Origin of the sequence: [Lactobacillus] rogosae (assembly GCA_900112995.1) — a bacterium.
In the GTDB taxonomy this organism is placed as follows: Bacteria; Bacillota; Clostridia; order Lachnospirales; family Lachnospiraceae; genus Lachnospira; species Lachnospira rogosae.
Window position 1 is genome coordinate 1 of sequence record FONU01000011.1, and the last position, 57,671, is coordinate 57,671.

Annotated in this window: 52 protein-coding genes, 3 tRNA genes, 1 pseudogene and 1 riboswitch (1 of these 57 running past the window's edge); of the genes and pseudogenes, 51 read left to right on the forward strand and 5 right to left on the reverse strand. The window is 36.9% G+C overall.

What is annotated here, in order from left to right:
* Positions 1 to 532 precede the first annotated feature (532 nt).
* The 18 genes and pseudogenes from BM157_RS05415 (at position 533) to gatB (ending at position 18,257) form a co-directional block, all read left to right on the forward strand.
* Positions 533 to 1,135: a class I SAM-dependent methyltransferase gene (locus tag BM157_RS05415; protein ID WP_090140238.1), complete on the forward strand. Its 603-nt coding sequence runs from the start codon at positions 533 to 535 to the stop codon at positions 1,133 to 1,135.
* A 50-nt stretch (positions 1,136 to 1,185) separates the two neighbouring features.
* Positions 1,186 to 2,283 (forward strand): HNH endonuclease domain-containing protein, encoded by a 1,098-nt coding sequence (locus BM157_RS12940; protein ID WP_318255824.1) that lies wholly within the window; start codon positions 1,186 to 1,188, stop codon positions 2,281 to 2,283.
* 138 nt (positions 2,284 to 2,421) lie between these two features.
* The gene (locus BM157_RS05425; RefSeq protein ID WP_090140240.1) at positions 2,422 to 2,877 is read left to right on the forward strand and encodes a YaiI/YqxD family protein; all 456 of its coding nucleotides are present in this window, start codon (positions 2,422 to 2,424) and stop codon (positions 2,875 to 2,877) included.
* A gap of 5 nt (positions 2,878 to 2,882) precedes the next feature.
* Positions 2,883 to 3,101: a hypothetical protein gene (locus tag BM157_RS05430; RefSeq protein WP_022502339.1), complete on the forward strand. Its 219-nt coding sequence runs from the start codon at positions 2,883 to 2,885 to the stop codon at positions 3,099 to 3,101.
* Between the two features lies 1 nt (position 3,102).
* A pseudogene (locus tag BM157_RS13210) lies at positions 3,103 to 3,354 on the forward strand (arsenate reductase family protein); the annotation flags it as partial.
* Positions 3,354 to 3,944: a nitroreductase family protein gene (locus tag BM157_RS05440; RefSeq protein ID WP_090140241.1), complete on the forward strand. Its 591-nt coding sequence runs from the start codon at positions 3,354 to 3,356 to the stop codon at positions 3,942 to 3,944. The pseudogene BM157_RS13210 and the gene BM157_RS05440, both read left to right, overlap by 1 nt.
* Positions 3,945 to 4,086: 142 nt before the next feature.
* Positions 4,087 to 4,902 (forward strand): class I SAM-dependent methyltransferase, encoded by an 816-nt coding sequence (locus BM157_RS05445; protein WP_055176426.1) that lies wholly within the window; start codon positions 4,087 to 4,089, stop codon positions 4,900 to 4,902.
* Between the two features lie 70 nt (positions 4,903 to 4,972).
* A complete protein-coding gene (locus tag BM157_RS05450) occupies positions 4,973 to 5,416 on the forward strand; it encodes a GNAT family N-acetyltransferase (protein WP_020993163.1) in 444 nt (147 codons plus the stop codon).
* Between the two features lie 445 nt (positions 5,417 to 5,861).
* Positions 5,862 to 5,937: riboswitch (cyclic di-GMP riboswitch) on the forward strand.
* Between the two features lie 405 nt (positions 5,938 to 6,342).
* Positions 6,343 to 8,037 (forward strand): transporter substrate-binding domain-containing protein, encoded by a 1,695-nt coding sequence (locus BM157_RS12950; RefSeq protein WP_439655294.1) that lies wholly within the window; start codon positions 6,343 to 6,345, stop codon positions 8,035 to 8,037.
* A 2-nt stretch (positions 8,038 to 8,039) separates the two neighbouring features.
* Positions 8,040 to 8,732 carry an ATP-binding response regulator gene (locus BM157_RS12960; RefSeq protein ID WP_318255825.1) on the forward strand — a complete coding sequence of 231 codons (693 nt, stop codon included), beginning with the start codon at positions 8,040 to 8,042 and terminating at the stop codon, positions 8,730 to 8,732.
* Between the two features lie 18 nt (positions 8,733 to 8,750).
* Complete coding sequence (locus BM157_RS05460) at positions 8,751 to 9,179, forward strand: GNAT family N-acetyltransferase (protein ID WP_090140243.1); 429 nt, start codon at positions 8,751 to 8,753, stop codon at positions 9,177 to 9,179.
* Positions 9,180 to 9,926: 747 nt separating this feature from the next.
* On the forward strand, positions 9,927 to 11,345 hold the full coding sequence (gene mgtE / locus BM157_RS05470) for a magnesium transporter (RefSeq protein ID WP_022501706.1): 1,419 nt from the start codon (positions 9,927 to 9,929) through the stop codon (positions 11,343 to 11,345).
* Positions 11,346 to 11,466: 121 nt separating this feature from the next.
* Positions 11,467 to 11,991 (forward strand): nitroreductase, encoded by a 525-nt coding sequence (locus BM157_RS05475; protein ID WP_090140245.1) that lies wholly within the window; start codon positions 11,467 to 11,469, stop codon positions 11,989 to 11,991.
* 121 nt (positions 11,992 to 12,112) lie between these two features.
* Positions 12,113 to 12,415, forward strand: a complete 303-nt coding sequence (locus BM157_RS05480; protein WP_090140247.1) for a Dabb family protein — start codon at positions 12,113 to 12,115, stop codon at positions 12,413 to 12,415.
* A 624-nt stretch (positions 12,416 to 13,039) separates the two neighbouring features.
* A complete protein-coding gene (aspS, locus tag BM157_RS05485; protein ID WP_090140249.1) occupies positions 13,040 to 14,785 on the forward strand; it encodes an aspartate--tRNA ligase in 1,746 nt (581 codons plus the stop codon).
* 129 nt (positions 14,786 to 14,914) lie between these two features.
* The gene (gene gatC / locus BM157_RS05490; protein WP_022204437.1) at positions 14,915 to 15,208 is read left to right on the forward strand and encodes an Asp-tRNA(Asn)/Glu-tRNA(Gln) amidotransferase subunit GatC; all 294 of its coding nucleotides are present in this window, start codon (positions 14,915 to 14,917) and stop codon (positions 15,206 to 15,208) included.
* A 157-nt stretch (positions 15,209 to 15,365) separates the two neighbouring features.
* Positions 15,366 to 16,811, forward strand: coding sequence for an Asp-tRNA(Asn)/Glu-tRNA(Gln) amidotransferase subunit GatA (gatA, locus tag BM157_RS05495; protein ID WP_022204436.1), 1,446 nt, complete (start codon positions 15,366 to 15,368; stop codon positions 16,809 to 16,811).
* A gap of 15 nt (positions 16,812 to 16,826) precedes the next feature.
* The gene (gene gatB / locus BM157_RS05500) at positions 16,827 to 18,257 is read left to right on the forward strand and encodes an Asp-tRNA(Asn)/Glu-tRNA(Gln) amidotransferase subunit GatB (RefSeq protein WP_022204435.1); all 1,431 of its coding nucleotides are present in this window, start codon (positions 16,827 to 16,829) and stop codon (positions 18,255 to 18,257) included.
* Positions 18,258 to 18,682: 425 nt separating this feature from the next.
* Here the strand turns inward: gatB and BM157_RS05505 are convergent, their stop codons facing one another.
* Positions 18,683 to 19,054, reverse strand: a complete 372-nt coding sequence (locus tag BM157_RS05505; protein ID WP_242858648.1) for a PilZ domain-containing protein — start codon at positions 19,052 to 19,054, stop codon at positions 18,683 to 18,685.
* 212 nt (positions 19,055 to 19,266) lie between these two features.
* Between BM157_RS05505 and BM157_RS05510 the strand changes: the two genes are divergently transcribed.
* From BM157_RS05510 to BM157_RS05590, 17 genes are all read left to right on the forward strand, one after another.
* On the forward strand, positions 19,267 to 20,148 hold the full coding sequence (locus BM157_RS05510) for a phosphoribosylaminoimidazolesuccinocarboxamide synthase (RefSeq protein WP_438940717.1): 882 nt from the start codon (positions 19,267 to 19,269) through the stop codon (positions 20,146 to 20,148).
* A gap of 42 nt (positions 20,149 to 20,190) precedes the next feature.
* Positions 20,191 to 21,618 (forward strand): amidophosphoribosyltransferase, encoded by a 1,428-nt coding sequence (gene purF / locus BM157_RS05515; RefSeq protein ID WP_055306770.1) that lies wholly within the window; start codon positions 20,191 to 20,193, stop codon positions 21,616 to 21,618.
* A 196-nt stretch (positions 21,619 to 21,814) separates the two neighbouring features.
* Positions 21,815 to 22,489 (forward strand): HD domain-containing protein, encoded by a 675-nt coding sequence (locus BM157_RS05520; RefSeq protein WP_090140251.1) that lies wholly within the window; start codon positions 21,815 to 21,817, stop codon positions 22,487 to 22,489.
* Positions 22,490 to 22,631: 142 nt separating this feature from the next.
* Positions 22,632 to 24,062, forward strand: coding sequence for an adenylosuccinate lyase (purB, locus tag BM157_RS05525; RefSeq protein WP_055176397.1), 1,431 nt, complete (start codon positions 22,632 to 22,634; stop codon positions 24,060 to 24,062).
* A gap of 323 nt (positions 24,063 to 24,385) precedes the next feature.
* Positions 24,386 to 24,458: transfer RNA gene (locus BM157_RS05530), tRNA-Val, on the forward strand.
* A gap of 50 nt (positions 24,459 to 24,508) precedes the next feature.
* Positions 24,509 to 24,582, forward strand: a tRNA-Met gene (locus tag BM157_RS05535).
* A gap of 578 nt (positions 24,583 to 25,160) precedes the next feature.
* A complete protein-coding gene (locus BM157_RS05540) occupies positions 25,161 to 26,936 on the forward strand; it encodes an ABC transporter ATP-binding protein/permease (protein ID WP_090140254.1) in 1,776 nt (591 codons plus the stop codon).
* A gap of 2 nt (positions 26,937 to 26,938) precedes the next feature.
* The gene (gene cydC, locus BM157_RS05545) at positions 26,939 to 28,645 is read left to right on the forward strand and encodes a thiol reductant ABC exporter subunit CydC (RefSeq protein WP_318255826.1); all 1,707 of its coding nucleotides are present in this window, start codon (positions 26,939 to 26,941) and stop codon (positions 28,643 to 28,645) included.
* Between the two features lie 5 nt (positions 28,646 to 28,650).
* A complete protein-coding gene (locus BM157_RS05550) occupies positions 28,651 to 29,028 on the forward strand; it encodes a nitrous oxide-stimulated promoter family protein (protein ID WP_055176389.1) in 378 nt (125 codons plus the stop codon).
* A 2-nt stretch (positions 29,029 to 29,030) separates the two neighbouring features.
* Positions 29,031 to 29,813, forward strand: coding sequence for a ZIP family metal transporter (locus tag BM157_RS05555; protein ID WP_055176386.1), 783 nt, complete (start codon positions 29,031 to 29,033; stop codon positions 29,811 to 29,813).
* A gap of 99 nt (positions 29,814 to 29,912) precedes the next feature.
* A complete protein-coding gene (ispF, locus tag BM157_RS05560; protein WP_022502770.1) occupies positions 29,913 to 30,467 on the forward strand; it encodes a 2-C-methyl-D-erythritol 2,4-cyclodiphosphate synthase in 555 nt (184 codons plus the stop codon).
* Between the two features lie 108 nt (positions 30,468 to 30,575).
* Positions 30,576 to 31,244: a serine O-acetyltransferase EpsC gene (gene epsC, locus BM157_RS05565; protein WP_022502769.1), complete on the forward strand. Its 669-nt coding sequence runs from the start codon at positions 30,576 to 30,578 to the stop codon at positions 31,242 to 31,244.
* A gap of 41 nt (positions 31,245 to 31,285) precedes the next feature.
* Entirely contained in the window at positions 31,286 to 32,704 is a 1,419-nt protein-coding gene (gene cysS, locus BM157_RS05570) for a cysteine--tRNA ligase (protein ID WP_090140256.1), read from the forward strand.
* Positions 32,689 to 33,144, forward strand: a complete 456-nt coding sequence (locus BM157_RS05575; protein ID WP_022502767.1) for a Mini-ribonuclease 3 — start codon at positions 32,689 to 32,691, stop codon at positions 33,142 to 33,144. Before cysS ends, BM157_RS05575 begins: the two co-directional genes overlap by 16 nt.
* A gap of 23 nt (positions 33,145 to 33,167) precedes the next feature.
* Entirely contained in the window at positions 33,168 to 33,908 is a 741-nt protein-coding gene (gene rlmB, locus BM157_RS05580) for a 23S rRNA (guanosine(2251)-2'-O)-methyltransferase RlmB (protein WP_022502766.1), read from the forward strand.
* Positions 33,905 to 34,516, forward strand: coding sequence for a sigma-70 family RNA polymerase sigma factor (locus BM157_RS05585; RefSeq protein WP_090140259.1), 612 nt, complete (start codon positions 33,905 to 33,907; stop codon positions 34,514 to 34,516). The genes rlmB and BM157_RS05585 overlap by 4 nt, the downstream gene beginning before the upstream one ends.
* A gap of 69 nt (positions 34,517 to 34,585) precedes the next feature.
* A tRNA-Thr gene (locus BM157_RS05590) sits at positions 34,586 to 34,657 on the forward strand.
* Positions 34,658 to 34,953: 296 nt separating this feature from the next.
* On the opposite strand, the gene BM157_RS05595 is transcribed toward BM157_RS05590, so the two are convergent.
* Both BM157_RS05595 and BM157_RS05600 read right to left on the reverse strand, forming a co-directional pair.
* Positions 34,954 to 35,820 carry a C39 family peptidase gene (locus tag BM157_RS05595; protein WP_022502764.1) on the reverse strand — a complete coding sequence of 289 codons (867 nt, stop codon included), beginning with the start codon at positions 35,818 to 35,820 and terminating at the stop codon, positions 34,954 to 34,956.
* A 68-nt stretch (positions 35,821 to 35,888) separates the two neighbouring features.
* Positions 35,889 to 36,122, reverse strand: a complete 234-nt coding sequence (locus tag BM157_RS05600; RefSeq protein WP_090140261.1) for a hypothetical protein — start codon at positions 36,120 to 36,122, stop codon at positions 35,889 to 35,891.
* 532 nt (positions 36,123 to 36,654) lie between these two features.
* Here BM157_RS05600 and BM157_RS05605 point away from each other — a divergent pair.
* Positions 36,655 to 37,950, forward strand: coding sequence for an adenylosuccinate synthase (locus tag BM157_RS05605; RefSeq protein ID WP_055176681.1), 1,296 nt, complete (start codon positions 36,655 to 36,657; stop codon positions 37,948 to 37,950).
* A gap of 85 nt (positions 37,951 to 38,035) precedes the next feature.
* Here the strand turns inward: BM157_RS05605 and BM157_RS05610 are convergent, their stop codons facing one another.
* Complete coding sequence (locus BM157_RS05610) at positions 38,036 to 38,239, reverse strand: hypothetical protein (protein WP_022502762.1); 204 nt, start codon at positions 38,237 to 38,239, stop codon at positions 38,036 to 38,038.
* 182 nt (positions 38,240 to 38,421) lie between these two features.
* On the opposite strand from BM157_RS05610, the gene BM157_RS05615 reads away from it, so the two are divergent.
* The 13 genes from BM157_RS05615 (at position 38,422) to BM157_RS05675 (ending at position 53,107) form a co-directional block, all read left to right on the forward strand.
* Complete coding sequence (locus BM157_RS05615; protein WP_055306768.1) at positions 38,422 to 39,948, forward strand: amino acid adenylation domain-containing protein; 1,527 nt, start codon at positions 38,422 to 38,424, stop codon at positions 39,946 to 39,948.
* A complete protein-coding gene (locus BM157_RS05620; RefSeq protein WP_090140264.1) occupies positions 39,941 to 41,173 on the forward strand; it encodes an alanine racemase in 1,233 nt (410 codons plus the stop codon). The genes BM157_RS05615 and BM157_RS05620 overlap by 8 nt, the downstream gene beginning before the upstream one ends.
* Positions 41,174 to 41,441: 268 nt before the next feature.
* Positions 41,442 to 41,666: a phosphopantetheine-binding protein gene (locus BM157_RS05625; protein ID WP_022501495.1), complete on the forward strand. Its 225-nt coding sequence runs from the start codon at positions 41,442 to 41,444 to the stop codon at positions 41,664 to 41,666.
* Positions 41,667 to 41,789: 123 nt separating this feature from the next.
* Positions 41,790 to 42,557: a hypothetical protein gene (locus BM157_RS05630; RefSeq protein WP_022501494.1), complete on the forward strand. Its 768-nt coding sequence runs from the start codon at positions 41,790 to 41,792 to the stop codon at positions 42,555 to 42,557.
* A 17-nt stretch (positions 42,558 to 42,574) separates the two neighbouring features.
* Entirely contained in the window at positions 42,575 to 43,081 is a 507-nt protein-coding gene (locus BM157_RS05635) for an SEC-C metal-binding domain-containing protein (RefSeq protein WP_022501493.1), read from the forward strand.
* 86 nt (positions 43,082 to 43,167) lie between these two features.
* Complete coding sequence (locus BM157_RS05640) at positions 43,168 to 43,914, forward strand: class I SAM-dependent DNA methyltransferase (protein WP_055176678.1); 747 nt, start codon at positions 43,168 to 43,170, stop codon at positions 43,912 to 43,914.
* A gap of 120 nt (positions 43,915 to 44,034) precedes the next feature.
* Positions 44,035 to 44,910, forward strand: a complete 876-nt coding sequence (hslO, locus tag BM157_RS05645) for an Hsp33 family molecular chaperone HslO (protein WP_022501491.1) — start codon at positions 44,035 to 44,037, stop codon at positions 44,908 to 44,910.
* Positions 44,911 to 45,010: 100 nt separating this feature from the next.
* Positions 45,011 to 46,684, forward strand: a complete 1,674-nt coding sequence (locus BM157_RS05650; RefSeq protein ID WP_090140266.1) for a glutamine--tRNA ligase/YqeY domain fusion protein — start codon at positions 45,011 to 45,013, stop codon at positions 46,682 to 46,684.
* Positions 46,685 to 46,718: 34 nt separating this feature from the next.
* On the forward strand, positions 46,719 to 47,444 hold the full coding sequence (locus BM157_RS05655) for a DUF2225 domain-containing protein (protein WP_172677792.1): 726 nt from the start codon (positions 46,719 to 46,721) through the stop codon (positions 47,442 to 47,444).
* Entirely contained in the window at positions 47,437 to 49,422 is a 1,986-nt protein-coding gene (locus BM157_RS05660; RefSeq protein WP_022501488.1) for an LTA synthase family protein, read from the forward strand. Before BM157_RS05655 ends, BM157_RS05660 begins: the two co-directional genes overlap by 8 nt.
* 93 nt (positions 49,423 to 49,515) lie before the next feature.
* Positions 49,516 to 49,713: a cold-shock protein gene (locus BM157_RS05665; protein ID WP_022501487.1), complete on the forward strand. Its 198-nt coding sequence runs from the start codon at positions 49,516 to 49,518 to the stop codon at positions 49,711 to 49,713.
* A 180-nt stretch (positions 49,714 to 49,893) separates the two neighbouring features.
* Positions 49,894 to 50,763: a YhfC family glutamic-type intramembrane protease gene (locus tag BM157_RS05670; protein ID WP_022501486.1), complete on the forward strand. Its 870-nt coding sequence runs from the start codon at positions 49,894 to 49,896 to the stop codon at positions 50,761 to 50,763.
* Positions 50,756 to 53,107, forward strand: coding sequence for an HAD-IC family P-type ATPase (locus BM157_RS05675; RefSeq protein WP_090140268.1), 2,352 nt, complete (start codon positions 50,756 to 50,758; stop codon positions 53,105 to 53,107). The genes BM157_RS05670 and BM157_RS05675 overlap by 8 nt, the downstream gene beginning before the upstream one ends.
* Positions 53,108 to 53,281: 174 nt before the next feature.
* Here the strand turns inward: BM157_RS05675 and BM157_RS05680 are convergent, their stop codons facing one another.
* Positions 53,282 to 54,241 (reverse strand): ABC transporter substrate-binding protein, encoded by a 960-nt coding sequence (locus tag BM157_RS05680; RefSeq protein ID WP_443973445.1) that lies wholly within the window; start codon positions 54,239 to 54,241, stop codon positions 53,282 to 53,284.
* A 234-nt stretch (positions 54,242 to 54,475) separates the two neighbouring features.
* Here BM157_RS05680 and BM157_RS05685 point away from each other — a divergent pair, with 234 nt between their 5' ends.
* Both BM157_RS05685 and BM157_RS05690 read left to right on the forward strand, forming a co-directional pair.
* Positions 54,476 to 55,885 (forward strand): methyl-accepting chemotaxis protein, encoded by a 1,410-nt coding sequence (locus tag BM157_RS05685; protein WP_090140270.1) that lies wholly within the window; start codon positions 54,476 to 54,478, stop codon positions 55,883 to 55,885.
* A gap of 365 nt (positions 55,886 to 56,250) precedes the next feature.
* A protein-coding gene (locus tag BM157_RS05690; RefSeq protein WP_022501482.1) for a putative manganese-dependent inorganic diphosphatase crosses the window boundary here: on the forward strand, positions 56,251 to 57,671 show its 5' portion. 223 nt of this gene lie beyond the right edge of the window; 1,421 of the gene's 1,644 nt are visible here — the first part of the coding sequence; it begins with the start codon at positions 56,251 to 56,253; its stop codon lies beyond the right edge, outside the window.

A 57,671-nucleotide genomic window follows, 5' to 3' on the forward strand; every position in this document is an offset into this window, starting at 1 on the left:
ACAGATGTAAACACAGTAAACCAGCTATTGACATATTCAAAGCAGGCAGAGGCAGGAATACACCAAAAAGCAATACAGATGTTGCTTGGAGCAGGAAAACACACTTATTACAACAGTATCCATTTCAAGTGCATTTTTGGGGAATATGAAGCAGGGACATAAAAGATAGTAAATGTGATATGTAACATATAGTGTATTTAATACATATACAGCAGTATTGTAGATATTATCAGAATAAAGAGAAATAACTGAAATCCTATGTTTATAAATTGAGAGATGTCTTAATTATAAACATAGGATTTTGTTATATGGCAATATAATAGAAGAGTGTCAGGAAATACTTAGTGAGCAGGGGTGTAATGCTGATGAAAATAGCATCATGGAAATGTAGTAGTACTTTTAAATTAAAAAGGCTCTAAGATTTGATGTGAATTTTATAATGAATTATGTTTCCATATTTTTAAAGTAGTCTTTAGTGTAACTGGTATTTGTGTTATAGTAATGATAACAAAACATCAGGAAGTAAGAAAAAATGAGTGATAATAATACATTAGATTACTACAACCAGCATACAGCAGATTTTGTCAATACAACTCAAAATGTGGATTTTCATGAAATACAGGAACTTTTCTTATCGTTTTTGCCAGCGAAAGCAAAAATATTGGATTTTGGATGCGGTTCAGGAAGAGATACTAAGTATTTTATAGATAATGGATATGAAGTTGATGCAATGGATGGTTCAAAAGAATTATGTAAGGCAGCAACAAAGTACACTGGTATTCAGGTACATCATATGCTTTTCGAGGATTTTAATGCCAGTAATACATATGATGGGATATGGGCGTGTGCATCAATTCTTCATTTAAAGAAGTGCGAACTGTCTGATATGATAAAGCGGCTGTATCATGCACTTAAAAGAAACGGCGTGATATATATGTCTTTTAAGTATGGCGATTTTGAGGGCGTAAGAAATGGAAGGTATTTCACATATCTTACAGAGGAAAGTTTTGATATGTTGATGGAGCCTATAAATGGATTTAAGAAAGAAAAAATCTGGGCAACAGGTGATGTAAGAGAAAACAGGGGTACGGAGCAATGGTTGAATATTATACTTCGCAAGGTGACAATCATTTAATAGTTGAACAAAAATATTACAACATGCTGGATATAGAAGGATTTTCACAGATGATGAAGGATCCGTCGTATTGTTATAAATTCTACTGGCTTGAGGCTATTGTTCATCTGATTTCAGAAAATGTTTATCAGACAACATTTGATGAGATAATAGATGAAATGATATCAAATGCATGGTATTCAGTAAGAGAGTTCCATATACATCTTAGTGGAATACAATCTGATGGAATGGTAAGGGACGGGCTTGAAAGGGCAGTAAATTTGTTATCTGAATACAGCAGCTTACCTGCTAATGCGTCAAAAGTAGAAATAAAAAATGCAATCAAAGAATACAATAATGAACTTAAGGCGGTAAAGGAACAGCTTACAAATATGGTTCCGTACAGAGCATTGTCAGGATTCTTTTCAAAAAGTGATGAGCCTGCAGACTGGGGAAGTGTAAAAAGACTGACAGCATATATTAAGAAGGTCAATCAGATAATTGTGCCATTACCTTATATTCTTGGAGACAGCAGCAAACTAAAGAAAGAAGTATATTTTAATCTGGACTGGGTATTGATGATACAGGATAATACAGTAAATATACTTGGATGGATTCAGTATGAAAAGGTTAAATGGCTGCAAAACAATAATCCGGAAGTACCGGGATTAGTATATAAACTGGCACCTATTGATGAAAAGATGCGAAAGCTATCCCATGCAAGGAAACTGTGGGAAGGAATACTTGATGTATGTGAGGTAAGAGATGTATTTACAGGGAAGCCGGTAAATACTAAACAATATGACATAGATCACTTTATACCGTGGTCATTTGTAATGAATGATGAGTTGTGGAATCTGATGCCAATGGACTCTTCACTCAATTCCTCTAAGAATAACAAGCTTCCTAAGTGGGAACCTTTCTTTGAAATATTTGCTGGTAATCAGTTTATTATGTATAAAAAAATATATGAAAAACCGGAATTACATAAACTCTTTGAAGCTTGCTACAGAGATAATCTGCATTCTATATGGGCTGTAAGGGAACTGTATACTGCAGGAAAAGGTAAAACGGAATTTTGCCACATATTAGAAAAGAACATGCAGCCAGTATATGACTCAGCGAGACGTCAGGGATATGAAATTTGGAATAGGGACAAAGTACAATAATATTTGAAAGTACGAGATAGACCAAATTACAGATGAAGAAATCAATATAGTTTTGAGTTATTTGAGGATGCTTATATTAAGAGATGGTATAAGCTGTCAACTGATTTAAAAATCGATTAATTGCAAAAAGAGGTAATCATGCACATATATGTAGATGCGGACGCATGTCCTGTCATACGGATAGTAGAGAACATAGCTAAAAAATACAATATAGAAACAACGCTTATATGTGATACAAATCATGTGCTTACATCTGATTATAGTGATGTAGTCACAGTAAGCGCAGGGGCTGATGCAGTTGATTTTAAGCTGGTTAACTTATGTACGCGTGATGACATAGTTGTTACACAGGATTATGGGGTTGCAGCTATGGCGTTGAGTAAGGGTGCATATGCAATTCATCAGTCAGGAAAGTGGTATACTAACGACAACATAGATCAGATGCTTATGCAGAGGCACATAACTAAATGTGCGAAAAGAGCAAGCAGTAAAAATCATATAAAGGGACATAAAAAGAGGTCAAATGAGGATAATATTCATTTTGCAGAGTCGTTTGAAAAACTTGTGCTGTTGGCACAGACAAAGAAAGGGTAATGTAAATGGGATTATTTAGTAAGAAAAAGATAATGCGTTCTTATGATAAAGATAGCAAAAGACCAGTAATTAAGGCCAGCATCTGCACTGGTGAACAGGTAGCTGGATTTAAGGATATTCATACAGGTAAGATAGAAGAGATCATGCTGATTAGGAGTGAGGCAGACCTTGATAATTTCAAGAAAATGTATGGAATTAACGAAAAAATAGAAAAGGAATATTAAGATGAACGTTCAGATATTTGGAACTAAGAAATGTAATGATACAAAAAAGGCAGAGCGTTTCTTTAAGGAGAGAGGTATTAAGTACCAGTTTATTGATATGAAAGAAAAAGGGTGAGTGTCGTCCGGTGGACGACTTGCTACGAACCGACCGAGCCGGAAGGCGAGACTGAGCAAGGGCGAATTTAATTCAGTTGCTCAGGTTAATGGTGGACTGGAAAATATGATTAACTGGGAAAGTAAGAGTAAAAAATTATGATAAAGGAAATAGAAGATAGAAGAAGCATAAGAAAATATAAACCAGATAGAGTTAATAAAACCATGATTGAAGATATGATATACAGCGCTACACTTGCTCCATCTGCTAAGAACAGACAGCCATGGAAATTTATCGTATATCAGGGAGATGAAAAAGACAAATTGGTTGAAGTAATGCAGCAAGGTATTAATGCAGAAAAGATCAGCCATGAACTAATGCCAGAATGGGTATTTGCAATACCAGATGCTGAGAATACTGTAAGAATCATGCAGGAGGCACCATGTCTAATTGCTGTGCTTAATACTAATCAGAAGACACCATTTTCTGGCATAGAAAATGAAAAGAGAATTGTAGAAATCTGTGACTCATTATCTATAGGTGCTGCCATTCAAAATATGATACTTACAGCAACAGGGTATGGATTAGGTACTTTGTGGATTGCAAATACATGCTTTGCATACAATGATCTTGTTGATTTTATTGGAACTGACTGCCAACTGACTGGATTGGTTGCGGTTGGAATTGCGGATGAATCTCCAGATAAAAGACCAAGAAAACCATTTGAAGATATAATTGAATTCAGGTAGATGAGAGATTTCTCAGTTTAAGAAGTTTATGGGGCCTGTCTCCAAGACACTCCAAGACACGTTAATTTGAATTGTTTATTTTCATAAAATGTGTTACAATCAAGTTAGCCACAACTAATTATATTGTAAAAAAGGTAAATGTATGAGTGAAAGAATAAAACCTACTATCAGTGGCAGTGCTGAGACAATGCTCCAGAGCTTTTATGCCAGAGCCCAATATTCCAAAAGTAAACATAATAAATTCTATGATGCAAAGGCGGTAGAATTAGTCGATAAAATTGATTATGATTTTTCTACAGCGGCTAGGGATTCTACGATGGGGAAAGGGGTAATTGCCAGAACGGTAGTTTTTGATGAATTAGTAAAGAATTTTATAGAGAAAAATCCTGATTGTACGGTGGTTAATATTGCCTGTGGTCTGGATACGAGATTTTATCGCATGGATAATGGTAAAATTACATGGTACAATCTGGACCTTCCAGAAACGATAGCAATCCGCAATCAGATTTTCGAGGAATCAGGACGTGTTTCTACGATAGGAATTTCTGCACTTGACCCTGCATGGTCAAAAGAAGTAAAAGTGCGGGGGAAAATGCTTTTTATCATTGAAGGATTATCAATGTATCTGACAGCAGAAGAAAACGGTAAGATATTAAAAATAATAAAGGACAACTTTGATAATGCCTGTATTCTTATGGAATGTCTGGCAAAGGCATGGGTAAAGAAAGAAGGAACAGAAAAATCCATACAGCAAACAGGCTCAAAATTTGTCTTCGGTGCAGATCATTTTGAAGACCTTGGGAATATGACAACAGGGTATCATAAAATAAAAGATGATAATATTCTTCGTGGCATGGAGTTATTTTCATCTGCATACAGACTTTTGGCGTTATTACCTATTGCAAAAAAGGTTACGCAGAAGATTCTGATATTTGAAAAGGACGAACAAAGCATGTGAAAGAATCTTTATACGTGAATGTAAAACCACACGTCTGATGTTAAAATTGGAATTTGACGGAGTAATAGATATGAAAATCCGAGAAGTGAATGAGAATAAAAAGCAATTTATAGCATTATTGTTATTAGCTGATGAGCAGGAAAATATGATTGATCACTATCTTGAAAAAGGTACTATGTATGTACTTGAAGATGGTAATGTAAAAGCTGAATGTGTCGTTACTGATGAAGATAATGGAATACTTGAAATTAAAAATATTGCAGTTGATCCTCAGAATCAAGGACAGGGCTATGGGAAAGCATTGATTGACTTCCTTGTAAGTAAATATGCAGATGAATATTCTATTTTGCAGGTTGGAACAGGTGACAGCCCGTTGACCGTACCGTTTTATGAAAAATGCGGATTTGTCCGATCTCACAATATTCCGAATTTCTTTACGGACAATTATGACCACCCAATTTATGAGTGTGGTGTACAGTTAATAGATATGGTATATTTGCAAAGATGTTTATAACTTCCAGTTTACCAAGCCCTTTGAGAGAGGAGAAATCCTTTTCTCAAAGGGCTTTTTAATTTTACCGACATTCGTAAACTATAAGTAAAAGCCAAAACCTCATATACTCTAATCACAGAGGAAGTGGAGGTTTTGATATGAGTAACAGCTTAGCGGAAGTACATCCCGAATTGATTGCCGATTGGTCGGAAAAGAATTTGCCGTTGACTGTTGTTTAGCACATTAAATGTTACTCCATTCCTCATATTAAATGTGGTAAATATTGTCTAAGTAAGAGAAGCTATGTCACTTTCGTCCTGAATTATCCTGAAGTTATCCGGCTTTTTATATGCGGGTTCATTCCCCCAGCTCCTTAACAAGTTAAAACGGTAATGTTTTTTTTGTGTACAGTAGAGCACTATAGTATAATAAAACCAGTTTTTTTGCATAAGTTTAAAAGCTATAATAAGGAAATCGGCAAACCAGATGAAAGTCTTGGACGCAAAGCTACAGGGCCTTTAAAATGGCAGCCAGTTGCATAAAATGACGTGCACTGTCTGTTTGACAGTGTTTTTTTACGGAGTTATTTCACAGACGTAACAATAATGATTTTATCAGGAAAGAAATAGGTAAAGTATGAAAAAGGCAAAACGTTGTCTGATAGCAGTGGTGTCAGTATTCCATGGATCTTGGTGAAGACTGGTCTAATAATGAAATCATCCAGGCTGCAGCAATCGGTGAGTTTACAAACCTGGATGGTATTGAATGGTGAAACGGTGCAGAGATTGCAGCGGATGAATTTTTGATGCGTTTACCCGTGCGGAAAGTTCCATTACAAACAAAATACAGGGAACCGGACTTGGTATGGCTATGATTTTCTTCGGCTGATGGCCCGTTATTGGGATGTAGATTACGAATATGTCGGATATGATAAGAGCTGGGATGATATGCAGCAGATGCTTGAAGATGGCGAGATTGATATGGTAACATCTCCCAGCAAAACACCGGAAAGAGAAGAAAAGTTTGATTTTTCACGTCCGATAGGAACCAATAATGGGATTCTGACCGTCCGCAGTGACAACAGCACGATTGTGGATGGCAATTACAGTACTTACAACGGTATGCGTGTGGCACTTTTTAATGGAAGCTCCGAGATAAAGAGTTTGGCGGATTTTGCAGGCAACAAAGGATTTACATATGATCCATTTTATTTTGATACGACAGCAGAGATGGAGGAAGCTCTTCAGAGTGGAAATGTTGATGCTATTGCTGCTAGTTCTCTGAGAAAAACAAACAATGAGCGTATCGTGGATAAATTTGACAGCAGCGATTTCTATGTCATGGTTAAAAAAGGTAATACAGAATTGCTGAATGAGATCAATTATGCAATCGACCAGATGAATGCAGTTGAGGGCGACTGGAAAACGACACTTTATAATAAAAATTATGAAAGCATAGAAACTAAGAATCTGGAATATACCAAGAAAGAAAAAAGTATTATTTCACAGTATTCCAAGGACAATCCGCTTCATGTTCTGTGTGATCCGACCCGTTATCCATATTCTTATAATGAAAATGGTGAGATGAAGGGTATTATCCCGGATTACTTCCGTAAAATTGCAGACTATGCCGGGATTTCCTATGAGTTTCTTACACCTGCCACCAGAGATGAGTATATTGCCTATCAGAAAAATAAGGATATTACAGATATTAGCATCGATGCACGCCTGGAAACAGATAACTATGCTGAGACGAAAAAATGGGGGATTACTGCACCTTTCATTACAATGCAGCTGGCAAGGGTGACACGGCGTGACTTTGATGGAAAAATTAATGCTGTTGCTACTGTTGACCAGACAGTAGCAAATTCAATTGCAGATGCAATGGCACCCGATGCAGAAAAACTGATGTGCAGTACCCGACAGGAAATGATGGAAGCTGTCCGTAAGGGTAAAGCAGATGCTGCCTTCGTCTACTATTACATGGCACAGGCGTTTGTGAACAGTGACACTACGGGCACCATGACATATACTATGCTGGAACAGCCTACATTCACCTACCGTATGGTAATTTCATCAAATGAGAACCATGCGCTGGCTGGTATTCTGACGAAAGCAATGTATGCCATGCCCCAAAATCTTGTTGAAGATCTTGCAGCACAGTATACCACATACAAAGCAACAGATCTGACATTTGTTGACTGGATCCGTCTGTATCCTGTTGTTACTGTTTTGGTTCTTCTTATTTTTGGATTGCTGCTGACTACTATGGCTGTGACAATGGTGCATCTTAGTGCAAGAAAAAAAGCTCAGAAGGCGGAACAGAAGAAAACTGAGGAAATGGCGGAACTGGCAGAGCATGCACAGGCTGCAAACAAGGCAAAAACAGCATTTCTGTCACATATGTCCCATGATATGAGGACACCGATGAATGCAATCATAGGATTTACCGGTATTGCAATGAAAAACAATCCGTCAGACGAAGTGAAAAATTGTCTGGAAAAGATTGACGAAAGCTCAGAGCATTTACTGTCGCTGATCAATGATATATTAGATCTGACCAGCATCGAAAGTGGAAAAGTGAATTACAATCCGGTACCGGCGGATGTGAAAAACATTACAGATTCTGCATTGGATATATAAATATGCGTTACCGCATTTCGGATACTGGTATTGGCATGAGTGAGGAATTTACAAAAGAAGTTTTTGAGGAGTTTGCACAGGAAGATTCCGATGTGAGAACGCAGTACCATGGAGTTGGACTGGGGATGGCTATCGTAAAGAAGTATATATATATGATGGGTGGAACCATTTCCGTGCAGAGTAAAAAGCATAAGGGAACTACATTTACTGTCGATATTCCTTTGGAAATTACAGATAAGGAATGTAATAAGTCAGACACAGGTTTTTCTGAAAAGGTAAATCTTACAGGTGTGAATGTCCTTCTTGCAGAGGATAATGAACTGAATGCAGAGATTGCTACCGTGCAGTTGGAAGAGTTCGGGATGAATGTAGAAAGAGCTGTGGATGGAAAGAATGCCGTTGAGATTTTCAGAAATCATCCGGAAGGCACATTTGATGTAATCCTGATGGATATCATGATGCCTGAAATGAATGGTTATGAAGCTGTAAAAGTAATCAGGGCAATGAATGACAGACCGGATGGAAAAAACATTCCTATTATAGCAATGACAGCTAATTCATTTGCAGAAGATGTTCAGGCATCACTGGATGCAGGAATGAACGCGCATTTGTCAAAGCCGATTGTGATTGATGAAGTTATAAAAACGATTTTAAGGTATGTAGATACTTCCACTTTTGGAACAAGAAATAAGTAGTAGTTAGGAGATAGAGAATTGGTAAGACAATACAGCGATAACGATATAGACGCAGTGATGCAGATATGGCTTGATACGAATATTCAAGCACATCATTTCATACCGTCCGATTACTGGCGTACTAACTGCAATATGGTAAGAGAAATGCTTCCTCACGCAGAAATATATGTACATGAGGATGACTGTACAAAGCAGATAGATGGCTTCATTGGATTGAATGATGACTATATCGAAGGTGTTTTTGTAAAAGAAACAATGCAATCAAAAGGTATCGGAAAACAACTTCTAAATCATGCAAAGGAATTCAAATCAAAATTAAAATTAAGTGTCTATCAGGAAAATGAGAAAGCAATCAAATTTTATTTACGTGAGAAATTTAGTATTCAATCCGAAAGTGTGGACGATAACACAGGCGAAAAGAAATTTATAATGGTATGGAATCAGTAGATTCATATTTGTCTGACTCACAATAATTTAATAAAGTAAACCTCCAAATTGATGTAAGATAAAATTAATCAGTTTATTGGCCACATAATGGTTTACAGATGCATCAATAGCGCCAGCCCCTAAACCATATGGAACTGCAAAATGGTTTTGGTTACAGAATGCTTGCTGAGGCAATCAAAGCAGACCTGCAATATCGTATCAGTTGTCCGGTACTTCTTATCTGTGGCGAAAAGTATAAAGCGGGTTCAGCAAAAAGATATAATAGAAAATGGCATCAGAGGTTTCATTTCCGGCATTATTGCAGTTATATCGGTATTGGTAATATTAGCAGGAACCTATATGACGTCAAGTGGAATTAAAAACTGTAAATGAATAATGTTTGCAAAGAATGTAAGTATGTCCTGGTTGATTGTAACTAGTATATGAGAGGTATATGATAATATTTTACAATGATTTTAGTTGACAGTCAGAAAATGAGATTATACAATTAATTCGACAAATGTTAAGAGTATATATTGGGTATATTAGATTGGTGTGTTCAATATATTTTCTTAATATACAATATATTAAAAGTGAGGTGACGATAATGGACGGGCATGATAGTCCTCGAATAGGGAACAATGACATAGATTATAAGCCGACAAAGCTATTGTCTGCGTTTCTTAAGGGACGTGTGCAATAGTCTGTTAAAGTCGCGTATTTTCTAATCTTAGTCATTGTTCTTGCCATAATGAAAGGAGAATAATGATGAATAAGATTCTATCAAATGTAGTTATACATAAGGATTATAGCAAGGATATTGTTAGAGTCCTTAGAAGTAGTAAATCTGATGAATTAATCCGCAGGAAGTTATCTAAATATCACGAGAATGATATAGCAGATGCAATTAAGCTTTTGGACAAAGATACAAGAATAAGGCTTTACAAGATTCTTGGTGTAGACTGGACGGCAGAGATTTTCTCATATCTGGAAGATACACCTGAATACATTGAAGAATTTATGACAGAATTATCTGTAGATGAGGCGGCAGATGTCCTTGAAAAAATGGATGCTGATGATGCTGTAGATATTCTTGATAATGTATCAGAAGAAGAAAGACAGGCACTTATATCACATATGGAAAAGGATGCCAAAGATGATGTGTGTCTGATTTATTCATATGACGATGATGAGATTGGCAGTAAGATGACTACTAATTTCATATGCATAAACAATAAGCTTACAATAAAGGAAGCTATGAAAGAGCTTGTTGCACAGGCAGAAGAAAATGATAACGTCAATACAATATATGTGGTTGATGATAATAACATATATTATGGTGCAATAGATTTAAAAGATCTTATTGTAGCAAGAGATTACCAGAAGCTTGAGGATATAATAAGTACATCATATCCATATGTATATGCTCACGAAAAGATGAGCGAATGTATCGAAGATTTAAAGGATTACAGCGAAGATTCAATTCCAGTATTAAATAAAGACAAAGAAATAATAGGTGCTATCACATCTTCTGATATCATAGAAGCGGTAGATGAAGAGATGAGCGATGATTATGCAAAGCTTGCCGGTTTGACAGAGGAGAATGACCTTACAGAGGGGCTTTTTGCAAGTATGAAGAAAAGGCTTCCATGGCTTATTCTGTTACTGTTCCTTGGTATGGGAGTATCATCTGTAGTTGGCATATTTGAAAATGTAGTGTCACAGCTTGCGATTATTGTATGCTTCCAGTCACTCATACTTGATATGGCAGGAAATGTTGGAACACAGTCACTTGCCGTTACAATCAGAGTTCTTATGGACGAAGATATATCAGCTAAGCAGAAGCTTGAATTTGTGTTAAAAGAGATGAGAATTGGTTTTGCTAATGGCTTGCTGCTTGGTTCTATGGCATTTATATTACTTGGAATATATATTACCCTTGTTAAGGGCAAGCCAGTACATTATGCATTTGCAATATCGGGTTGTGTAGGTGTATCATTACTGCTGGCAATGCTTATATCAAGTCTTATTGGTGTGCTTACACCAATGTTCTTCCATAAGATAAAGATAGACCCAGCTGTAGCTTCGGGTCCACTTATAACAACAATTAATGACCTTGTTGCGGTTGTTACATATTATGGACTGGCTGCGGTTGTGCTTATCGGTATGCTTCATATAACAGGATAAATGATATATAAATGATACCAGAATTGTGGAAGTGCGTAGCACGGAACAATTCGTAGGTATCAAAGTCGGGGTCTTTTGACCCCGACATCATATAAATATAATTATAGAAAGGAAGTCTGCTATGAGTGATATATTAGAGGTTATTAAGACAAGAAGAAGCGTAAGAAAGTATAAAAGTGATATGGTTCCTGCGGAGATTATAGATAAAATTATTGAAGCGGGAACATATGCGGCTACAGGAATGGACAGACAGTCACCTATTATACTTGCAGTTACTGACAAGGAATTAAGAGATAAGCTATCTAAGATGAATTCTGTAATAATGGGAAAGTCAGAAGATTTTGATCCATTTTATGGTGCACCAGTTGTGCTTGTTGTTCTTGCTGATAAGAGTATGCCTACGTACATATATGATGGTACTCTGGTTATGGGAAATCTTATGCTTGAGGCACACGCACTTGGTGTGGATAGTTGCTGGATACATAGAGCTAAGGAAGAATTTGAGAGCGAAGAAGGCAGAGAGATACTTAAATCACTAGGCATAGAAGGTAATTATGAAGGAATCGGACATTGTATACTTGGTTATGTAGATGGAGAAGAACCTCAGTGTCACCCAAGAAAAGATAACTGGGTATACAGAGCATAGCTTGTAATATTTTGATGAAATTATACATTTAATAGTTTTGCAAATTGATATTTAACAGATAAAAATGCAGGAAAAAGAAATGGAAGAATAAAGAAACTGATAGAAAAGGAGATTAAGATATATGGTTAAACACGTTATATTGTGGAAGTTAAAGGAAGAACTTACAGCAGAAGAGAAGGAAAATGTAAAGGCAGGTATTAAGGAAGGTCTTGAAGGACTTGCAGGAAAAGTGCCTGGTCTTGTAGATGTAAAGGTTAATATCAATGGTTTGCCAACATCAACGGTAGATGTTATGCTTGATACAACATTTACAGATGCAGATGCTCTTAAGGCATATAGCACTAATCCGCTTCATGTTGCAGTAGCAGACGGAAAGGTACGCCCATATACGGCAGTAAGATCCTGCCTTGATTATGAAGTGTAGAATTAATTGTTGAATAAACTTCAGAAATTGAATCATAATAATTTTTTAAAATGGAAAAATAAAGTTATAGATTGACATGATTCATAAGGATATGCTATTATTTATCTATATGAATATATTAAAGACTGGGAAAGAGACTTCTTTTCATGGAACCTGACAGGAAAGTGATGCCACCGACTGAAAGCATACACAGGGAATTGTCAAGAGGAACACTCTGGAGTTGAATATCTGAATTATATCAATGCCCTTGGAATATGTTATGAAATGCGTATGCATGCAGCTGTTATAGACAGGCAGGTGATATATGTAGGTTATTACGTTGTACGCGTTAAGTACTTAAAGAGGAATGATAAGAAGCCTGAGTGGTTAAGTTATTGATGACAAGTTTCTAGATGACAGCTATTCAGAAGCGGATTTCGTTCAATGCGGGTGGTACCGCGGATAATTATGTATTATTCGTCCCGGAATGCTGGTAAGGCATTCCGGGATTTTTTGCGTGCAGATAACGATTGCCACTAAGTTATATCGTTACAGCCTTTGCAGAAAGCAGGAACAATATATTTATCAGCTGCAACAAGACACACATTAACAATATAAAGCAATCAGAAAGGAGCTATTATCAAGATGGCAAACATTTACAGAGATGTCACATTACAGAATGTAAGTGAGAACGACATTGGAAAGCAGATGAAGGTATCAGGATGGGTTGAGAACATCCGTGATCACGGTGGAGTTTCATTCATCGATTTAAGAGATATGTACGGAGTATTACAGGTAGTTATCCGTGAACCAGAACTCTTAAAGGGTATCAAGAAGGAAGAGTGTATCAGTATCGATGGTGTTATGGAACAGAGAGATGAGGAAACATATAATCCTAAGATTCCATCAGGAACTATTGAACTTGAAGCTAAGAAGATTACAGTATTAGGACAGGTTTACCAGCAGGTTCCATTTGAAATCCAGACATCTAAGGAAGTAAGAGAAGATGTAAGACTTAAGTACAGATACTTAGACTTAAGAAATCCTAAGGTTAAGGATAATATGGTATTCCGTTCAAAGGTTATATCATTCCTTCGTCAGAAGATGACAGATATGGGCTTCCTTGAAATCCAGACACCTATTCTTTGTGCTTCATCACCAGAAGGCGCTAGAGATTATATCGTTCCATCAAGAAAGTATAAGGGTAAGTTCTATGCACTTCCACAGGCACCACAGCAGTACAAGCAGCTTATTATGGTATCTGGTTTTGATAAGTATTTCCAGATAGCACCTTGCTTCAGAGATGAAGATGCAAGAGCTGACCGTTCACCAGGAGAATTCTATCAGCTTGATTTCGAGATGAGCTTTGCTACTCAGGAAGAAGTATTTGCAGTAGGTGAAGAAGTGCTTACAGAAACATTTGCAAAGTTTGCACCAGAAGGTTCAGTTGTAACACAGGCTCCTTATCCAATCATAAGCTATAAGCAGGCTATGCTTGAGTTTGGTTCAGATAAGCCAGACCTTAGAAACCCACTTAGAATTATAGATTTGTCCGATTTCTTCAATAAATGTACATTTAAGCCATTCCAGAACAAGACTGTAAGAGCTATCAATGTTCATGCTAAGCTTTCAAAGGGACAGCATGAGAAGCTTCTTAAGTTCGCTACAGGAATCGGTATGGGCGGACTTGGTTACCTTGAGGTTCTTGAAGACCTTTCATATAAGGGACCTATTGATAAGTTTATACCAGATGAGCTTAAGGGCGAGATCAGAGAACTTGCGGGACTTCAGGCAGGAGATACAATATTCTTTATCGCTGATAAGGAAGATAAAGCTGCATTCTTTGCAGGACAGATTCGTAACGAGCTTGGCGCACGCCTTGATTTAATAGAGAAAAATGCATACAGATTCTGTTATGTAAATGATTTCCCTATGTTTGAAAGAGATCCTGAAACTAAGAAGATTGGTTTTACACACAATCCATTCTCTATGCCACAGGGTGGTCTTGAAGCACTTAATACTATGGATCCGCTTGATATTCTTGCTTACCAGTATGATATCGTATGTAATGGTGTTGAATTATCATCGGGTGCTGTGCGTAACCATGATATGCAGATTATGGTTAAGGCATTTGAAATTGCAGGATATGATGAAGAAGTACTTAAGGCTAAGTTTGGAGCACTTTACAACGCATTCCAGTTCGGTGCACCACCACATGCAGGTATGGCACCAGGTGTTGACCGTATGATTATGCTCCTTAGAAATGAAGAGAATATCCGTGAGGTTATCCCATTCCCAATGAGTGGTACAGCACAGGATCTTATGTGTGGAGCACCTAATGAGGTAACAGAACAGCAGTTAAGAGAGGTTCATATTAAGGTCAGAGACTAATGGAAAAAATCCTTATATCAAAGATTTAAATGCAACGGAGTAATTCGCGGATATCAAATGCAGTGGAGTAATTCGCAGATATCAAAGGGAAAATATAAGACGTTAATATGAAAGAAAGGATGGTATGTTATGGCTAATGTGATTAGTGATGAAACTATCGAATATGTAGGTATTCTTGCTAAGCTTGAGCTTTCTGAGTCGGAAAAAGAGGATGCAAAGAAGGATATGGCAAGCATGCTTGATTATATAGATAAGCTTGGCGAGCTTGATACAACAGGTGTTGAGCCTATGTCACACGTATTCCCTGTGAATAATGTCATGAGGGAGGATGTTGTTACTAATGGTGACGGAAGCAAGGATACACTTGCCAATGCACCAGAGGCTAATGAATATGGATTTATAGTTCCTAAGACGGTAGAGTAATAATATTGTATTTTACATCAGGCAGATGATGATACAATATCGGGATATGTTATGTACAATAACAAAATGCGTTATGTACGATAACAAAATGCGTTATATACAATAACGAAATAGATTATGTACAATAACAAAATATATGCAGGAAAGGAAAAATGCTATGAGTTTATTAGATTGTACAGCCGTTGAACTTGCTGCAAAGATTAAGGCAGGTGAAGTGACAGCGGTAGAAGCTATGCAGGCTGTTGTTGCTCAGATTGAAAAGTCTGAAGCAGAGCTTAACTGCTATGTGACATTTGACAAGGAAAAAGCATTACAGGCAGCAGCTAAGGCTGACGAGGATATCAAGGCTGGAAAGCTTACAGGACCTTTAGCTGGTGTACCTTTTGCTATTAAGGATAATATGTGCACAGAAGGCATGCTTACAACATGTTCTTCTAAAATACTTGGTAACTTTGTTCCAACATTTTCGTCTGAAGCAGTTATAAGACTTCAGGAGGCAGGTGCAGTTATTATCGGTAAGACTAATATGGATGAGTTCGCTATGGGCTCAACAACAGAAACAAGTGCATTCGGAGCAACTAAGAATCCAAGAAATACAGAGCACGTTCCTGGTGGTTCGTCAGGTGGTTCAGCTGCAGCAGTTGCAGCAAATGAGTGCTTTGCGGCGCTTGGTTCAGATACAGGTGGTTCTATAAGACAGCCGGCATCTTACTGTGGTGTTGTAGGTATGAAGCCTACTTATGGTACTGTTTCAAGATATGGACTTATAGCTTATGGTTCATCACTTGATCAGATAGGACCATTATGTAAGGATGTAACAGACTGTGCTACTATTATGGAAGTTATAGCAGCAAAGGATGATAAGGACTCTACATCAGTAAAGAGAGAAGATACAGCATTTACAAAGGCTTTAGTAGATGATGTTAAGGGACTTAAGATAGGTATTCCAAGAGACTACTTTGGCGATGGACTTGATCCTGAGGTTAAGGAAGCTGTTATGTCGGCAGCTAAGGTGCTTGAAGAAAAGGGTGCCATAGTTGAAGAATTCGACTTAAGCCTTGTAGAGTATGCTATACCTACCTACTATACAATAGCTGCCGCTGAGGCAAGCTCTAACCTTGAGAGATTCGATGGCGTTAAGTATGGTTACAGGACAAGCGAGTATGAAGGTCTTCACAATATGTATAAGAAGACACGTTCAGAGGGCTTTGGACCTGAGGTTAAGAGAAGAATAATGCTTGGTTCATTCGTACTCAGCTCAGGTTATTATGATGCCTACTATTTAAAAGCATTAAGAGTAAAGGCTCTTATTAAGAAAGCCTTTGATGAAGCATTTGCAAAGTATGATGTAATACTTGGACCTGTTGCACCAACAACTGCTCCTAAGATAGGCTCATCTTTAGCAGACCCTATCAAGATGTATCTTGGCGATATATATACAATATCAGTTAACCTTGCAGGTCTTCCAGGAATAAGTGTACCTTGTGGAAAGGACTCTAAGGGACTTCCAATAGGTGTACAGCTTATAGGCGACTGCTTTAAGGAAAATAATATAATCCGTGCTGCATATTCATATGAGCAGGCACGAGGAAGATTTGAATAAGGAGGAGGTCAGGCAATGAAAGATTATGAAGTAGTTATTGGTCTTGAAGTTCACGTTGAGCTTGCTACAAAGACTAAGATATTCTGCGGCTGTTCAACAGCATTTGGTGGAGCACCTAATACACACACATGCCCTGTTTGTACAGGTATGCCAGGCTCTCTTCCAGTTCTTAACAAGAAGGTAGTAGAGTATGCTATGGCGGTTGGTCTTGCAACTAACTGCTCTATAACAAGAGACTGCAAGTTTGATAGAAAGAATTATTTCTATCCTGATAATCCACAGAATTATCAGATATCACAGTTATATCTGCCTATATGCCGTGATGGCCATGTAGACGTAAAGCTTGAAGATGGAACAGAAAAGTCTATAAGAATTCACGAGATTCATATGGAGGAGGATGCAGGTAAGCTTATACACGATGAGTGGGAGGATGTATCCTATGTTGACTATAACCGTTCAGGTGTGCCTCTTATAGAAATCGTATCTGAGCCAGATATGAGAAATGCAGAAGAGGTTATTGCTTATCTTACTAAGTTAAGAAATACTATCCAGTATCTTGGAGCATCTGATTGTAAGCTTCAGGAAGGTTCTATGAGAGCTGATGTCAATCTTTCTGTAAGAGAAAAAGGCAGTACAGAGTTTGGTACAAGAACAGAAACTAAGAATCTTAACTCATTTTCAGCTATCCAGAGAGCTATTGAGGCTGAAACAGCAAGACAGATAGATATAATTGAAGCTGGTGGACAGGTTGTTCAGGAAACAAGAAGATGGAATGATGATAAGGAATATTCATATGCTATGCGTTCTAAAGAGGATGCACAGGATTATAGATATTTCCCTGATCCAGACCTTGTACCAATCCACATAAGCGAAGAATGGCTTGATACTATCAGGGAAGCACAGCCAGAGTTTAAGGATGAGAAAATGCTTCGCTATAAGGAAGAATTCGGAATTCCTGATTATGATATCAATATGATTACTGATTCTAAGAAGCTTGCTGATATATTTGAAGAAACAACAGCCTTATGCAATAAGCCAAAGAAAGTATCTAACTGGCTTATTACAGAGACTATGCGTATTTTAAAGGAAAAGAATATGGATCCTGAGGATATCACATTCTCACCTAAGAGTCTTGCAAGAATTATTGAGCTTGCAGATGAGGGCGCTATTAACAGTAATGTTGCTAAGGAAATATTCGAGAAGATATTTGACGAGGATATTGATCCAGATAAGTATATTGAGGAAAATGGACTTAAGCAGGTTAATGACGAAGGTGCACTTAAGGCAACAGTTGAGAAGGTTATAGCTGATAATCCACAGTCGGTAGCTGATTATAGAGCAGGTAAGGAGAAGGCTATCGGATTCCTTGTAGGCCAGACTATGAAGGCTATGCAGGGTAAGGCTAATCCGGGAATGGTTAATAAGCTTTTAAAAGAGCTGCTGTAGATTTTAGGAATATGTTTAACAAAGACGATGTGGGAAGCGGCAAGGTGCAGAGTGCGGCGGACGGCGGACGGACGATTGGAGAAATCGGCGGAAGCAACAAAGACACGTTTGCACTGAGTGTCGCTCGCAGCGGTACTAAAGCACTAAAGGACAGCGCTTAAGTGCCGGCGGCTCCCCATCGCCTTTTTATGCTTCCGCCGGTTTCTCCAATCTGTGTGTTGGCGGACTGCGATGGTTGCGGGGCTGGAGGGGTGAACATATTTTGTTAAATGTATTTGGAGATAGACAGATAAACAGAAAGAGAGGGGGGTACCGCCTCTCTTTTTTGATGAAAATATACTAAAATATATATTTGGATTTATATGTTTGGGGTTATTCTGTGTGGGTTATTCCACTGTTTAGTGTGAATTATTTCACTTGGGTTATTAGGCTTGTGGGGGCTCGGTGTGTGAGCTGTAGTTGTCTACAGTGTCACCTATGACGGGTGACATTCCTACGAATTCACAGCCGTATGCGTAGAGGTCTGAGTTATCTACTGGCTGACAGCGGATGATTTTGACAACACAGTTTATTGGTTTTTTTTCATCATCTAACTGTAACACAGCATCAAAATAGAAATCTAAAGGTAAAATGCTTTTTGAGCGAAAGCCGATTCCACCTTTTGATATATCAGTTATATTTATAGGTGAGTCGAGATTTCTTATATTGATGTAATCCTGCTTAAAAAGCTTAGACACATTTAATGTTAAATTCGCCTTGTGGCGGTTATAGCGTCTTTTTTCAATTCCATCATTCATAGTACAATCCTCCATCTACAATTGCGTATAATAATAATCTGAATACATAAAAAAGTTGAATAAATAAAACATATTGTATAAAGATTTTCTATAATAATACAATTTTTAAGAATAATATGCAAGTATTGTCTATTGATTTTGGTAGTGTACTGTTATATAATTTTTAGTTGTTGAGTGTATAATTAAATTCACTATTACTATAATTTAAAAGGATGGATGCGATCATGGAAAAGTTTAAGTTACTTTATGAAGGCAAAGTAAGAGAAGTGTATGATATAGGAGATAAGCTTGTTATAGCGGCAACAGATCGTATATCAGCATTTGACCACATTTTAAAGAATAAGGTCACAGATAAGGGTGCAATTCTTACTCAGATGTCTAAATTCTGGTTTGATTATACTAAGGATGTTATTCCTAATCATATGATATCTGTTGATGTTAATGATATGCCGGAATTCTTCCAGAATGAAAAGTATGCAAGAAGAAGTATGATGTGCAAGAAGTTAACTATGCTTCCAATCGAGTGCATCGTTAGAGGATATATAACAGGAAGCGGCTGGGCAAGCTATCAGAAGAATGGTACAGTCTGTGGAATTAAGCTTCCAGAAGGCCTTGAAGAGTCAGAGAAGCTTCCTGAGCCAATCTATACACCAAGTACTAAGGCTGAGGTCGGTGACCATGATGAGAATATCTCATTTGAGCAGAGTATTGAGGTATTAGAGAAGAAGTTCCCAGGCAAGGGTCTTGAATATGCAACTAAGATTAAGGATGCTACAATAGCACTTTATAAGAAGTGCGCAGAATATGCTTTAAGCAAGGGAATTATTATTGCTGATACTAAGTTTGAATTTGGTCTTGATGAGAATGGCGAAGTTGTAATCGGTGATGAAATGCTTACACCAGACAGCTCACGTTTCTGGCCATTAGAAGGATACAAGAAAGGACAGGGACAGCCATCTTATGATAAGCAGTTCGTTAGAAACTGGCTTCTTGCTAACCCTGATAGTGATTATCTTCTTCCAGATGATATCATTGACAAGACAGTAGAAAAGTACAAAGAGGCATATAAGCTTCTTACAGGTGAAGATTTCTAATTTGATTACATTGCTAATACGAATACTAAGACAGAGGTATATATGAACGACAGTTATATTGATGACAGAAAGCTTCACGAAGAATGTGGAGTGTTTGGCGCATATGACTTCGATTGTGGAGATATTGCGTCAACGATATATTATGGCTTGTTTGCATTACAGCACAGAGGACAGGAAAGTTGTGGTATCGCTGTGAGTGATACAGAAGGTCCTAAGGGAAAGGTTCTTTCCCACAAGGATATGGGACTTGTGAATGAAGTGTTTAATTCTGAGAATTTAGAGAAGTTAAAGGGTAATATTGGTGTTGGACACGTTCGTTATTCTACAGCAGGAAGTTCTACAAGAGAAAATGCACAGCCACTTGTATTAAATTATGTTAAGGGTACACTTGGAATGGCACATAATGGTAACCTTCTTAATGCGGTTGAATTAAGGGAAGAACTTTCATATACAGGTGCTATATTCCAGACTACAATTGATTCAGAAGTTATTGCGTATTTAATAGCGAGAGAAAGACTTAATACACCTACGGTAGAAGAAGCTGTTAAAAATGCTATGAAGAAGATTAAGGGTGCATACTCGCTTATAGTGATGAGTCCTAGAAAGCTTATCGGAGCAAGAGATCCATTTGGTTTCAAGCCTCTTTGTATAGGAAAGAGAGACAATACATATTTCTTATCATCAGAGACTTGTGCACTTGATACAGTAGGTGCTGAATTTATAAGAGATGTATTACCAGGAGAGATAGTTACGATAACTAAAGATGGGATACAGTCAGATACATCACTCTGCCAGAAGAATACAGCAAGATGTATATTTGAATATATATATTTTGCAAGACCTGACAGCAGGATAGATGGTATGGGAGTATATGAATCAAGAGTTAATGCTGGTCGTATACTTGCAAAGACACATCCAGTAGAAGCAGACTTAGTTGTAGGTGTTCCGGAATCAGGAAATCCAGCAGCACTTGGTTATTCTATGGAGTCAGGTATTCCTTATGGTAATGCTTTTATAAAAAATAATTATGTTGGAAGAACATTTATTAAGCCAAAGCAGGAGCAGAGAGAGTCGAGCGTTAAGGTTAAACTTAACGTGTTGAAAGAGGAAGTTGCAGGCAAGAGAGTGGTTATGATAGATGATTCTATTGTAAGAGGAACAACAAGCCGCAGAATTGTTAATCTTTTAAGACAGGCAGGAGCTAAGGAGGTACATGTAAGAATAAGTTCTCCAGCATTCCTTCATCCTTGCTATTTTGGTACTGATATACCATCAGAGGATCAGCTTGTAGCATCAGGAAGAACAGTTGATGAAATCTGCAAGTACATAGAAGCAGATTCTCTTGGCTATCTTGAAACAGATAAATTAAGTGAAATGATATGTAATCAGACAGGCTTCTGCGATGCCTGCTTTACAGGTAATTATCCAATTGAACCACCAGAAATAGATATTCGTGGCGAGATGGGTTAAAATAACCGGATTGGGAGGGTAAAGCCCTCCCTTTTTGTGTAATAGGGAATTACGGTAGAATTCGTTGTTACGCGAAAGCACTATATGCCGATGATGTATATTCGTGCGATGATATGGTTTGTCACAAACGACCATACTTACTATGGGAATGTGCTTTGCACGTTTTTTTAAATATTAATATCGGGGAGAATAATTAATGAAGAATAGTAGTCAGGATAATAATTACAAGACTAATAATAATCAAGATGATAAACAGAATAATAATCAAGAGAATAATGATAAGGACAGATTAATTAAACAGATAAAATTTATAGAGGAGATTGATAAAGAGAAACTTATAGGAAGACAGACATATCTTGCAGATGCTTCAAGGAAAGAAAATGATGCTGAACACGCGTGGCATATGGCAATTATGGCGGTGCTGTTAAGCGAGTATTCTAATGAAAAGATTGATGTGTTAAAGACTATGACAATGCTTCTTATACACGATATAGTAGAGATTGATGCTGGTGATACTTACGCATATGATGAGGATGGCAAGAAGACACAGAGACAGAGAGAATTAACTGCTGCAGACAGAATATTCGGGCTTCTTCCAAGTGACCAGGCTGAATATATGAGAGGGCTTTGGGACGAATTCGAGGAAAGAAAGACACCTGAGGCAAAGTTTGCAAGGACACTTGATAATATACAGCCTGTAATGCTTAATAATGCTTCTGGTGGAAGAAGCTGGGAAGAAAAATGTGTCCACTTAAATCAGATACTTAAAAGAAATGAGAATACTAAAGATGGTTCAGAGACTTTGTGGGATTATGCGTATAACAATTTTATCAAGCCAAATGTTGAAAATGGAAAAATAAAAGAGGACTGACATCATATTGAATGAATAGAATATATATGGTACAATCTAATAAGTAGTGTTCAGTATATTCTATATATGCTGTATTGATGGTTAATAATAGCCGGCTACAATTATAAGAATTATGACAATTTAAGAAAGGCGGATTGCAGGAATGAACGACAGATATCAGACACCACTTGCAGAAAGATACGCAAGCAAAGAGATGCAGTACATTTTCTCTCCAGATATGAAGTTTAAGACATGGAGAAAGTTATGGATTGCATTAGCTGAAACAGAGGCAGAATTAGGACTTCCAATCACACAGGAGCAGATTGATGAACTTAAGGCTCATCAGGATGACATTAACTATGAAGATGCGAAGAAGCGTGAGAAGGAAGTACGTCACGATGTTATGTCACATGTATATGCTTACGGTCTGCAGTGTCCTAAGGCTAAGGGAATAATTCATCTTGGTGCTACATCTTGTTATGTTGGTGATAATACAGATATCATAATTATGACAGAGGGCTTAAAGCTTGTTCGTAAGAAGCTTGTTAATGTTATTAACGAACTTTCTAAGTTTGCTGACAAATATAAAGCACAGCCTACACTTGCTTTCACACATTTTCAGCCAGCACAGCCAACAACAGTTGGAAAGAGAGCGACATTATGGCTTAATGAATTAGTTATGGATTTAGAAGATCTTGACTATGTATTATCAACAATGAAGCTTTTAGGCTGTAAGGGAACAACAGGTACACAGGCTTCATTCCTTGAATTATTCAATGGAGATCAGGATAAGATTCGTCAGATAGATAAGAAGATTGCCACAAAGATGGGCTTTGAGGCGTGTGTTCCAGTATCAGGACAGACATATTCAAGAAAGGTTGATACAAGAGTTCTTAATGTTCTTGCAGGCATTGCTGCATCAGCACATAAGTTCTCTAATGATATAAGATTATTACAGCACCTTAAGGAAGTTGAAGAACCATTTGAGAAGTCACAGATAGGTTCATCAGCTATGGCATATAAGAGAAATCCTATGAGAAGTGAACGTATGGCTTCACTTGCAGATTATGTACTTTGTGATGCCCTTAACCCAGCTATAGTATCAAGCACACAGTGGTTTGAAAGAACACTTGACGACTCAGCTAATAAAAGACTTTCTGTACCAGAAGGCTTCCTTGCAGTTGATGGAATACTTGATCTTTACCTTAATGTTGTTGATGGACTTGTTGTATATGACAAGGTTATTATTAAGCATATGATGGCAGAGCTTCCATTTATGGCTACAGAGAACATTATGATGGATGCAGTTAAGGCTGGTGGAGACAGACAGGAACTTCACGAAAGAATAAGAGAACTTTCAATGATAGCTGGCAAGAGAGTTAAGCAGGAAGGTCTTGATAATAATCTTCTTGAGCTTATTGCAGATGATCCAATGTTTGGAGTTACTCTTGAAGAGCTTCAGGCTAAGCTTGACCCAATTAAGTATGTTGGACGTTCAAGAGAGCAGGTTGATGAATACCTTGCAGATGTTATTAAGCCAATACTTGATGATAACTCAGATATACTTGGTCTTACAGCTCAGATTAATGTATAAATCGTATATATCAGATTGAGGTATATATCAGATAAATGTATATATAAGTAACATTGTCAGGTTAAATAAGAATTATAATTATAATAATGACTGCTGCATTAAATGTATATGAATATGTGGCGGTCATTATTATTCATATTGAATGCACTGGTATAAAAGTCTGTAAGTGCCGCAAAACAAGCCATTTTTTCTACGGATAATAAAAAAAGAAAAAATTGTATTTTTTTTGCGTTTTTTTGAAAAAAGTAGTTGACAAATAGTGCATTTTAATATTATAATAGCGAAGCAGTGTTCGTGAGACACGAAACACTAACAAAGCGAACGGGATCTTAGCTCAGCTGGGAGAGCATCTGCCTTACAAGCAGAGGGTCACAGGTTCGAGCCCTGTAGGTCCCACTTAGGACATTAAGTCCTAATGTATGTGGTTTGCATACAATATAATATATGGCGAGATAGCTCAGTTGGCTAGAGCACACGGTTCATACCCGTGGTGTCGTGGGTTCAAATCCCTCTCTCGCTACTATTGTAAAAGAACGCGTTTGCGTTCTTTTTTTTATGTAATTTTATTACAAAAATAGTGGTTTAATTGTGCAGTATCTGTGGATTGATTGTGAAATGTGCACAATCAAAATATGTTATTATTGTAAATATCGGTGAAATTACATAAAACATCTTGAAAAATCAAATACAATATGCTATTTTAAATACACCATTACAAATACTTTTTACAAGATTATTTTTTTTCATATCGAATTCATCAATTATTTTAATTATAGGTGAATTCTCCCTCCTTTCATCATAGCATAAGCAGCTATGAATTTTGCCCCTTATGAGAGAACGGCTCATAAGGGGATTTTTTTATGTAATAGGAAATTCTATTAGAATTTCCTATTACATAAAAGGCACTATGTGCCGATGATGAGCACTCGCACGAAGAAGTAGTTTGCCGCAAGCGACTATGCTCGGCGCAGGAATGTGCTTTGCACATTCTTTTTATTTATAAAATGGTAATACTTTGCATCTTGACATAATGCGTGTTATTAAGATAAATTATAATTAAGTTTAACGACACTAACTATAATTAGAGAGGACATATCGATGCTAAAGAAACAATTAATTCAGACAATACCTGAGAGTAAAAAATATATAGCAGGAAATGTCATATTCCAATGGCTGGCTCTGGTTTCTAATATTGTGCTTATGACGATAATAACAACATTTATTGCGGGGCTTATAGACGGTGGCAGTGGAATAGGAAAATATAATTCTTCTAGTATTGCGGCTATGGTGATAAGTCTTATAGTATGCGTTATTGTAAGGGCAGTTTGTAATATTGGTTCATCAAAGATGAGCTATCTGTCATCTAAGACAGTAAAGAGAAATTTAAGACAGATGATATATGAAAAGCTTCTTCGTATGGGAGCATCATATAATGAGAAGGTTAAGACATCAGAACTTGTACAGGTTACAGTTGAAGGTGTAGACCAGCTTGAAACATATTTTGGAGCATATATGCCCCAGTTTTTTTATGCTATGCTTGCACCGCTTACATTATTTGTTTGCATATGCACTATAAATGTGGTTTCGGCAGTAGTTCTGCTTATATGCGTACCGCTTATACCAATATCAATTGCATTTGTGCAGACCTGGGCCAAGAAGCTTTTATCTAAATACTGGTCACAATATACAGCTCTTGGCGACACATTTTTGGAAAATCTTGAAGGGCTTACAACTTTAAAGATATATCAGGCAGATGATTATAAGAACATACAGATGAACGAGGAGTCAGAAAAGTTCAGAAAGATAACAATGAAAGTGCTTACAATGCAGCTTAATTCTATTACAATAATGGATTTTGTTGCATATGGAGGAGCAGCTCTTGGAATTATTCTTTCTGTGACGCAGTTTAGTGATGGTAATATTAATCTGGCAGGCTGTCTTCTGATTATACTTTTATCAGCGGATTTTTTTATTCCAATGCGACAGCTTGGCTCATTCTTTCATATAGCTATGAATGGAATGGCGGCAAGTGATAAGATATTTAATTTTCTTGCACTTGAGGAAGAGGATAAAGGAAGCAATGAGTTTCCGGCCAATGAAAATATAGAATTAAAAAATGTACATTTTTCGTATGAGAAAGACAGGGAAATTCTTAAAGGTGTTGATATGACATTTTCTGATAAGAGCTTTACAGCGATTGTCGGTGAGAGCGGCTGTGGTAAATCAACGCTTGCAGGAATACTTATGCACCGCAATAAGGGTTATATAGGAGATATCAGGATTGGAAGTGAGAAGCTTTCTGATATAAGCGAGGCTTCACTAATGCAAAATGTTACATATATAAGCCATCAGAGCTATCTGTTTAAAGGTACGATAAGGGATAACCTTATTGTTGCTTATCCGGAAGCGACAGATGAGCATATGTTAGATGTTCTTAAAAGAGTTAATCTATATGACTTTGTTATGTCTGAGGGCGGACTTGATATGAAGCTTAATGAACAGGCTTCTAATCTTTCGGGTGGACAAAGGCAAAGACTTGCACTTGCAAGGGCACTTATGCATGACAGAAATATATATATATTTGATGAGGCAACTTCTAACATTGATATGGAGAGCGAAGACGATATTATGAGAGAGGTGCTTAATCTTGCAAAGACTAAAACAGTGATTCTTATATCTCACAGACTTGCTAATGTAGTTAATGCAGACAATATATATGTGCTTGAAGCTGGCAGAGTTGCAGAGGCTGGAAAGCATAATGAGCTTTTAGCAAAAAATGGAGTATATTCAAGATTATGGAATGTACAGTATGAGCTTGAGAATTACGGTTTTAAAGATAATGTTGAAAAAAGAACATCAGGAAATGAGGCATAAATATGGGTAAGGTGGATAATAATAAGCATATTGTTAATAGTTCAGACGGAAAATCCGGACGTAGTGGATTAAATGTAATGTTAAGGCTTATAGGTCTTGTAAAACCGCTTGCCGGTTATATGGCGGTGGCAATTCTTATGGGACTTGCAGGACATTTATGTGCTTCTTTTATAACAATATTCGGTGGTTATGCAATACTCGATGTATCAGGGTATGATACAGGACTCACACTTGGTGTGATATTCGTGTGCGTAATTGTGTTCGCACTTGTAAGGGCAGGTTTCAGATATGCAGAACAGTCGTGTAATCATTTTATAGCATTTAAGTTACTTGCAATAATAAGAGATAAAGTATTCAGGGCATTAAGAAAGCTTTGTCCAGCCAGGCTTGAGGGCAGGGACAGAGGCGACCTTATATCTATAATAACTTCGGATATAGAGCTTCTTGAGGTGTTCTACGCACATACAATATCACCTATTGCGATAGCTGTATTGTATACAATAATTATGTGTTGTTATATAGGCTCATTTCACTGGTCGCTGGCACTTATTGCACTTATAGCATATGCATGTGTAGGTGTTGTGATACCGCTTATTGCATCTAAGGCAAGCGGAGATGATGGTTTAAGATACAGAACTAAGTCGGGAGAACTCAGCAGCTTCGTGCTTGAAAGCCTAAGAGGTGCTTCTGAGACAATACAGTATGGCAATGGTGCTAAACGTCTTGAACTTATGAATGGCAGGACAGATGATTTATCAGAAGATGCAAGAAGAATGAAGAATGTGTCTGGTGTTAATACAGCGGTTACTAATGTGTGTATACTGGTATTTGACATAATTATGCTTCTTGCAGGTGTTAAGCTTTATTATGCCGGTATTATAGGCTTTGATGGTGTACTCCTTACTACTATTGCATTATTCTCATCATTTGGACCGGCAGTGGCGCTGGCGGCGTTAGGAAGTACATTGCAGAGTACATTTGCGGCAGGTAACAGAGTTCTTGATATATTAGATGAAGAACCGGTTATAGAGGAACTTACGGGTAATAAAGAAATTGAATTTGAAGGTATTAATGCGGAAGATGTTACATTTGCCTATGGAGAAGAAACTATACTTGATAATTTCAGTATTGATATTAAGAAGGGTGAAATAACTGGAATAATAGGAAAGAGCGGAAGCGGAAAGTCAACGCTTCTTAAGCTGTTTATGCGTTTCTGGGATACAGATAAAGGAAGAATAAGTATTTCAGGCAGTGATATTAAGAATATTAACACTTCTAACTTAAGGGATATGGAAGGTTTTATGACACAGGATACACATCTGTTTCACGACAGCATAAAGAACAATATAAGAATTGCAAAGCTTGATGCGACAGATGAAGAAATTGTGAATGCCTGCAAGAAAGCTTCCATACACGATTTTATACAGTCGCTTCCACAGGGCTATGATACACCTGTAGGAGAATTGGGAGATACACTTTCGGGAGGAGAGAAACAGCGTATAGGACTTGCGAGGGTATTTCTTCATAATGCACCTTTAATACTCTTAGATGAGCCTACAAGCAATCTTGACAGTCTTAACGAGGCGGTTATCCTTAAATCGCTTAATGAGGAAAGACAGAATAAGACGGTTGTGCTGGTGTCACACAGACAGTCAACTATGAGAATTACGGATAAGATATATTCCGTAGAGAATGGACGAATGAGTTAATAATTATGAAAAAGACAGATATTAATAAAAAGAGAGAAAAAGAGAAGCAGATGGTTTCTTATATGATAGCGTTATATTGTAAGAAAAATCATCATAATAAATATAATAAGGGCAGTATCAATAAAAATGGCTTGTGTGCTGAGTGTCAGGAGCTTGCTGAGTATGCAGGATTAAGAAGTGATAAATGCCCATTTATGGAAACTAAGACATTCTGTGCTAACTGCAAGGTACATTGCTATAATCAGGAGATGAGGGGAAAGATAAAAGCAGTAATGAGATTTTCAGGACCGAGAATGATGTTTCATCATCCGGTTGCGGCTATTCATCACATTGTTTCAACAATGCGTGAGAAGAGAAGGTTAAGAAAGGAAAGTGAATATTAAATATGAGAATTGAGGCGGTATATGGGGTGTTAATTCCTTTATTGGGAACAACACTAGGAGCAGCTTGTGTGTTTTTTATGAGGAAGAATATGAAAGATGGGATACAAAGAAGCCTTACAGGCTTTGCATCCGGAGTTATGGTTGCAGCTTCTGTATGGAGTCTGCTTATTCCGTCAATTGAACAGTCAGAAAGTATGGGAAGATTTGCGTTCGTGCCGGCACTTGTCGGTTTATGGGCTGGTATGCTGTTCTTGCTGCTGCTTGATAATATAACGCCTCATCTGCATATTAATAGTGAGGTTTCGGAAGGACCAAGAACTAATCTAAAAAAAACGACTATGCTTGTCCTTGCAGTGACAATTCATAATATACCTGAGGGGATGGCAGTTGGTGTTGTGTATGCGGGCTTTCTGCTTGGCAATTCAGGAATTACAGCAATGGCGGCACTTGTGCTGTCGGTTGGAATAGCAATTCAGAATTTCCCAGAGGGAGCTATTATATCAATGCCGCTAAGAGCTAACGGGCTTGGCAGGGGAAAGTCATTTCTGTATGGATTTCTGTCAGGCGTGGTTGAACCTGTAGCTGCATTCGTAACGATACTGGCAGCAGGAATAATTACACCTGCAATGCCATATCTTTTAAGCTTTGCGGCAGGAGCTATGATATATGTTGTAGTAGAAGAACTTATTCCGGAGATGTCACAGGGGAGGCATTCTAATATCGGAGTAATTGCATTTGCGATAGGTTTTGGAATAATGATGATGTTAGATGTGGCATTAGGATAAATGTGTATTAGGAACTTGTAAATGTTACTAAAATGTGGTTTACTTATAAGGATATGATATTGATAGGCTTATGCGTACTGAGAAAGGTATGGTTATTAGATGAGAGTTGGATTAGGTTATGATGTTCATAAGTTAGTTGAAGATAGAAAGCTTATAATCGGTGGAGTAGAGATTCCTTATGAGAAAGGATTGTTAGGCCATTCAGATGCAGATGTATTATTACACGCAATTATGGATGCACTTTTAGGTGCCGCGGCACTTGGAGATATAGGAAAGCATTTTCCAGATACAGATGATGCTTACAAGGGCATATCAAGCATTAAGCTTTTAGAGGAAGTTGGTGTGCTTCTTGATAAGAATAATTATATAATCGAGAATATAGATGCTACAATTATTGCACAGAAGCCTAAAATGCGTCCTTATATAGATACAATGAGAGAGAATATTGCAAAGGCATTAAAGATTGATGTCAACTGTGTTAATGTAAAGGCGACAACAGAAGAAGGTCTTGGCTTTACAGGAACAGGTGAGGGCATATCCTCACAGGCTATATGCAGTCTTGTGTCAGTGTCTAATTATATATATGGTGATTCGGATATGACTAACTGTTGCAGCGGCTGTAATGGATGTGCTGCAAGAAGAACACAGGAGTAAGTCTGGTCACAGGATTACAATTGAGTAATTATTAGGAATTCAGCATATCTGATTGTGATTAAATATCATATAATAGATTAAGATTAATTAGTTAGGAAGTTATCAGATATGAAATATTTAGATTTTATAAAGCAGGAAATGGCTGTCATTATGGATAGGGATCCTGCGATTAAAAGTAAAATGGAAGTGTTCCTTTATCCAAGCTTCTGGGCATTATTAAAGTACAGAAAAGCCCATAAGCTTTATAAGAAAGGGCATTTCTACAGAGCAAGAAAGCTGTCACAAAGAACAGCAAGAAAGACAGGAATAGAAATCCACCCAGGTGCAACTATTGGCGAAGGGTTATTTATTGACCACGGACATGGTGTTGTCATCGGTGAAACTGCTATTATAGGAGATAATGTAACACTCTATCAGGGAGTTACGCTTGGTGGAACAGGCAAAGAGCAGGGCAAACGTCATCCTACACTTGGAAGCAACATAATGGTTGGTGCAGGTGCTAAGGTATTAGGTTCTGTGACTATAGGCGATAATTGTAAGATAGGTGCAGGTTCAGTAGTATTAAAAAATGTGCCACCTAACTCAACAGTTGTAGGTGTCCCTGGCAGAGTTGTTATGAGAGGTGATGTAAGAGTGCTTGAAGATCTTGACCAGATACATCTTCCAGACCCGGTTATGAGCGATATAGAATATCTTAAGGAGCAGAATAAGAAGCTTAAGAAACGTATCGCACATCTTGAAAATCTTGTTAATGAGCCAAGAAATATAGAAGAATAGAAGATTAATTTTACCGACATAAAGAAAGGATCAAAGTTATTATGAAGATTTATAATACACTTTCAAGAAGTAAAGAAGAATTCGTGCCATTAGAAGAAGGCAAAGTTAAAATGTATGTATGCGGACCAACAGTGTATAACCTTATACATATTGGTAATGCAAGACCTATGATAGTGTTTGATACAGTAAGGAGATATCTTGAGTACAAGGGATATGATGTTAATTATGTATCTAACTTTACAGATGTGGATGATAAGATTATTAAGAAGGCTATAGAAGAAGGAGTTACAGCAGAAGAAATCTCTAAGCGTTATATTAAGGAATGTAAAAAGGATATGGCTGGAATGAATATTAAGCCAGCAACAACACATCCTCTTGCTACACAGGAAATTGACGGTATGATTGATATGATAAAGACACTTATCGATAAAGGTTATGCCTATGAGAAGAATGGTACTGTATATTACAGAACAAGACGTTTTGAGGGTTATGGAAAGCTTTCTAAGAAGAATATAGATGATTTAGAGGCTGGACATAGAGATGATGCACACAAGCTTAAGGTATCAGGTGAAGACGAGAAGGAAGATCCACTTGATTTCGTATTATGGAAGCCAAAGAAGGACGGAGAGCCTTATTGGGAGTCACCTTGGAGTGAAGGACGTCCGGGCTGGCATATAGAGTGTTCTGTAATGTCTAAGAAGTATCTTGCAGATGAGATAGATATTCACGCAGGCGGTGAGGATTTAATATTCCCGCATCACGAGAATGAAATTGCACAGTCAGAAGCTGCTAACGGAGTTCCGTTTGCCAAGTACTGGATGCACAATGCATTCCTTAATATTGATAATAAGAAAATGTCTAAGTCATTAGGTAATTTCTTTACAGTAAGAGATATTTCAAAGGAATATGATTTACAGGTATTAAGATTTTTTATGCTTTCAGCACATTACAGGAATCCTATTAATTTCAGCCATGACCTTATGGAGGCAGCCAAGAACGGTCTTGACAGAATAATCACAGCAGTTACTAATCTTACACATCTTGAAAAGAGTGCTAAAGATAGTGCTATGACAGAAGATGAGAAGAAGGTAATAGATTCAACTAAAGACATTTATGGTAAATTTGAAGCTGCTATGGATGACGACTTTAATACAGCTGATGCAATATCAGCAGTATTTGAATTAGTTAAGCTTGCTAATTCTAATTCATCAGAGGACAATACTAAGGAATATATAACAGCACTAAAGGAAAGTATTGTTACACTTGCGGATATATTAGGACTTAAGGTTATTAAGGAAGAAGAACTTCTTGATGAAGATATAGAAGCACTTATCGCTGAAAGACAGCAGGCAAGAAAAGATAAGAATTTTGCAAGAGCTGACGAGATAAGAGATGAACTTATGGCTAAGGGGATTATTCTTGAGGATACAAGAGAAGGTGTCAGATGGAAGAGAGCATAAAAGATAACCTGACAAGTGATATATGGGATGTACTTGGACTAAAAAGTGTAAGTCCAAGACAGCTTTCCCCACTTGTTCTTGCGTATATAGGTGACAGTATATTTGACTTAGTAGTAAAGACTAAGATAGTTACTGCTGGCAATACACAGGTTAATAAGATGAACAGGGCTGCAAGCAGTATTGTCAAGGCTGAGTCACAGTCTAAGATGATAGGTTATCTTGAAGATAAGCTTACTGAGGAAGAAGGAAGTGTATACAAGAGAGGCAGAAATGCCAAATCCTACACATCAGCCAAGAATGCTTCCATAAGTGATTATAGAAGGGCGACAGGTTTTGAGGCACTTATGGGTTATCTGTATTTGTCAGGACAGTATGAAAGAATGTGCGAGCTTATTAAAGATGCACTTGACTGGCTTGAAAATGATAATAAACAGGCATAAAAGAAAGGTTAGAATTCATAAATATGAGATATAAGGAATTAACATTTGAGGGGCGTAATGCAGTCATTGAGGCATTTCGTTCTGGAAAGACAATTGATAAGCTGTTTATTCTTGATGGTTGTCAGGACGGTCCTATAAAGAGTATTGTAAGAGAAGCTAAGAAGACTTCAACAATAATTAACTATGTGGACAAGGAAAGACTTGACAGACTTGCCAATACAGGACACCATCAGGGCGTTGTTGCAATAGGTGCAGCTTACGAATATGCAGAAGTTGAAGATATATTAGAAGCTGCAAGAAGCAAGGGCGAAGCACCATTTATATTTGTTCTTGATGAGATTGAAGATCCACATAATCTTGGTGCAATAATAAGAACAGCTAATCTTGCAGGAGCACATGGTGTTATTATCCCTAAGAGAAGAGCTGTAGGACTTACAGCGACAGTAGCCAAGACATCAGCAGGTGCAATTAATTATACACCAGTAGCCAAGGTTACTAATATAGCTAACACTATTGAGGCATTAAAGAAAGAGGGCTTGTGGTTCGTATGTGCAGATATGGGCGGCGAAACTATGTATAACCTTGATTTAAAAGGACCGATAGGTCTTGTTATAGGCAATGAAGGCAATGGCGTAAGCCGTCTTGTAAAAGAGAAATGTGATTTTGTTGCTTCAATTCCTATGAAGGGAGATATAGACTCTCTTAATGCTTCGGTTGCGGCAGGAGTTATGGCGTTTGAAATAGTAAGGCAGAGAATGGTATGAAGCATTATGAGTTGTACAAAGATGAAGAACTTGTAAATATGTATCGTGACGGAGATGCAAGAGCTGTGGACGAGATTATGGAAAGATATAAGAATCTTGTTAGAAAAAAAGCGAATGCTATGTATATAGTCGGCGGGGATAAAGACGACCTTATACAGGAGGGAATGATAGGACTTTATAAGGCAGTCACAACATATGATGAGCTAAAGGCAGCTTCGTTTGCTACATTTGCCTCACTATGTATTAACGGACAGCTTATGAATGCAGTAAAAGCTTCTAATGCCAAGAAAAATACCCCTCTTAATTCCTATGTATCATTTGATACTCCAGCGAACAAATCAGACGATGAGTCAGATATGAAGCTTGTGGATACATTAGTACACGACAGTGAACAAAATCCAGAAGCACTATACATTGACAGGGAAGTAACAGACAATCTGGAAGAAAAAGCCTTCGAGTCATTGAGCCCGTTCGAGAAACAGGTAGTAACACTCCTTATGGAAGGCAACGACTATATAAAAATAGCCGACCAGCTAGGCAAGACACCCAAATCAATAGACAACGCAATACAGCGTTCAAGAAACAAGATAAAAATAATTGTAGATTAGCTATAAATATACTTGATTAATCATTACAAAAATGATATAAATAAAATTGCTGTAAAATACAGCAGTTATGCTATTGTAGCTCAGTGGCAGAGCACTTCATTGGTAATGAAGAGGTCGGGGGTCCAATTCCCCTCAATAGCTTGCGCGAGTAACGGGTACAATACCACCGTCACATAATTCACATACGTGAATTACGCAACGGTGGTATTGTACTAAATAACAACAGACAACAGGCTGACATTCTAGCCCAGCTTGTCCAGTGTCAAGAGAACCAAAAAAATTTTCCACCGGGATATGCTTGCATACATCGGTGGAAAATCTTTTTTGGTTCTCAAAGGCGCAGAGCGCCGCGCCAGACAATGCGAAGAATTGGCTGTTTGAGTATCTAAATCAAGCATATGCTTTAAGCCGTACGCAGACAGTCAAATTAAGTAAAATCACCTAACCACCACCGCCTGATAATAATACTTCTGATAATAAGTAACAAATTCCTCCATTGACCTCTCCACAATCCCATAAGTCGGGTCAGCCAATGTCACGACCCCTCTGTCAATATCATATCCGGAAAGTGCTGCACAATGCTCATTGCGAGGCCATGTAAATACAGTCCCATCATCAAGTGTTACATCATTATACTTAACATCGGGGTCATTATAATTATAGCTTGTCCATACAATAACAGGATGTCCAAGTGACAATTCGGTAAACAGATCCTCAACCGGTGAGTAACTCATTATGTATGCTGAATAAGACGAATTCTGGCTCTTTAAAAATGAGTTGGCGGCATTAGCAATAGCAGGAGCGAAACAGCCGCTGCCTGTTGTCTTCCACGGAGAACCCCAGAAATATTCAACGAAACACCCTTGCGTTACAGTGTCACGCATATCAAGATAATTTCTTGCAAGAGTTTCTTTATCAATGCCATAGCCAAGATAATTAAGCACCTCTGTCAATGATGTTATCTCACAGCCTGTTGGAAGTTCAGGATACTGGCTCACAAAAGGAATATCAAGGCTGAAAGAATTAGGATATTCGTAATTCTCTGCAGCTCTTGTAGTGTGTTCAAGTATTGCTGATTTAATTCTTTCAGGGTCAACAGAAAGAGTTTCAAGTGTGCTGTCAACATTTAACACAACAGTGTTGTCGTCCTCCTTTTGTTTGTGGTTATCACGGTAATATATGCCAATAACCAGACACAGGGCAGTAATAGATATAAGAAGTATAAAGGTTGTTAATATATTTTTTCGTTTCTTGTTATTTTTTTTGTTCTTTTTGTTCTTAGCGGCTTTATTGTTACCTGCCATATATAAAATCCTTTTCCTTTATTAATAATTAATGTTAATTTCTTAATATATGTAGTTCCTTGGTGGTTTTATATCCGATTGTCATCATATAATGCACACCACGCACTGAGCACGTTAAGACAGTCTTTATTAAGCGTGTAGTCCGTTCGTGATACAGCTTTCTCGCAGTTGTTGATTGGCAATCTTAAATATGAGGTCTGTCCAGTTACAGCAAGAATATGAAGCAATTCTTCAATTTCACCATTGTTAAGAATTTGTTCAAATGAAGATGGAGAAAAATATTTGTTATTACGATTACGCATTAGCCACCTCCGTATACAATTATGATAATAGGTAATTGTGAAACTCAGTATTACACTTGTAAATATGTGAAAAATCAACAAAATCAACAAAGACACGCTTTTGCTACTTGTCGCTCGCAACGGTACTAAGTGACTACAATACAGTCGCTAAGTGCCGGCGGCTCCAAAATGTCTTCTTATGATTTGTTAATTTTTCACTATGCAGCCGTCTATATAACCGAGTTTCGCAAACGCCTACAATTATGATAATTATATATAAAAATGCCTTAAAGCTCAATCGTAAAACAGCAATCATTCTAATTTATGGTGTGACTAATTATAATTTGATATGCAGAATACATATGAAGTTCAAGAACATATTATTATAATGAACTTGCTTGTTTTTCAGAATAATTAAACTACTTTTGTAAACTTCTTTCATAAACCCATTGATTGAAACTGCCAACTTGTGTTATTATATCAGTTGTGGTTTTCTGTTTACAGGCCACTAATGTTATATGCTATATTAGGAACTAGCAGAATGGAGGAAGCTATGGTAAAAGCTATTGTTGGTGCGAACTGGGGAGATGAAGGTAAAGGTAAGATTACAGATATGCTTGCCGAAGAATCTGATATCGTTGTAAGATTCCAGGGAGGAAGTAACGCTGGACATACAATCATCAATGATTATGGTAAGTTTGCATTACATCTCCTGCCATCAGGAGTATTTTATAATCATATTACAAGTGTAATCGGTAATGGTGTTGCATTAAATATTCCATACCTTGTAAAGGAACTTAAAAGTCTTACAGACAGGAATGTTCCAATGCCTAAGATTCTTGTATCAGACAGAGCACAGATTATGATGCCATATCATATAGATTTTGATACATATGAAGAAGCCAGACTTGCAGGTAAGTCATTTGGTTCAACTAAGTCAGGAATTGCTCCATTCTATTCAGATAAATATGCTAAGATTGGTTTTCAGGTAAGTGAATTATTTGGAGATGAGAATACCCTTAAAGAGAAGATTGCCAATGTATGTACATTAAAGAATGTAATGCTTGAACATCTTTATCATCAGCCACTTCTTAATGAAGAAGATATATTTAATACACTTATGGAATACAAAGAGATGGTTAAGCCATATGTATGTGATACATCAGCTTATCTTCATCAGGCACTTAAGGAAGGCAAGAAGATTCTTCTTGAAGGTCAGTTAGGTTCACTTAAAGACCCAGACCACGGAATATATCCAATGGTTACATCTTCATCAACACTTGCTCCTTATGGTGCTATTGGTGCTGGTATTCCAGCAGCTTCAATTACAGATGTTGTAACAGTTGTTAAGGCATACTCATCAGCAGTAGGTGCTGGTGCATTTGTAAGTGAGATATTCGGAGAGGAAGCTGACGAGTTAAGAAAGCGCGGTGGTGACGGCGGCGAGTTCGGTGCTACAACAGGACGTCCAAGAAGAATGGGCTGGTTCGATGCAGTTGCTACACGTTATGGTGTGCGTATGCAGGGAACAACAGAAGTTGCTCTTACAGTAGTTGATGTACTTGGATATCTTGATGAAATTCCTATGTGTGTAGGCTATGAGATAGATGGAAAGGTTACTAAGGACTTCCCAACTACTTCAGAGCTTGAAAAGGCTAAGCCAGTATTAAAGACACTTCCAGGCTGGAAATGCGATATAAGAGGAATTAAGAATTACGAAGATCTTCCAAAGGAATGCCGTGATTATGTAGAAGCTATCGAGAAAGAGATAGAAGCACCTATAACAATGGTATCGAATGGACCAGGAAGACACGAGATTATTCACAGAGTAAGCTCATACAGCAAATAATTAATAATAACAATAATGCCGTATCTGTAGTCATTAAGATTATCAGATACGGCAAATTTGCGTTAAATAGATTGGTTATATATAATTAATGGTTTCGTCCGGACAGATATTTGTACATAAGCATCATAGCGTAGGCTACGATGGGAAGAACAATATCTGTAAAGATAAGACCTTTGAATAAAGTATGTGCTGTTTCATTATCAATAAATGCTGTGATTAAGGTTGTAAGCAGTAATATGCCCCACGCTATAACTATTATAAGTGCGGCGGCTTTTTTGAATTTTTTCATAAATTATCCTCATTTCTAATGGATTTAATAATATAGAAATGTTATCATATTTTTATTATATATAAAAGGGATATAATTATTAACTATATATAGTTATGTATAAAGAAATATAATTATATGAGTGCTGTGATTATCAGGCGGCTCATAGATGTGAGAGAAAGGTATTAACAGAGGTAGTGATTATGACAAAGAATGTATTGGATTATTTGTATACATCTAAAGAAAAGTTTCCATTAAAGACGGCAGTGGCTGATAATGTATCATCAATGACATATACAGAACTTGTAGATAATGCGACAACAATAGCTGTTGCACTTCTTAAGTACACAGGAGCAAGAAGGGCAGTTCCTATATATATGGATAAAAGCTGTGTTACACTTGCGGCATTTATGGGTGTAGTAATGACAGGCAATTTTTATGTGCTTTTAGAGCCAGCACATCCGGCAGAGAGAATTCACAGCATACTTGATACTCTTCAGGCGGATATTATTGTTACTAACAGAAAGAATGAGAAGAAGGCTGCAAAGCTTGAGTTTACAGGCAATATTGTATACATTGAAGACCTGCTTGAAGCACAGGTTACAGATGAGGACAGAAAGAAGCTTTCGGATATTAAGGCAAATGCTCTTGATATAGATCCATTATATGCAATATTTACATCAGGTTCTACAGGAGTACCTAAGGGAGTTGTTGTAAACCACCGTTCGGTTATAGATTTTATAGAATGTTTTACAGATATATTTGGAATAACAGACAAGGATGTAATTGGTAATCAGGCACCATTTGACTTTGATGTATCAGTTAAGGATATATATTCAAGCTTAAAATGCGGAGCAACACTCCAGATTATACCAAAGAGTATGTTCTCATTCCCGACAAGGCTCTTAGACTACCTTGATGATAACAATGTTACAACTCTTATATGGGCTGTATCAGCGTTATGTATAATAACTACACTTAAGGGCTTTGATTATAAAGTGCCAAAGGCAATTAATAAAGTTATATTCTCAGGTGAGGTAATGCCTATAAAGCACCTTAATATATGGAGAGAATATTATAAGGATGCGTTATTTGCCAACGTATATGGTCCTACAGAGATTACCTGCAATTGCACATATTATATTATAGACAGGGAATTTGCCATTGATGATGTCCTTCCAATGGGCAAGGCATTTCCTAATGAGAGAGTATTCTTATTAGATGAGAATGATAAACTTATTAAGAATAGTGAAGCTGATAAGACAGGCGAGATATGTGTATCAGGAACAGCGGTTACAATGGGTTACTTTAACAATAAAGAAAAGACAGACAGTGCATTTGTCCAGAACCCGCTTAATGGCAGTTATAATGAAATTATATATAGAACTGGTGATTTGGGATATTATAATGATAATAAGGAAATGTGTTTCTCGTCAAGAAAGGACTTCCAGATAAAGCACAATGGACACAGAATTGAATTAGGAGAGCTTGATATGGCTATTAATTCAATGGATAACATACAGAGAGCCTGCTGTATATACCAGCAGGAGGAGAATAAGATATACGCTTTTTATGAGGGGGAGCAGGATAATAAGTCACTCACTCATTATCTTTTATCCAAACTTCCTAAATTTATGATTCCGGAGGTTATGATTAACGTAAAGTCAATGCCTCTTACTAAAAATGGAAAGATAGACAGAAAAGCTTTAATGGAGGAATATAATGCTTAGTACAGAAAAAATTATTGAGATAGCGGACCAACATTCAACACCATTGTATATATTAGATAAAGAAGCACTTGAAAATAGAATTAATGAGATAAAGGCTATATTAGGAGAAGGGGTTACACTCTGCTATGCTATGAAAGCTAATCCATTTTTTGTAGATGCATTTAAACATCTTAATACTAAGTATGAGGTGTGTTCACCGGGAGAATTTGCAATATGCGAGCGAGAGAAGGTCAATATGAAAGATATTGTATTATCCGGTGTTAATAAGGAGAAAGCTGATATATGCCACGTTTTAAATGATTGCGGCGGAGTTGGTGTTTATACAGTAGAGTCAAAGGAACAGTATAGCCTTTTATCAGAATGTGCAAGGGAAGCTGAAGTTACAATAGATGTGCTTTTAAGAGTAACAAGCGGCAACCAGTTCGGACTTGATGAGGAAGATATTAAGGATATTGTTAAGAACAGGGAGAAATATCCAGAACTTAATATTCGTGGTGTACAGTGTTATACAGGTACACAGAAGAAAAAGTTCGATATTATAAAGTCAGAAATAGAGTGGCTTGACGGACTTTGCGACAGCCTTTATGCAGATTATGGCTTTAAAGCAGAAGAATTAGAGTATGGTCCGGGACTTCCGGTATCATATTTTGGCGATGCGGCATATGATAATAAGTATGATATGTTAAAGGAGCTTGCAGCTTTACTTGAAAATTACAAGGCAAAGTACAGCATAACACTTGAAATGGGCAGATATCTTGTAGCTGAGTGTGGTATATATGTAACAGGAATTGCCGATATTAAGAAGAACAAGGGACAGCAGTATGTAATAGTTGATGGCGGCATTAACCATGTTAATTATTATGGACAGGCTATGGCTATGAAGATACCGGCATATTCATATGTAAAAGCAGATGGAACAGTAGTTAAGGATAGAAATGTAATGTCAAAGCTTAACGGAACAGATGATGAGAAATGGACAATATGTGGTTCACTCTGTACAGTTGCAGATCTCATTGTTAAGAATCTTCCAATTGGCACACCGGAATGTAATGACAAGATAATATTTTACAATATCGGAGCATATTCAATAACAGAGGGTATATATCTTTTCTTAAGCAGGAAGATGCCTGTTATAACAGCCTGCAATAAAGACGGAAGCGTGGAAGTGTACAGAGATGTAATATGTTCAGACAGAATTAATTCAAGACAGAATTTATTGAGTTAAATTTACTGGATTAAATATGGCTGATACGAAATAATCTGTATGGGATATTGCAGCTTATACAATATATGATAATAATTTATATAAAATATGCTTGACTTAATATATACATATGTTATATTTTGTATCTGATAGGATTCCTGTTTTTAGTGAGGGCAGAGTGCTTAATTGTAGCTGCCTTATATTATAATGGAATTATTTTAGATGGTGGAAGTTAACAATTTAACTATTCATGACGATATTTTTATTAAGAAAGGCTAGGTTTTTTATAATGGATCAGTTATTGGATATTTTGACAGAGGTTAATTCAGATGTGGATTACGAAACATGCGATACACTCGTAGATGATGGAATTTTAGATTCTTTTGATATTGTATCAATTGTAGGTGAATTAAATGACACATTTGATATCAATATTACTCCTGTTGATATTGTACCTGAGAATTTTAATTCAGCAGAAGCTATGTGGGATATGATTCAGCGTCTTTCTGAGTAATTAACATAATATATGGCTGTTCTTAGAGCGTGGTACGTTTAAGGATAGTCATTAATAAGTTAATTGAAGTTAGTATGTATGTAAGGCACGGAGGCCGAAGTCAGCAGACAAGGAGGAATGGTTATGGCAACAATTTCAGCTTATACTTCCAGTTCAATTTCAACATTGTTTTCTGGTCTTAATTCAAGCAGCAGTAATAACAGCTTTGGAATTGGAAGTCTTGATCTTAGTACTTACAATTCAATTAAGACAGGTGCTTACAAGCAGTTATTAAAGTCTTATTATGCTAAGAATCCTGTTTCATCAAACAGCAGTTCATCTAAGACAGATAACAGCAGTGCAACAACAATTTCATCACAGAAGATTAATGCGACTAAGACTAAGGATGCTTCAAAGGCAGTTGTTAATGATGCAACTGATTTAAGAAAGACATCTTTATGGCAGAAGAAGTCTGTTACTAATGAAGATGGAACAACAGAGAATAAGTATGACGCAGATGCAATCTATAAGGCTGTATCAGCATTTGTCAAAGATTATAATTCTATGATTGATGCGACAGGTGACTCTTCTGATACAAGTGTATTAAGAACAGCATCTAATATGGTTAATACAACCAAAGCTAATTCCAAGGTATTAAAGGAACTTGGAATAAGCGTTGACAGCAATAACAAGCTCGTTATTGACAAAGACACATTTATGGCAGCGGATATGTCAGTTGCTAAGTCGGCATTTGCTGGTGCAGGCTCATTTGGACAGTCTGTTGCTAACAGTGCAGCATCTATATACAGTAGTTCGGCTACTACATTAGCTAAGTTACAGACACAGAACCTTTATGGCTCTGATGGCAGCTACAGCTATGTTTCAGCTTCTGTATATAATCAGTTTACTTAAAAGAGAGGTTAAATATAATGGCATTATTAGATACATGGAGAAATCTTGCTTACCAGACAGAGATGGATAATAAGACAGCTAACGAATTCTGGGGAAGCTATTTTACACAGGAAAAGGCTATATATGAGCAGATTCTTGCAGATCCGGATACAGTAGTTAAAGGAACTGTTAAAGAACTTGCTGATAAGTATGGAGTGGAAGTGCTTCTTATGACAGGATTTCTTGATGGAATCAATGACAGTCTTAAAACTCCTAATCCAATTGAGACAATGGAAGAGGATACAGAAGTAAGTCTTGATTATGACAAAGAAAAACTTTACTACAATATGGTTGCTTGTAAGGCAGATTGGTTATATGAGCTTCCACAGTGGGATAACCTTCTTGATGAAGCTACAAGAAAAGATTTATACAAGAAGCAGAAGTTATCAGGAACTATCGTTAAGGGCAAGAAGATTGGACGTAATGATCCATGTCCTTGCGGAAGCGGTAAGAAGTACAAACAGTGCTGTGGAAAGAACGCTTAATTGGTAATAAACAGTTTGTTGGTTAACCTGCAGGTAGTCTTAAGACTACCCGCAGGTCTTTTGAATTTATGCGAATTGGAGATAATATGGAAGCATATACAGGATTTGCCTATGTCTATGATGAGTATATGGACAATATACCATATGACGAATGGGAAGAGTATTTAGTAGAATTATTAAAAGAGAATGGTATAGACAAAGATAATACAGTTATAGACCTTGGCTGTGGCACAGGAACAGTGACAAGAATGTTGGATAAAGAGGGGTATAACTGCATAGGAATAGATTTATCTGAGGATATGCTTTCTATAGCAAGTGACAAGACATATGACAGCGGACAGCAGATAATATACAGTTGTCAGGATATGAGGGATTTCGAAGTTCCATATGAGACAGATGCATTTATAAGTATTGGTGACTCAATGAATTATATAACAGCTAATGATGATTTGTGTGATGTGTTTAAATGTGTAAAGAAAGGCCTGAAACAGGGAGGAGTATTTATATTTGATTTAAAGACAATACATTTTTTTAAGGATATATTAGCTGATAATACATATGCTGAGAATAGGGAAGATTCAGCGTTTATATGGGACAATTATTATGATGAGGAAAGCTCTAACAATGAGTATGAGCTTGCCGTATTCGTAAGAAATGAAGATGGAACGTTTGATAGATTTGAGGAAGAACACTACCAGCATGGTTTTACTTTGGGAGAAGTAGCTGATGCTGTAAAAAAAGCGGGACTTAAAATCAGGAATGTATATGATGCATTTTCACATAATGCACCTGATGATAATTCCGAAAGGCTGTATTATATAATAGAAAAATAACTGCGTGCCATTATGCACGCATATAAGCAATAAAGTATTATATAACAAAAGTAATAATGAGTTATGTAATACGCAGATAGTGAATCGTGCACTGAAATATGCACAGGAAAGAGGAATGTTATGAAAGACTATATAGTAAGAGCAACAGCCGCTAATGGACAGGTAAGAGCATTTGCGGCTACTACAAGAGGTGTTGTTGAAACAGCAAGAAAAGATCATAATACAAGCCCTATAGCAACTGTGGCACTTGGAAGACTTCTTACGGGTGCAGCTATGATGGGAATAATGATGAAGAATGATTCAGATATACTTACTGTCCAGATTAAGGGAAATGGACCAATTGGTGCGATGACAGTAACAGCAGAGCCTAATGGACATGTAAAGGGCTTTGTTGCCAATCCGGAGGTTATGCTTCCATTAAAGAATGGACATATGGATATAGCCGGTGCAGTTGGTATCGGTGTTTTAAGTGTAATTAAGGATATTGGCTTAAGAGAGCCTTATGTTGGAGATACTATTCTGATAACAAGTGAGATAGCTGATGACCTGACATACTATTTTGCAACAAGTGAGCAGGTTCCATCATCAGTAGGACTTGGTGTTCTTATGAATAAGGACAACACAGTAAGAGAAGCTGGCGGATTTATTATACAGCTTATGCCTAATGCAACAGATGAGTTTATAGACAAGCTTGAAAAGAGAATTAAAGAGATTAAGTCGGTTACTAATATGCTTGATGAGGGTATGACACCAGAGGATATATTAGAGCATATATTAGGAGATATGGATTTACAGATACTTGATACAGTTCCTACAGAATTCTACTGCAACTGCTCTAAGGAAAGAGTAAGTGCGGCTGTAATAAGTGTTGGTAAAGAGGAGCTTCAGAAGATGATAGATGAGGGTGAACCAATAGAGGTAAACTGCCATTTCTGTAACAGCCACTACAAATTCAGCGTTGATGAGTTAAAGGATATGCTTATTAAAGCAAGATAATGAATATAAATCAGCTATTTCTTGAATTTATTATATAATTGCTGTATTATTAATTTAATATGGATTGATTAAGCAGGAACTGTTTAGGAGGAACTTACTAATGGATAACGAGACTGTTTCAAAGAATTTTATTGAACAGATTATTGATAAGGATATTGAGGAGGGACATTGCCAGAAGGTAGTCACAAGATTCCCACCAGAACCTAATGGATATCTTCATATAGGACATGCCAAATCAATATTACTTAATTATGGACTGGCCAAGGAATATAATGGTCAGTTTAATATGAGATTTGATGATACTAACCCAACAAAGGAAAAGGTTGAGTTCGTAGACTCTATTAAGAAGGATGTTGAATGGCTTGGTGCTAAATGGAATGGAGATGTTCTTTTTGCATCTAATTATTTTCCACAGATGTATGAAGCTGCTATCAGACTTATCAAGAAGGGAAAGGCTTATGTAGATGACCTTTCAGCAGAGGAGATAAGACAGTATAGAGGAACACTTACAGAGCCGGGCAAGGAAAGTCCTTACAGAGAGCGTTCTGTAGAGGAAAATCTCAAGCTTTTTGAAGAGATGAAGGAAGGTAAGTATGAAGACGGAGAGAAAGTATTAAGAGCTAAGATTGATATGGCTTCTCCTAATATCAATATGAGAGATCCTATTATATACAGGGTTGCGCATATGACACACCACAGAACAGGTGATGAGTGGTGCATATATCCTATGTATGACTTTGCACATCCTATTGAGGATGCTGTTGAGGGAATAACACACTCTATATGTACACTTGAGTTTGAAGACCACAGACCATTATATGACTGGGTTATTATTGAGACAGGATATAAGACATCACCAGAGGAAAATCCTAAGCAGATTGAGTTTGCCAAGTTATATCTTACTAATGTAGTAACAGGTAAAAGATATATTAAGAAGCTTGTAGAAGATGGTGTTGTAGATGGCTGGGACGACCCAAGGCTTGTATCTATAGCTGCTTTAAGAAGAAGAGGTTTTACACCAGAATCTATAAAGATGTTCGTGGATCTTGTAGGTGTTACTAAGGCACAGGGTTCAGTTGAATATCCTATGCTTGAATACTGCATAAGAGAAGACTTAAAGCTTAAGGTTAAGAGAATGATGGCTATTCTTGATCCTGTTAAACTTGTTATTGACAATTATCCAGAAGATCAGGTTGAATATATGGACGTTGCCAATAATCAGGAAAATCCAGAAATGGGAACAAGAAAAGTACCATTTACTAAAGAATTATACATTGAAAGGGAAGATTTTATGGAAGAACCTCCAAAGAAGTATTTCAGAATGTTCCCAGGCAATGAAGTAAGACTTATGAATGCTTATTATGTAACATGCACAGGCGTTGATAAAGATGAGAATGGCAATATTAATTGTATTCATTGTACTTACGATCCAGAGACAAAGGGCGGCAATTTTGCTGGAAGAAAAGTTAAAGGAACTATACACTGGGTATCAGCATCAAGGGGAATAAATGCTGAGGTAAGATTGTATGATAATATTGTAGACGAAGAAAAGGGTGTATACAATGAAGATGGTTCTATGAACATTAATCCTAATTCACTTACAATTCTTAAGAACTGTGTATTAGAGCCAGAGCTTGCTAAAGCCAGGCCAGAGGACAGATTCCAGTTTGTAAGAAATGGATATTTCTGCGTTGACAACAAGGATTCAAAGGGGAATGTATTGGTGTTCAATAGAATAGTTTCATTGAAAAGCTCATTTAAACTTCAGAAGTAATTAATGCCATTATAATGGCAGTATGGGTAATGATATGGAAATCAAAGATGAAAAGTCTTATATATTTGATAAGACGATGAAATGCAATGTATGTAACAAAGAGTTTACTACTAAGCAGGTAAGAACTGGCAAAGCCAGATATACAGGAACTAACGACATACTTAAGCCATTGTATACAGGAATAGATAGTACGAAGTATGATATTATTATGTGTCCTCATTGTGGCTATGCGGCAGTTCCGAGAACTTATGGAAAGCTGACACCTAAACAGAGGCAGCTAATCAGAGATAATATTGAAGGTAAATTCAAGGTTACATGGAAGGAAGAGGACAGCTATTCTTATGATGTAGCGATAAGACGTTGTAAAATGGCACTTCTTACGGAGATGATAACAGGTACTAAGATAAGTGAAAGTGCGTATCTTTGTTTAAGATTAGCGTGGCTTTATGATGGCAGGATTGAAGAACTTAGAAGCCAGAATGCCAGTGAAGAAATAATTAACCAACACCTGAAATCCCAGCAGGAGTATATTCAGGATGCCTATAAAGGATTTAAGGAGGCAGTTCAGACACAATACCCTCCTATATGTGGTATGGATGAGAATACAATTAATTATCTGCTCGCCAGCCTTGGCATAAAATGCAAAGATTATGGTACAGCAAAGCAGTTTGCCTCATCAATAGTAACATCCAGGTCTGCACAGGCAGGTCTTAAGGAGAAGGCAAGGGGATTGTTAGGACAGATTAAAGCAAATGAATAGAATTAAGACAGTGTTTCAAAAGCTATGGTCATATGAGACATTTCATATATTCATGTATTCAATTGCACTAAATGCAGTGATTGAATGTCTTAATAACAGAGGATTAACAGGACTTTTGAAGATATTCACAAGTCCTGTTATCTTTCTTATGAACACCTTGATAATAATGACTACATTATCAATAGGGTTGTTCTTTAAGAGAAGAATATTTGTATATGTGCTTATGGCTGTATTGTGGATTATATTAGCATTTATTAACTTTGTAGTGTTGTATTCACGAAAGACACCATTTACAGCGATGGATATATATCTTATAAGTGATGCCATAAAGGTCATACCGCTGTATATTAATGTATTCCAGATGATACTTATAGTAGTCGGGATAATCGCAGTTATATCGGGGCTTGTAATGTTGTTTAAAAGAACAAAGGTGTATACACAGGAACTGCCATTATATAAGCAGTTATTACATTCAGGCTTTAAGTTTGCAGTGATATTCCTGCTTACATATGCGGTTGCGGCAAGTCTTATAATTAATGGATATGTACAGACACATTTTGGCAATCTTGCACAGGCATATAAGCAGTATGGATTTGTGTATTGCTTTACAAGCAGTATTAAAGACCGTGGAATAAGCAAGTCCAAGGAATATTCAGAAGAATATATTGATGGAATAAAAGATGAGCTTGATGAAAATGTACCTGACGCATCAGAGACTTCACCTAATATAATATTTGTACAGCTTGAATCATTTTTTGACCCTAAGCTTGTAAAGGGTGTTACATTTTCAAGTAATCCAACACCTAATCTTGACAGGATAATGAAAGAATATTCGTCAGGATATCTGTCAGTGCCTTGCTTTGGTGCAGGTACGGCTAATACTGAATTTGAGGTTCAGACAGGTGTTAACCTTGATGATTTTGGACCAGGTGAATATCCTTACAGGACAGTTATGCAGTCAAAGACGTGTGAGTCAGCCGCTTATGATTTAAGAAAGCTTGGCTATTCAACACACGCAATCCATAATAATGATGCAACATTTTATGACAGATATAAGGTATTCTCACATCTTGGATATGATACTTTTACATCTATTGAATATATGGATAGTGATTATCAGAAGACGCCACTTGGCTGGGCTAAGGATAAAATGCTTACAGCACAGATAAAGAAGGCTCTTGACTCAACAGAAGGAGCAGATTATATATTTACTATATCAGTTCAGGGACATGGAGATTATCCAACGACAATGCCAGAGGGCTTTATTCCAGGAATAACAGTTTCAGGATTTTTTGATGAAGAGGAACAGGTACAGTTCGAGTATTATGTTAACCAGATTCACGAGATGGATACATTTATAGGTGAACTTACTAATATGTTATCCAGAAGAAATGAAGAAACCGTACTTGTTATGTATGGCGATCATCTTCCAACATTTAATTTCACTAATGATACTATGGAGAATGGTGATATATACCAGACAGAGTATTTTATATGGTCTAATTATGGTTTAGAGAAGAAAGATATTGATCTTCAGGCATATCAGCTATCAGCTGCAGTATTTGACAGGCTTGGAATATCAGAAGGTTATATTATGAAGTTCCATCAGGCAAAGCATAATGATGCTGATTACCTTAAGAAGTTAAAGGTACTTGAATACGATATATTGTATGGTGATAAACAGATATATGACGGAAAAGTTCCTTATGTAGCCACAGATTTAAAAATGGGAATTGACGATATTACAATAGATGAAGTGTATGATTATAAGGATTATGTATGTATAAGCGGTAAGAATTTCAATGATTTCAGCACTGTATACATTAATAATAAAGAGCAGGAAAATGCAGAGCTTATAAGTAGTACAATGATAAGAGTACCTAAACGCAGTATCAAATCAGGAGATGAAATAGCAATAGCCCAGAGAGGCAATGATAAGATAGAGCTTGGAAGAACCACATATATTGTGCCAAATTAATTAGAATTATAATAAATAAATTGACACTAACAATTGAAAATGTTAATATGAAAAAGGTGTAATCACCACATATTAAATTTGGAGGTACTTGAAATGAAAGGTACAGTAAAGTGGTTCAATAACCAGAAGGGTTACGGCTTTATAAGTGATGAGTCTGGAAAGGATGTTTTTGTTCATTATTCAGGACTTAATATGGAAGGTTTCAAGTCTTTAGAGGAAGGTGCTGCTGTTGAGTTTGATGTAACAGAAGGTGCTAAGGGTCCTCAGGCTGTCAACGTAACAAAATTATAATCCGAATGGTTTGCAGTGTGCCTTTTCCTGATTTATATATAGATTTTTGAAAAGATATATTGTTATACAATTAAGATTATTAAAGAGCAGTCGCTTCTGGGTGGCTGCTCTTTTGTATATAGTGGAGATGATTATTATAATTTTTTTTATATATAGTTAATTGTATAAGAAGTGCATTGTATGTTAGAATTAATAACAGATAAATATTACGGAGGAATTATTGTGGAAGAATATGGTATCAGTTTAGAAAATGGAATACCTGCAGGAGCAGAGAATATGCTGTCAGCAGGCGGAATTCTTTTATTATCGGCATTTATAGTGCTTACTATAGTTGTCATTAAAAGGTGGAATGGACGTTTTGTTAATGTGCTGGCTGGTGCATTTGCATACTCAATATTTGTATTTATATGCTGTAACCTGATTATGTCAGCACTTGCACTTATCCCATCAATAGATGAAGCATTTACTAATAACAGTACAGCATATACAGTTGTATATTCAATTCTTGCGGCTGTTGCAATGACATTTGCAAGATATGTATTGTGCAGGTTTATGAATGGGAGATTTGAAAGAAAAGGCGATATATATTTATCAGGTATAGGTCTTGCTTTAGGTGATGGAGTTCTATATGGACTTACAGTCATATCTACAATGTCAATAGCCACAGCTATTAACAATGAGGGGATTGATGCAATGATGGCAGGACTTACACAGAATGATACAGAAACATTTTACCAGACACTTGGTAATCTTGTTAATGCACCATCATATTTGTGGTTATTAATGGGAATAGCCTTCACACTTGATGTTATTCTTTCTATAGCACTCAGTGCTGCTATACAGGCATATGTTAAGGGTGTGGCTTCTTATATGACAGGCTGTTATGTTGCAATAATACAGTTTGCAAGTTATATATCATTCCAGATATTTGATTACAGTTCGCCAGTATCAATAATAGTCTGCTTTGTTATTAAGATGGTTATAGATATTGCGGCAATAGCATATGTGTTCAAGGTTGTTGTCAGGGAGATGAATTACGCTAATGACTGATATAGTAACTGGTTTAACAACAGAAGAGGTAAATAAATTAAAAGAGCAGGGTTTAGATAATATTCCTGTAGGCAATCAGTCTAAGACAATAGGACAGATAATCGCAGGAAATGTATTTACATATTTTAACTTTGTATTTGCGGTATTTGCAGCACTTTTAATTCTTGTAAGGTCATATATTAATATGACCTTTTTGCCTATTATATTGCTTAATACTATACTTGGTATAGTACAGGAAATAAAAGCCAAGATAGTATTAGACAGGCTTACTGTTGTTAATGCCCCTAGAACTAAGGTTATAAGGGACAGTGCTGTATCAGAGGTTGATTCAGTTACACTTGTTAAAGGCGATGTATGTATATTCACAGCAGGCAACCAGCTCAGTGCCGATGCCATACTTGCAGAGGGCTGTGTCAGAGTTAATGAGGCGATGGTAACAGGTGAATCTGACGAAGTTATTAAAAATAAAGGAGACATATTATTATCAGGAAGTTATATTGTATCAGGAGAATGTAAGGCAGTTCTTACGCAAGTAGGCCATAAGGCGTATGCGGCAAGACTGGCATTGGAAGCCAAGGCAGGGCGTAAGAAAAAAAAGACCGATATGATGAAATCTTTGGATAATCTTGTAAAAATAATTGGAGTTGTAATAGTTCCACTTGGAATTATTATGTATTTGCAGAGCCATTTCTTTCTTGGGCATACTATAAAGAATAGTGTTGTATCTATGGTTGCCTCACTGGTAGGAATGATTCCGGAAGGTCTGTATCTGCTTGCCAGCGTGGCTTTAGTAGTCAGTGTCAAGAAGCTAGCCAGGAGCAATGTATTAGTACATGAGATGAATTGTGTGGAGACACTTGCAAGGGTTAATGTGTTGTGCGTTGATAAGACAGGTACAATTACAAGACCGGATATGTCTGTAAGTGATGTCGTATTTTTAAAGGACAATGTAGGAAAGCTTATTGCAGGAGTTGCCGGCAATATGGATGATGATAATGAAACGATGAAAGCGATAAAGAATTATTACCATATTACGGGCAGGGATAATAGTGCAGAGAGAGTATACTCATTTTCTTCACAGAACAAATACAGCGGAGCAGTATTAGATGGCAGATGTTATATATTCGGTGCACCTGAATATGTACTGCTTGATACATATGCAGAATATGAGGATATATTTGAAAGATATTCAGGACACGGAGAAAGAATACTTGTATTTGGCGAGTGTGTGGGTGACCCTTGCGGTAATATTATAGAAGAAGCGGTTAATCCTTATGCTTTTATAATATTGGAGAATGAGATAAGGGATACAGCCAAAGAAACATTTGGATACTTTGCTTCGCAAGGTGTGGATATAGTTGTTATATCCGGAGATAATCCGGTCACAGCTTCAAAGGTGGCTGTGAGGGCAGGAATTAACAATGCAGAGAATTATATAGATGCAACGACACTTAAGAGCAGACAGGATATAAGGGAAGCGATAACTAAGTATACTGTATTTGGAAGAGTTGTTCCAAGCCAGAAGAAGGAGATTATAGAAGCCTATAAAGAAAGCGGCAAGGTTGTAGCTATGACAGGAGATGGAGTTAATGATGTGCTAGCGTTAAAATGTGCTGACTGTAGTGTGGCTATGGCATCGGGAAGCGAGGCAGCAAGCAATGCGGCACAGGTAGTTCTTTTAGACTCAGATTTTTCCAAAATGCCTCAGGTTGTGCTTGAGGGCAGGCGTGTGGTTAATAATATACAGAGGTCAGCTTCTCTGTTTCTTGTTAAAAATATATTCTCGATATTAACGACAATATTTACACTTATAGCGGCTAACCTTTATCCGCTTTATCCAACTCAATTGTCACTGCTTGGAGCATTTACAATTGGAACACCGGCATTCTTTCTGGCATTACAGCCTAATAAGAATATAATACGTGGGGATTTCCTTACGAATGTCATTATAAAGGCACTGCCCGCAGGAATAACTGATTTTATTATGTTGGCGGTGATATCGATACATGGTGCAGTTATTGGAATGAGCAATGAGCAGATATCAACAGTTGCAATAATAGTACTTCTTATAATCGGAATGATGTCACTTATAAGAATATGCAGGCCATTTGACTGGCTGAGGGCATTGGTATGTATTGCGATGGGGGTTGGAATTGCAATATGTCTATTATTCTTTAAGAAGATATTTGCAATCGCAGCTATCAATATGGTAATGCTTAATATGATTATTGTGTATGCAGTTGTTGCAGTTGGACTGTTTGTACTGATGTGCAGGATTGTAGGCACAGTAATAGAATATATTGAAGGTCATAGCAGAAGATTTAGAAAGCTTCTTAAGGGGTAGCTGCAAGATTTATAAAGATTGGTGGAGCTCTTGGTTGTATCGGATTGAATATATAAAATGTATATAATATGCAAAGATATATAATATGCAAAAGATATACAATGTATAAAATGTATGGATTATGCCGCTGTGGCTGGATTATAATCCATACATTTTTAATTTTAAAAGGCAGATTTATTTTCCGGCCGCCTTTTTAGAATAGTCAGTTGTTACAAGCTTTTCATAAGGCACATCACTGCCAAGCTCGCCAGACTGCTTTAATATGTCTTTAAGAAGCTCAAAGCTTTTCTTTTCAAAGATAGTGTCGCCCTTCCATGTATCCTGCGTCTTGTAACGGTCAACAATGGTTGTTATAGTATCAAGGTCGGTTTCAGGAAACTGTGGAGCGATAACTTCTGCGATTTCACTGCTGGTGTGGGAATTGACGTAGTCAAGGCCTTTCTGGATAGCGTTAGTAAAGCCTTGGATTACATCAGGGTGTTTTTCAATAAAGCTTTTGTTAGCACAGTAGGCAGTATAAGGAACATATCCGCTGTCAGTACCAAGAGAAGCTACTACATAGCCTTCCTTCTGCTGTTCAAGGAGCGTTGCAGAAGGCTCAAATTCTACAGTGTAATCAGCTATTCCTGATGTGAAAGCGGCTGCTGTAGAACCAAAGTCAACATTTTGAAGTATTGTGAGGTCATCTACAGGAGATATTCCATTTTTCTTAAGGATATATTCGAAAAGCATCTGAGGCATACCACCGGCTCTGCCACCAAGAACTGTCCTGCCTTTAAGATTATCCCATTTAAAATCAGTTTCATTATCGCGGGATACAAGAAAATTGCCTGCACGTTGGGTAAGCTGGGCGAAGTTGACAGCGTAGTCAGTAGAACCTTCCTGATATACATATATAGAACTTTCTGAACCCATAAAACCGATATCAGCTTCTTTTGATACAAGAGCGGTCATTACCTTATCAGCACCAAAGCCTGTGACAAGATTAAGGTCAATGCTCTCATCTTCAAAATATCCAAGCTCAATAGATACATATTGTGGTGCGTAGAATATAGAATGGGCAACCTCGCTGAGTGTAATCTTAACTGTAGAATTATCGGTATCTTTTCTGCACGCAAATGCACTCATTATCATCATTACACATAACAGCATAGCAATGACACGTTTGATTGTCTTCAATAAAATCCTCCATTCTAAATGTATAAAACACATTTTTATCTGTTCAATAATTATATTATTCAGATGAATTAATATATGTGATTAAATCTGTGAAAAATGTTAAAAAAGCTAATTATTTAGTTGGCTAAATATATTAAATATGTTAAAATAAACTATAAAAAAGTAGCAATGAATGGAGGTCGTTTTGTTATGTTTGGAAAAAATAGAACAGCACAAGACACATTAGGCAATGACAGAGAATTATTATTGCAGGCTATGGATAAGATTATAGCCGGCGATTTCAGTGAGGTCTCTGCTGAAGGTTTTAGAGATCCTATATATGCAGAAAAGCTTAACCAGATGATTGGCGCATATAAGAAAGCTAATAATAATTATATTATGAGACTTAATGAGGCAATGCAGTCTATAGGAGATAATTCATATGTTAAGAATATGCTTGATCAGGTGTATACACAACAGCAGTCTATAACAGATATGAATTCTTCAAGCCAGATACTTAAGGAGTCAATTGGTAATATTTCAGACGCAATGGGTGAGATTCGTGATAATACCCACGATATGTTACAGGTGTCACAGAGTAGTGCTGCTAATATGAACGACAGTATAACAGTGGTTAATGAATCATCACAGAAGATAGCGGATATTAACAATCAGGTTAATGCATTCCACGAGAAGATTAATAAGATCGGCGAGATTGTTGATATCGTTAAGAAGGTAGCAAGCCAGAGCAATCTTCTTGCACTTAACGCTTCAATTGAGGCTGCAAGAGCAGGTGAAGCAGGAAAGGGCTTTGCAGTAGTTGCTGATCAGGTAAGACAACTTTCAAGTAATACATCTGAGTCGGCAGAAGATATTGTTAAATATGTCAATGAACTTAAGCAGGATATTGAAGTGCTTGCTAATTCAATGAATGAGACAACGGTCAAGTTATCAGAAGGTAATGAAAAGGTAGAGATATCATTAAGAGATATTGAGCGAATGAATGAACAGATGGTAGCAATCAATGCTTCTGTAGAAAGCATTTTCAATGACATTGACAGACAGTCAGAGACAACAACAGAATTTACTAATCAGGTACAGACAATAGCAGATTCTTACGGAATGCTGACTAAGGAATGTACAGAGACTGGTACCCATATATTCAAGATAGGAAGATACATAGATACCTGCCGAAGCGATATGTTCAGGGAAGCTGGTAAAGTAACAACTCAGGATATGTTAAAAATATTCGAGGTTGACCACTTTATCGTTATGTGGAGAGTGTATAACAATGTCGCAGATTTCGAGAGATTAAAGATTACACAGCTTAACAATCCAGACAGTTGTAAGCTTGGTAAGTGGATGCATGCACAGACAGATCCTAAGATTACAGGAAGTCAGGAATTCAAGAAGCTTGATTCTGCACATAGACTTGTTCACAAGTATGCTTGTGATTCTTGGATGGCTAAGGATAAGGGAGATGATGCTGCAGCTATTGCGGCATTTGAAAAGTGCCGTGAAGCTTATGGAGAATTCAAGAAGGCTATCGGTGAGATGAGGAGCTATATGAGAACAATTGGATATACAGATGAGACTAAGATAGTTATCTTCAGGAATTAGTTAAATATAATCACAGATTATAAGATAAGCTGGAATTTACATAGCTGTCTTTAATGCAGGATATGCCTTAAGGATATAAGCTTGTAGAATTCCAGCTTTTTTTATTTATAAAATTTAATTATTTATATACTATTTATATATGGGATTTAATTAACAAAATTTAACCACATATATAATGGATTTTAATAATAAAACTCAATCATCTATATACTGGACTTTTTAATAATAAGAGTTCATAATATAAGTTATGAATAAATAATGATATATTCGTGATTACTATGACAAGCAGGTATGCATTAAGAATGCCTGTTGTCCCTTCGCAATACAGCAATGTTGTATTAAATTGCGTAAGAATGGAGATTGTTATGAGAGAGGTATATGTAATAGGACATAAGAACCCGGATACAGATTCGGTGTGCTCAGCAATATGCTATTCCAGACTGAAAAATCTGATTACTGGAAGTGAGGATTATATTCCTAAAAGAGCAGGACATCTTAACGAAGAAACTCAGTATGTTCTTGAAAAATGTGGTGTAAAACCTCCTGCATATATTAAAGATGTTAGACCTCAGGTAAGAGATATTGATGTCAGGAAGATAAGTGGAATATCGGAAGATCTTTCAGTAAGAAATGCGTGGAAATTAATGAAAGAAAGAGGTGTTGAGACACTTCCTATCATTGAAGATGATAAGCTGAAAGGACTTGTTACAATCAGTGATGTTGCTAAGTCATATTTTGAAATGTATGACAGTGATATATTATCTGTTTCAGGCACAAGTCTCAGTAATATCGTGGATACCCTTAAGGGCGAAGTTATAACTGGTGATATAGATAAGCATTTTAATAAGGGGAAGATGATTATTGCTGCCGCCAATCCTGATATGATGGAAAATATGATTGAAGAGGGTGATTTTGTAATTCTTGGCAATAGATATGAGTCACAATTATGTGCTATTGAGATGGAGGCGGGATGTCTTATAATATGTGAGGGTGCAAAGGTATCAAGCACAATAACCAAGATAGCTGCACAGCATAATTGTGTTATAATATCGACAGCGTATGATACATATACAGTTGCAAGACTTATTAATCAGGCCATTCCTGTAAGTTTCTTTATGAAGCAGGAAGCACTTATTAAGTTCAAGCTAAACGATTTTATTGAAGATATACAGGATATAATGGCTAAGAAGCGTTACAGGGATTTCCCAATTGAGGACGATACAGGCAGATATGTCGGTATGATTTCAAGAAGAAATATTATTAAGACCGATAAGAAGAAGATAATTCTTGTAGACCATAATGAAAAAAATCAGGCTGTATTTGGTATTGAGGATACTGATATATTAGAGATAATAGATCATCACAGACTTGGCTGCATACAGACGATAACACCTGTATTTTTCAGAAATCAGCCGCTTGGCTGTACTGCAACAATAATATATCAGATGTACTGTGAGCATAATATAGATATTGATAAGACGACAGCCGCACTGTTATGTTCGGCAATAATATCAGATACGCTTATATTAAAATCACCAACCTGCACACACTATGATGTTGATGCCTGTCAGGTATTAGCTGATATAGCTGGTATTGATATAGAAGAATACGGCAGGGAAATGTTCAGGGCAGGAAGTAATCTTTCCGACAAATCAGAAGAAGAGATATTCTATAGGGATTACAAGAAGTTCTCAATTGGAGAGATAACTGTAGGTGTTGGACAAGTAAATTGTATGAGTCAGGAAGAGATAGAGGGGCTTATTAAGAAAGAAGCTTCTTATATCAC

Bases quoted from the DNA above. Each gene is read 5' to 3' on its own strand.
- BM157_RS05415 (WP_090140238.1), top strand. From the start codon at position 533: ATGAGTGATAATAATACATTAGATTACTACAACCAGCATACAGCAGAT.
- BM157_RS12940 (WP_318255824.1), top strand. From the start codon at position 1,186: ATGATGAAGGATCCGTCGTATTGTTATAAATTCTACTGGCTTGAGGCT.
- BM157_RS05425 (WP_090140240.1), top strand. From the start codon at position 2,422: ATGCACATATATGTAGATGCGGACGCATGTCCTGTCATACGGATAGTA.
- BM157_RS05430 (WP_022502339.1), top strand. From the start codon at position 2,883: ATGGGATTATTTAGTAAGAAAAAGATAATGCGTTCTTATGATAAAGAT.
- BM157_RS05440 (WP_090140241.1), top strand. From the start codon at position 3,354: ATGATAAAGGAAATAGAAGATAGAAGAAGCATAAGAAAATATAAACCA.
- BM157_RS05445 (WP_055176426.1), top strand. From the start codon at position 4,087: ATGAGTGAAAGAATAAAACCTACTATCAGTGGCAGTGCTGAGACAATG.
- BM157_RS05450 (WP_020993163.1), top strand. From the start codon at position 4,973: ATGAAAATCCGAGAAGTGAATGAGAATAAAAAGCAATTTATAGCATTA.
- BM157_RS12950 (WP_439655294.1), top strand. From the start codon at position 6,343: ATGCAGCAGATGCTTGAAGATGGCGAGATTGATATGGTAACATCTCCC.
- BM157_RS12960 (WP_318255825.1), top strand. From the start codon at position 8,040: ATGCGTTACCGCATTTCGGATACTGGTATTGGCATGAGTGAGGAATTT.
- mgtE (WP_022501706.1), top strand. From the start codon at position 9,927: ATGAATAAGATTCTATCAAATGTAGTTATACATAAGGATTATAGCAAG.
- BM157_RS05475 (WP_090140245.1), top strand. From the start codon at position 11,467: ATGAGTGATATATTAGAGGTTATTAAGACAAGAAGAAGCGTAAGAAAG.
- BM157_RS05480 (WP_090140247.1), top strand. From the start codon at position 12,113: ATGGTTAAACACGTTATATTGTGGAAGTTAAAGGAAGAACTTACAGCA.
- aspS (WP_090140249.1), top strand. From the start codon at position 13,040: ATGGCAAACATTTACAGAGATGTCACATTACAGAATGTAAGTGAGAAC.
- gatC (WP_022204437.1), top strand. From the start codon at position 14,915: ATGGCTAATGTGATTAGTGATGAAACTATCGAATATGTAGGTATTCTT.
- gatA (WP_022204436.1), top strand. From the start codon at position 15,366: ATGAGTTTATTAGATTGTACAGCCGTTGAACTTGCTGCAAAGATTAAG.
- gatB (WP_022204435.1), top strand. From the start codon at position 16,827: ATGAAAGATTATGAAGTAGTTATTGGTCTTGAAGTTCACGTTGAGCTT.
- BM157_RS05505 (WP_242858648.1), bottom strand. From the start codon at position 19,054: ATGAATGATGGAATTGAAAAAAGACGCTATAACCGCCACAAGGCGAAT.
- BM157_RS05510 (WP_438940717.1), top strand. From the start codon at position 19,267: ATGGATGCGATCATGGAAAAGTTTAAGTTACTTTATGAAGGCAAAGTA.
- purF (WP_055306770.1), top strand. From the start codon at position 20,191: ATGAACGACAGTTATATTGATGACAGAAAGCTTCACGAAGAATGTGGA.
- BM157_RS05520 (WP_090140251.1), top strand. From the start codon at position 21,815: ATGAAGAATAGTAGTCAGGATAATAATTACAAGACTAATAATAATCAA.
- purB (WP_055176397.1), top strand. From the start codon at position 22,632: ATGAACGACAGATATCAGACACCACTTGCAGAAAGATACGCAAGCAAA.
- BM157_RS05540 (WP_090140254.1), top strand. From the start codon at position 25,161: ATGCTAAAGAAACAATTAATTCAGACAATACCTGAGAGTAAAAAATAT.
- cydC (WP_318255826.1), top strand. From the start codon at position 26,939: ATGGGTAAGGTGGATAATAATAAGCATATTGTTAATAGTTCAGACGGA.
- BM157_RS05550 (WP_055176389.1), top strand. From the start codon at position 28,651: ATGAAAAAGACAGATATTAATAAAAAGAGAGAAAAAGAGAAGCAGATG.
- BM157_RS05555 (WP_055176386.1), top strand. From the start codon at position 29,031: ATGAGAATTGAGGCGGTATATGGGGTGTTAATTCCTTTATTGGGAACA.
- ispF (WP_022502770.1), top strand. From the start codon at position 29,913: ATGAGAGTTGGATTAGGTTATGATGTTCATAAGTTAGTTGAAGATAGA.
- epsC (WP_022502769.1), top strand. From the start codon at position 30,576: ATGAAATATTTAGATTTTATAAAGCAGGAAATGGCTGTCATTATGGAT.
- cysS (WP_090140256.1), top strand. From the start codon at position 31,286: ATGAAGATTTATAATACACTTTCAAGAAGTAAAGAAGAATTCGTGCCA.
- BM157_RS05575 (WP_022502767.1), top strand. From the start codon at position 32,689: ATGGAAGAGAGCATAAAAGATAACCTGACAAGTGATATATGGGATGTA.
- rlmB (WP_022502766.1), top strand. From the start codon at position 33,168: ATGAGATATAAGGAATTAACATTTGAGGGGCGTAATGCAGTCATTGAG.
- BM157_RS05585 (WP_090140259.1), top strand. From the start codon at position 33,905: ATGAAGCATTATGAGTTGTACAAAGATGAAGAACTTGTAAATATGTAT.
- BM157_RS05595 (WP_022502764.1), bottom strand. From the start codon at position 35,820: ATGGCAGGTAACAATAAAGCCGCTAAGAACAAAAAGAACAAAAAAAAT.
- BM157_RS05600 (WP_090140261.1), bottom strand. From the start codon at position 36,122: ATGCGTAATCGTAATAACAAATATTTTTCTCCATCTTCATTTGAACAA.
- BM157_RS05605 (WP_055176681.1), top strand. From the start codon at position 36,655: ATGGTAAAAGCTATTGTTGGTGCGAACTGGGGAGATGAAGGTAAAGGT.
- BM157_RS05610 (WP_022502762.1), bottom strand. From the start codon at position 38,239: ATGAAAAAATTCAAAAAAGCCGCCGCACTTATAATAGTTATAGCGTGG.
- BM157_RS05615 (WP_055306768.1), top strand. From the start codon at position 38,422: ATGACAAAGAATGTATTGGATTATTTGTATACATCTAAAGAAAAGTTT.
- BM157_RS05620 (WP_090140264.1), top strand. From the start codon at position 39,941: ATGCTTAGTACAGAAAAAATTATTGAGATAGCGGACCAACATTCAACA.
- BM157_RS05625 (WP_022501495.1), top strand. From the start codon at position 41,442: ATGGATCAGTTATTGGATATTTTGACAGAGGTTAATTCAGATGTGGAT.
- BM157_RS05630 (WP_022501494.1), top strand. From the start codon at position 41,790: ATGGCAACAATTTCAGCTTATACTTCCAGTTCAATTTCAACATTGTTT.
- BM157_RS05635 (WP_022501493.1), top strand. From the start codon at position 42,575: ATGGCATTATTAGATACATGGAGAAATCTTGCTTACCAGACAGAGATG.
- BM157_RS05640 (WP_055176678.1), top strand. From the start codon at position 43,168: ATGGAAGCATATACAGGATTTGCCTATGTCTATGATGAGTATATGGAC.
- hslO (WP_022501491.1), top strand. From the start codon at position 44,035: ATGAAAGACTATATAGTAAGAGCAACAGCCGCTAATGGACAGGTAAGA.
- BM157_RS05650 (WP_090140266.1), top strand. From the start codon at position 45,011: ATGGATAACGAGACTGTTTCAAAGAATTTTATTGAACAGATTATTGAT.
- BM157_RS05655 (WP_172677792.1), top strand. From the start codon at position 46,719: ATGGAAATCAAAGATGAAAAGTCTTATATATTTGATAAGACGATGAAA.
- BM157_RS05660 (WP_022501488.1), top strand. From the start codon at position 47,437: ATGAATAGAATTAAGACAGTGTTTCAAAAGCTATGGTCATATGAGACA.
- BM157_RS05665 (WP_022501487.1), top strand. From the start codon at position 49,516: ATGAAAGGTACAGTAAAGTGGTTCAATAACCAGAAGGGTTACGGCTTT.
- BM157_RS05670 (WP_022501486.1), top strand. From the start codon at position 49,894: ATGTTAGAATTAATAACAGATAAATATTACGGAGGAATTATTGTGGAA.
- BM157_RS05675 (WP_090140268.1), top strand. From the start codon at position 50,756: ATGACTGATATAGTAACTGGTTTAACAACAGAAGAGGTAAATAAATTA.
- BM157_RS05680 (WP_443973445.1), bottom strand. From the start codon at position 54,241: ATGATAATGAGTGCATTTGCGTGCAGAAAAGATACCGATAATTCTACA.
- BM157_RS05685 (WP_090140270.1), top strand. From the start codon at position 54,476: ATGTTTGGAAAAAATAGAACAGCACAAGACACATTAGGCAATGACAGA.